At 60.8% G+C, this 56,695-nt stretch carries 53 protein-coding genes and 3 pseudogenes (2 of these 56 running past the window's edge); 6 read left to right on the top strand and 50 right to left on the bottom strand.

Annotation, left to right across the window (positions count from 1 at the left end):
* On the top strand, positions 1 to 218 hold the end of the coding sequence (locus HU748_RS08290) for a pirin family protein (RefSeq protein ID WP_186707985.1). 646 nt of this gene lie to the left of the window's left edge; 218 of the gene's 864 nt are visible here — the last part of the coding sequence; its start codon lies beyond the left edge, outside the window; the stop codon is at positions 216 to 218.
* A 125-nt stretch (positions 219 to 343) separates the two neighbouring features.
* Here HU748_RS08290 and HU748_RS08285 read toward each other — a convergent pair whose 3' ends face one another.
* From HU748_RS08285 to HU748_RS08270, 4 genes are all read right to left on the bottom strand, one after another.
* Positions 344 to 1,069 carry a dienelactone hydrolase family protein gene (locus HU748_RS08285; RefSeq protein WP_151925645.1) on the bottom strand — a complete coding sequence of 242 codons (726 nt, stop codon included), beginning with the start codon at positions 1,067 to 1,069 and terminating at the stop codon, positions 344 to 346.
* A 196-nt stretch (positions 1,070 to 1,265) separates the two neighbouring features.
* Positions 1,266 to 3,173: a molecular chaperone HtpG gene (gene htpG / locus HU748_RS08280; protein WP_054894245.1), complete on the bottom strand. Its 1,908-nt coding sequence runs from the start codon at positions 3,171 to 3,173 to the stop codon at positions 1,266 to 1,268.
* 88 nt (positions 3,174 to 3,261) lie between these two features.
* Complete coding sequence (locus HU748_RS08275; protein ID WP_186666227.1) at positions 3,262 to 3,720, bottom strand: PaaI family thioesterase; 459 nt, start codon at positions 3,718 to 3,720, stop codon at positions 3,262 to 3,264.
* Entirely contained in the window at positions 3,717 to 4,193 is a 477-nt protein-coding gene (locus HU748_RS08270; protein ID WP_186666228.1) for a PaaI family thioesterase, read from the bottom strand. Before HU748_RS08270 ends, HU748_RS08275 begins: the two co-directional genes overlap by 4 nt.
* A 155-nt stretch (positions 4,194 to 4,348) precedes the next feature.
* Here HU748_RS08270 and HU748_RS08265 point away from each other — a divergent pair, with 155 nt between their 5' ends.
* Complete coding sequence (locus HU748_RS08265; protein WP_054894248.1) at positions 4,349 to 4,624, top strand: hypothetical protein; 276 nt, start codon at positions 4,349 to 4,351, stop codon at positions 4,622 to 4,624.
* 82 nt (positions 4,625 to 4,706) lie between these two features.
* On the opposite strand, the gene HU748_RS08260 is transcribed toward HU748_RS08265, so the two are convergent.
* The 11 genes from HU748_RS08260 to sdhC all read right to left on the bottom strand — a co-directional run bounded on the left by HU748_RS08260 (position 4,707) and on the right by sdhC (position 18,737).
* Complete coding sequence (locus tag HU748_RS08260; RefSeq protein ID WP_186707981.1) at positions 4,707 to 5,456, bottom strand: DUF599 family protein; 750 nt, start codon at positions 5,454 to 5,456, stop codon at positions 4,707 to 4,709.
* 246 nt (positions 5,457 to 5,702) lie between these two features.
* Positions 5,703 to 7,016: a branched-chain amino acid transport system II carrier protein gene (gene brnQ, locus HU748_RS08255; RefSeq protein ID WP_054894250.1), complete on the bottom strand. Its 1,314-nt coding sequence runs from the start codon at positions 7,014 to 7,016 to the stop codon at positions 5,703 to 5,705.
* A 388-nt stretch (positions 7,017 to 7,404) separates the two neighbouring features.
* On the bottom strand, positions 7,405 to 8,289 hold the full coding sequence (gene sucD / locus HU748_RS08250; RefSeq protein ID WP_016393102.1) for a succinate--CoA ligase subunit alpha: 885 nt from the start codon (positions 8,287 to 8,289) through the stop codon (positions 7,405 to 7,407).
* Entirely contained in the window at positions 8,289 to 9,455 is a 1,167-nt protein-coding gene (gene sucC / locus HU748_RS08245) for an ADP-forming succinate--CoA ligase subunit beta (protein ID WP_011534748.1), read from the bottom strand. The genes sucD and sucC overlap by 1 nt, the downstream gene beginning before the upstream one ends.
* A 170-nt stretch (positions 9,456 to 9,625) precedes the next feature.
* Positions 9,626 to 11,062 carry a dihydrolipoyl dehydrogenase gene (lpdA, locus tag HU748_RS08240; protein WP_054894251.1) on the bottom strand — a complete coding sequence of 479 codons (1,437 nt, stop codon included), beginning with the start codon at positions 11,060 to 11,062 and terminating at the stop codon, positions 9,626 to 9,628.
* Between the two features lie 95 nt (positions 11,063 to 11,157).
* On the bottom strand, positions 11,158 to 12,378 hold the full coding sequence (gene odhB / locus HU748_RS08235) for a 2-oxoglutarate dehydrogenase complex dihydrolipoyllysine-residue succinyltransferase (protein WP_186666231.1): 1,221 nt from the start codon (positions 12,376 to 12,378) through the stop codon (positions 11,158 to 11,160).
* A gap of 42 nt (positions 12,379 to 12,420) precedes the next feature.
* Positions 12,421 to 15,252, bottom strand: coding sequence for a 2-oxoglutarate dehydrogenase E1 component (locus HU748_RS08230; protein ID WP_186666232.1), 2,832 nt, complete (start codon positions 15,250 to 15,252; stop codon positions 12,421 to 12,423).
* A gap of 244 nt (positions 15,253 to 15,496) precedes the next feature.
* Positions 15,497 to 16,201: a succinate dehydrogenase iron-sulfur subunit gene (locus tag HU748_RS08225; protein ID WP_012315348.1), complete on the bottom strand. Its 705-nt coding sequence runs from the start codon at positions 16,199 to 16,201 to the stop codon at positions 15,497 to 15,499.
* 11 nt (positions 16,202 to 16,212) lie between these two features.
* Positions 16,213 to 17,985 (bottom strand): succinate dehydrogenase flavoprotein subunit, encoded by a 1,773-nt coding sequence (gene sdhA, locus HU748_RS08220; RefSeq protein ID WP_054894254.1) that lies wholly within the window; start codon positions 17,983 to 17,985, stop codon positions 16,213 to 16,215.
* 3 nt (positions 17,986 to 17,988) lie between these two features.
* On the bottom strand, positions 17,989 to 18,357 hold the full coding sequence (sdhD, locus tag HU748_RS08215) for a succinate dehydrogenase, hydrophobic membrane anchor protein (RefSeq protein WP_054894255.1): 369 nt from the start codon (positions 18,355 to 18,357) through the stop codon (positions 17,989 to 17,991).
* A complete protein-coding gene (sdhC, locus tag HU748_RS08210; protein ID WP_023628897.1) occupies positions 18,351 to 18,737 on the bottom strand; it encodes a succinate dehydrogenase, cytochrome b556 subunit in 387 nt (128 codons plus the stop codon). Before sdhC ends, sdhD begins: the two co-directional genes overlap by 7 nt.
* A 351-nt stretch (positions 18,738 to 19,088) precedes the next feature.
* On the opposite strand from sdhC, the gene gltA reads away from it, so the two are divergent.
* Entirely contained in the window at positions 19,089 to 20,378 is a 1,290-nt protein-coding gene (gltA, locus tag HU748_RS08205; RefSeq protein WP_054894257.1) for a citrate synthase, read from the top strand.
* A gap of 71 nt (positions 20,379 to 20,449) precedes the next feature.
* On the opposite strand, the gene HU748_RS08200 is transcribed toward gltA, so the two are convergent.
* The 9 genes from HU748_RS08200 to HU748_RS08160 form a co-directional block, all read right to left on the bottom strand.
* Positions 20,450 to 21,055 (bottom strand): START domain-containing protein, encoded by a 606-nt coding sequence (locus HU748_RS08200; protein WP_186707979.1) that lies wholly within the window; start codon positions 21,053 to 21,055, stop codon positions 20,450 to 20,452.
* 31 nt (positions 21,056 to 21,086) lie between these two features.
* The gene (locus tag HU748_RS08195; protein WP_186666234.1) at positions 21,087 to 21,341 is read right to left on the bottom strand and encodes a YkgJ family cysteine cluster protein; all 255 of its coding nucleotides are present in this window, start codon (positions 21,339 to 21,341) and stop codon (positions 21,087 to 21,089) included.
* A 107-nt stretch (positions 21,342 to 21,448) separates the two neighbouring features.
* Positions 21,449 to 21,901, bottom strand: a complete 453-nt coding sequence (locus HU748_RS08190) for a hypothetical protein (RefSeq protein WP_186720093.1) — start codon at positions 21,899 to 21,901, stop codon at positions 21,449 to 21,451.
* 60 nt (positions 21,902 to 21,961) lie between these two features.
* Positions 21,962 to 23,404, bottom strand: coding sequence for a PLP-dependent aminotransferase family protein (locus tag HU748_RS08185; RefSeq protein ID WP_186720030.1), 1,443 nt, complete (start codon positions 23,402 to 23,404; stop codon positions 21,962 to 21,964).
* A gap of 179 nt (positions 23,405 to 23,583) precedes the next feature.
* On the bottom strand, positions 23,584 to 24,399 hold the full coding sequence (locus HU748_RS08180; protein ID WP_186720028.1) for an OmpA family protein: 816 nt from the start codon (positions 24,397 to 24,399) through the stop codon (positions 23,584 to 23,586).
* Positions 24,396 to 24,749, bottom strand: coding sequence for a DUF4398 domain-containing protein (locus HU748_RS08175; protein ID WP_065864902.1), 354 nt, complete (start codon positions 24,747 to 24,749; stop codon positions 24,396 to 24,398). Before HU748_RS08175 ends, HU748_RS08180 begins: the two co-directional genes overlap by 4 nt.
* A gap of 9 nt (positions 24,750 to 24,758) precedes the next feature.
* Positions 24,759 to 25,580 (bottom strand): transporter substrate-binding domain-containing protein, encoded by an 822-nt coding sequence (locus HU748_RS08170; protein WP_186707975.1) that lies wholly within the window; start codon positions 25,578 to 25,580, stop codon positions 24,759 to 24,761.
* 83 nt (positions 25,581 to 25,663) lie between these two features.
* Entirely contained in the window at positions 25,664 to 26,593 is a 930-nt protein-coding gene (locus HU748_RS08165) for an FAD-binding protein (protein WP_186666242.1), read from the bottom strand.
* Positions 26,594 to 27,343 (bottom strand): electron transfer flavoprotein subunit beta/FixA family protein, encoded by a 750-nt coding sequence (locus HU748_RS08160; protein WP_186711010.1) that lies wholly within the window; start codon positions 27,341 to 27,343, stop codon positions 26,594 to 26,596. It abuts the gene before it with no gap.
* A gap of 540 nt (positions 27,344 to 27,883) precedes the next feature.
* Between HU748_RS08160 and HU748_RS08155 the strand changes: the two genes are divergently transcribed.
* The gene (locus HU748_RS08155; RefSeq protein ID WP_186666247.1) at positions 27,884 to 29,548 is read left to right on the top strand and encodes an electron transfer flavoprotein-ubiquinone oxidoreductase; all 1,665 of its coding nucleotides are present in this window, start codon (positions 27,884 to 27,886) and stop codon (positions 29,546 to 29,548) included.
* Positions 29,549 to 29,615: 67 nt separating this feature from the next.
* Here the strand turns inward: HU748_RS08155 and HU748_RS08150 are convergent, their stop codons facing one another.
* The 10 genes and pseudogenes from HU748_RS08150 to yfcF all read right to left on the bottom strand — a co-directional run bounded on the left by HU748_RS08150 (position 29,616) and on the right by yfcF (position 40,975).
* A complete protein-coding gene (locus HU748_RS08150; RefSeq protein WP_186666248.1) occupies positions 29,616 to 31,427 on the bottom strand; it encodes an ABC transporter ATP-binding protein/permease in 1,812 nt (603 codons plus the stop codon).
* Between the two features lie 94 nt (positions 31,428 to 31,521).
* Positions 31,522 to 32,130, bottom strand: a pseudogene (locus HU748_RS08145) (Fic family protein).
* Positions 32,131 to 32,133: 3 nt separating this feature from the next.
* Entirely contained in the window at positions 32,134 to 32,301 is a 168-nt protein-coding gene (locus HU748_RS08140; protein WP_186666252.1) for a YhfG family protein, read from the bottom strand.
* A gap of 96 nt (positions 32,302 to 32,397) precedes the next feature.
* On the bottom strand, positions 32,398 to 32,601 hold the full coding sequence (locus tag HU748_RS08135; RefSeq protein ID WP_065861968.1) for a formate dehydrogenase subunit delta: 204 nt from the start codon (positions 32,599 to 32,601) through the stop codon (positions 32,398 to 32,400).
* Positions 32,598 to 35,486 (bottom strand): formate dehydrogenase subunit alpha, encoded by a 2,889-nt coding sequence (fdhF, locus tag HU748_RS08130; RefSeq protein ID WP_186720026.1) that lies wholly within the window; start codon positions 35,484 to 35,486, stop codon positions 32,598 to 32,600. The genes HU748_RS08135 and fdhF overlap by 4 nt, the downstream gene beginning before the upstream one ends.
* On the bottom strand, positions 35,483 to 37,033 hold the full coding sequence (locus HU748_RS08125; RefSeq protein ID WP_186720024.1) for a formate dehydrogenase beta subunit: 1,551 nt from the start codon (positions 37,031 to 37,033) through the stop codon (positions 35,483 to 35,485). Before HU748_RS08125 ends, fdhF begins: the two co-directional genes overlap by 4 nt.
* On the bottom strand, positions 37,030 to 37,512 hold the full coding sequence (locus HU748_RS08120) for a formate dehydrogenase subunit gamma (RefSeq protein WP_186666258.1): 483 nt from the start codon (positions 37,510 to 37,512) through the stop codon (positions 37,030 to 37,032). The genes HU748_RS08125 and HU748_RS08120 overlap by 4 nt, the downstream gene beginning before the upstream one ends.
* Before the next feature lie 494 nt (positions 37,513 to 38,006).
* The gene (locus HU748_RS08115; protein WP_186720022.1) at positions 38,007 to 39,248 is read right to left on the bottom strand and encodes a M20/M25/M40 family metallo-hydrolase; all 1,242 of its coding nucleotides are present in this window, start codon (positions 39,246 to 39,248) and stop codon (positions 38,007 to 38,009) included.
* A gap of 137 nt (positions 39,249 to 39,385) precedes the next feature.
* Positions 39,386 to 39,586 carry a hypothetical protein gene (locus HU748_RS08110; protein ID WP_238343313.1) on the bottom strand — a complete coding sequence of 67 codons (201 nt, stop codon included), beginning with the start codon at positions 39,584 to 39,586 and terminating at the stop codon, positions 39,386 to 39,388.
* A gap of 756 nt (positions 39,587 to 40,342) precedes the next feature.
* Complete coding sequence (gene yfcF / locus HU748_RS08105; RefSeq protein WP_186666262.1) at positions 40,343 to 40,975, bottom strand: glutathione transferase; 633 nt, start codon at positions 40,973 to 40,975, stop codon at positions 40,343 to 40,345.
* Between the two features lie 357 nt (positions 40,976 to 41,332).
* Between yfcF and HU748_RS26395 the strand changes: the two are divergent.
* A pseudogene (locus HU748_RS26395) lies at positions 41,333 to 41,640 on the top strand (GNAT family N-acetyltransferase); the annotation flags it as partial.
* A 914-nt stretch (positions 41,641 to 42,554) separates the two neighbouring features.
* On the opposite strand, the gene umuC reads toward HU748_RS26395, so the two are convergent.
* Both umuC and HU748_RS08095 read right to left on the bottom strand, forming a co-directional pair.
* On the bottom strand, positions 42,555 to 43,826 hold the full coding sequence (umuC, locus tag HU748_RS08100) for a translesion error-prone DNA polymerase V subunit UmuC (RefSeq protein ID WP_186720021.1): 1,272 nt from the start codon (positions 43,824 to 43,826) through the stop codon (positions 42,555 to 42,557).
* Complete coding sequence (locus HU748_RS08095; protein WP_054926109.1) at positions 43,816 to 44,244, bottom strand: S24 family peptidase; 429 nt, start codon at positions 44,242 to 44,244, stop codon at positions 43,816 to 43,818. Before HU748_RS08095 ends, umuC begins: the two co-directional genes overlap by 11 nt.
* Positions 44,245 to 44,350: 106 nt before the next feature.
* Between HU748_RS08095 and HU748_RS08090 the strand changes: the two genes are divergently transcribed.
* Complete coding sequence (locus HU748_RS08090; protein ID WP_186720014.1) at positions 44,351 to 45,040, top strand: SOS response-associated peptidase family protein; 690 nt, start codon at positions 44,351 to 44,353, stop codon at positions 45,038 to 45,040.
* Positions 45,041 to 45,089: 49 nt separating this feature from the next.
* Here HU748_RS08090 and HU748_RS26390 read toward each other — a convergent pair.
* The 14 genes and pseudogenes from HU748_RS26390 to HU748_RS08030 all read right to left on the bottom strand — a co-directional run.
* Positions 45,090 to 45,221 (bottom strand): annotated as a pseudogene (locus HU748_RS26390) (site-specific integrase); the annotation flags it as partial.
* A 321-nt stretch (positions 45,222 to 45,542) separates the two neighbouring features.
* Complete coding sequence (locus HU748_RS26385; protein WP_238343312.1) at positions 45,543 to 45,812, bottom strand: hypothetical protein; 270 nt, start codon at positions 45,810 to 45,812, stop codon at positions 45,543 to 45,545.
* A 271-nt stretch (positions 45,813 to 46,083) separates the two neighbouring features.
* Positions 46,084 to 48,021: an ATP-binding protein gene (locus HU748_RS08085; RefSeq protein WP_186720011.1), complete on the bottom strand. Its 1,938-nt coding sequence runs from the start codon at positions 48,019 to 48,021 to the stop codon at positions 46,084 to 46,086.
* Positions 48,022 to 48,144: 123 nt separating this feature from the next.
* Entirely contained in the window at positions 48,145 to 48,939 is a 795-nt protein-coding gene (locus HU748_RS08080; protein ID WP_186720010.1) for a DNA adenine methylase, read from the bottom strand.
* A 152-nt stretch (positions 48,940 to 49,091) separates the two neighbouring features.
* Entirely contained in the window at positions 49,092 to 49,652 is a 561-nt protein-coding gene (locus HU748_RS08075; RefSeq protein ID WP_186720009.1) for a lysis system i-spanin subunit Rz, read from the bottom strand.
* Complete coding sequence (locus HU748_RS08070; protein WP_186720089.1) at positions 49,649 to 50,200, bottom strand: glycoside hydrolase family 19 protein; 552 nt, start codon at positions 50,198 to 50,200, stop codon at positions 49,649 to 49,651. Before HU748_RS08070 ends, HU748_RS08075 begins: the two co-directional genes overlap by 4 nt.
* Before the next feature lie 46 nt (positions 50,201 to 50,246).
* Positions 50,247 to 50,705: a phage tail assembly chaperone gene (locus tag HU748_RS26380; protein ID WP_238343311.1), complete on the bottom strand. Its 459-nt coding sequence runs from the start codon at positions 50,703 to 50,705 to the stop codon at positions 50,247 to 50,249.
* Complete coding sequence (locus HU748_RS08060; protein WP_186720007.1) at positions 50,705 to 52,435, bottom strand: phage tail protein; 1,731 nt, start codon at positions 52,433 to 52,435, stop codon at positions 50,705 to 50,707. The genes HU748_RS26380 and HU748_RS08060 overlap by 1 nt, the downstream gene beginning before the upstream one ends.
* A 4-nt stretch (positions 52,436 to 52,439) precedes the next feature.
* Positions 52,440 to 53,036, bottom strand: coding sequence for a putative phage tail protein (locus HU748_RS08055; protein WP_346655459.1), 597 nt, complete (start codon positions 53,034 to 53,036; stop codon positions 52,440 to 52,442).
* Complete coding sequence (locus HU748_RS08050) at positions 53,027 to 54,067, bottom strand: baseplate J/gp47 family protein (RefSeq protein ID WP_186720005.1); 1,041 nt, start codon at positions 54,065 to 54,067, stop codon at positions 53,027 to 53,029. The genes HU748_RS08055 and HU748_RS08050 overlap by 10 nt, the downstream gene beginning before the upstream one ends.
* Entirely contained in the window at positions 54,057 to 54,458 is a 402-nt protein-coding gene (locus HU748_RS08045; protein WP_186720003.1) for a phage GP46 family protein, read from the bottom strand. The genes HU748_RS08050 and HU748_RS08045 overlap by 11 nt, the downstream gene beginning before the upstream one ends.
* Position 54,459: 1 nt before the next feature.
* Positions 54,460 to 54,951, bottom strand: a complete 492-nt coding sequence (locus HU748_RS08040; RefSeq protein WP_186720001.1) for a phage baseplate assembly protein V — start codon at positions 54,949 to 54,951, stop codon at positions 54,460 to 54,462.
* Positions 54,948 to 56,060 carry a phage baseplate assembly protein gene (locus HU748_RS08035; RefSeq protein ID WP_186720000.1) on the bottom strand — a complete coding sequence of 371 codons (1,113 nt, stop codon included), beginning with the start codon at positions 56,058 to 56,060 and terminating at the stop codon, positions 54,948 to 54,950. Before HU748_RS08035 ends, HU748_RS08040 begins: the two co-directional genes overlap by 4 nt.
* Positions 56,061 to 56,064: 4 nt before the next feature.
* Positions 56,065 to 56,695, bottom strand: partial view of a DNA circularization N-terminal domain-containing protein gene (locus HU748_RS08030; protein ID WP_186719999.1) — the 3' portion only. The gene runs 758 nt beyond the window's last position; only the last 631 of its 1,389 coding nucleotides appear in the window; its start codon lies off the right edge, out of view — the gene reads right to left on this strand; the stop codon is at positions 56,065 to 56,067.

Here is a 56,695-nt window from a genome sequence, read left to right as displayed (position 1 = left end):
TGGTCGTGTTGCCGGAGGGCGAAGAAGTGGAGCTGTATGCCGAAGGCGAGTGCCAGCTGGTGCTGATAGGCGGCGCACCGCTGGACGGACCTCGGCGGATGAACTGGAACTTCGTTGCCAGCGATCCGCAGTTGATCGAACAGGCCCGGGCACGCTGGGCGGCAGGTGACTGGCCACAGGTGCCGGGGGAGACCTCCCGGATCGAGCTACCTCGCTAGGTTGAGCCGCTTTGCGGCCGTTCGCGGGCAAGCCCCCACAAGGATGGAGCAACCTTGACAAGCAGCGCCGCACCTGTGGGAGCGGGCTTGCCCGCGAAGGGCTGCATAGCAGCCCCAATACGCTGTCAGTGTGTAAACACTTCTTCCAGCAGATTGTGCATCGCGCGGAAGGCCCGCTCCGAGGTACGACGGTCGTACTGCATCTTGCCCGGCACGTTGGCATTCGGGTCGGTAAACGAATGCACCGCGCCGCCATAGCTCAACAGTTGCCAATCGACCTTGGCCGCGTTCATTTCAGCCTCGAACGCCGGCAATTGCTCTCGGGGCACCAGCGGGTCGGAAGCACCGTGGAGCACCAGCACCGAGCCCTTGATGCGCTTGGCGTCTTCAGGGTTCGGCGTGTCCAGGGTGCCGTGGAACGACACCGCCGCCTTCAGGTCGGCGCCAGTACGCGCCAGCTCCAGGGCGCAGCAGCCACCGAAGCAGAAACCGAAAGTACCGACCTTGCCCGGCGCCAACAGCGCCTTGGACTGCCCGAGCAGTTGCGCCAGGGCCTCCTGCATGCGCTTGCGCAGCTCGGCCCGGTCATTCTTCAACGGCATCATCGCCGCACCCGCCTCATCGGCGTTCGACGGACGCACGCCCTGGCCGTACAGATCAGCGATCAGCACCACATAGCCCTTCTCGGCCACTTCCTTGGCGATTCGCTCGGCGCCTTCACCGATGCCCATCCAATTCGGCGCCATCACCAGCCCCGGCCGCCCCAGCGCCCCCGGCTCATAAACCAGACGGCTTTCATAGCCCTTGCCGGAAACGTGATAGACCAGCGACTCGACGATTACCTTGCTCATCAAACTCCTCCTGAACCTGGAACTGTTCGGTATCACGACCCTAGTGTGTACGGACCCCGGTGCAAAAGGCTAGCCGATGCTGACGATCTTCATGATTGCCAGAAAGGTCACATTAGAAAAAAGCGAGCCTGCAATTGATAAGTGTGAACAGGCACAAAAAAACCCGCCGAAGCGGGTTTTTTCATGAAGCTCGAACTCAGGCCGACAGCTCGACCAGCAGCTTGTTCAAGCGACGTACATAGGCCGCTGGATCCTTCAAGCTGTCACCGGCAGCCAAGGCCGCCTGGTCGAACAGGATGTGTGACAGCTCCGAGAAGCGGTCCTCGCTCTGCTCGTTGTCGAGCTTCTCGATCAGCGGGTGAGTCGGGTTGAACTCGAAGATCGGCTTGGAATCCGGCACCTTCTGCCCGCTGGCCTCGAGGATCTGGCGCATCTGCAAGCCCAGGTCCTGCTCGCCAATGGCCAGGATCGCCGGCGAGTCGGTCAGGCGGTGGGAAACGCGGACTTCAGCCACGCTGTCACCTAGCGCACTCTTCAGACGCTCGACCAGCCCTTCCTTGTCCTTGGCGACTTCTTCCTGGGCCTTCTTGTCCTCTTCGGAATCCAGCTTGCCCAGGTCCAGGTCGCCACGAGCGACGTCAACGAAGCCCTTGCCTTCGAACTCGCTCAGGTAGCTCATCAGCCACTCGTCGATGCGATCGGTCAGCAGCAGCACTTCGATGCCTTTCTTGCGGAAGACTTCCAGGTGCGGGCTGTTCTTCACCTGCGCATACGACTCACCGGTGAGGTAGTAGATCTTGTCCTGGCCTTCCTTGGCGCGGGCCAGGTAGTCCGCCAGGCTGACGCTCTGTTCGCCGCTGTCGTCGTGGGTGGAGGCAAAGCGCAGCAGACCTGCGATCTTCTCCTTGTTGGCGAAGTCTTCTGCCGGGCCTTCCTTCAGCACCTGGCCGAAGTTCTTCCAGAAGCCTTTGTACTGCTCGGGCTCGTTCTTGGCCAGCTTCTCCAGCATGTCCAATACACGCTTGGTCAGGGCCGACTTCATCGAGTCGATGATCGGGTCTTTCTGCAGGATTTCGCGCGACACGTTCAGCGAAAGGTCGTTGGAGTCGACCACACCCTTGATGAAGCGCAGGTACAGCGGCAGGAACGACTCGGCCTGGTCCATGATGAACACGCGCTGCACATACAGTTTCAGGCCGCGCGGCGCTTCGCGCTGGTACAGGTCGAAGGGGGCGCGGGCCGGTACGTACAGCAGCGAGTTGTACTCAAGCTTGCCTTCGACCTTGTTGTGGCTCCAGGCCAGCGGGTTCTCGAAGTCATGGCCGATGTGCTTGTAGAACTCCTGGTATTCCTCGTCCTTGATCTCGGTACGCGAACGGGTCCACAGGGCGCTGGCGCGGTTGACGGTTTCCCATTCCTCGGCCGGCTGTTCTTCGCCTTCGGCGGCAGCAGCCTGCTCCTTGGGCAACTGGATCGGCAGGGCAATGTGGTCGGAGTACTTCTTGACCACGTTGCGCAGACGCCAGCCGTCGGCGAACTCCTGCTCGTCCTTCTTCAAGTGCAGGACGATGCGAGTGCCGCGCTGCGGCTTGTCGATGGTGGCGACTTCGAAGTCGCCCTCGCCTTTGGACGACCAGTGCACGCCTTCGGCTGCGGGTGCGCCGGCACGACGGCTGAAGACATCGACCTTGTCGGCGACGATGAAGGCAGAGTAGAAGCCCACACCGAACTGACCGATCAGGTGCGAATCCTTCTTCTGGTCACCGGTGAGGTTCTTCATGAAGTCGGCAGTGCCGGACTTGGCAATGGTGCCCAGGTGCGCGATGACATCGGCGCGGCTCATGCCGATGCCGTTATCCTCCAGCGTCACGGTGCCAGCGTCCTTGTCGAAGCTGACGCGAATCTTCAGATCGGCATCGCCTTCGAGCAGCTCAGGCTTGGCCAGGGCTTCGAAACGCAGTTTGTCAGCAGCGTCGGAAGCGTTGGAGATCAGCTCGCGCAGGAAGATCTCCTTGTTCGAGTACAGCGAATGGATCATGAGGTGCAGCAGTTGCTTGACCTCGGTCTGGAAGCCCAGGGTTTCTTTTTGAGTCTCCACACTCATCGTCTTCAAACTCCGATCTGTTGGTCATTGCACCCGACGGCAATTGCGCGTGGCCGGGCAGATGCTCAACAGATGGGGGCATGTCCGACTATTTCAAGGGCTTATGCGGTTCGATCTTGAAATGCGCCCGAGCGGTGGCGATGGGCGAGTCGCGATCGCCTTGCCAGGCGGTGATCGCCACGTTGGTCACTCGACGGCCTTGGCGCCATAGCTGGCACTGGGCATAAGTGTCGCGGTAGTGCCCGGCGCGCAGGTAGTCGATGGAGAAGTCGATGATCTTGGGAATACTGAGGCTTTCGCTGAAGATCAACAAATAGAGCGCCGCCGAAAGCTCCATGAAACCTGCAATGACACCTCCATGGATGGCCGGCAGCAAGGGGTTGCCGATGTTGTCCTGATTGGCCGGCAGGCGGAACAGCAGGTCATCGCCCTGGCGCTCGCATTCGATGCCGATAAGCGCGGCGTAGGGAATCAGCGCCAGCAACGGTGCATAGTCGCCGCGGGCATGGGCCTGAATCAGCTGCTTGCGAACATCCTCGGGAATCATGCCCTGCCCTCCTTGAGGCCGCTGCCGAAACGGATACCACCTCGGGCCTCCTGCCCAAGACGCATGAAGGTGCCGACCACCTGACAGATCGGCTGAGCAGGGTCGTCCTGATAGGCCGTACCGCGGGTGAAGATCACATCACGGGTGACGCGATAACATTGGGCATGGCCATGGATGTCCTTGCCAGGCTGCGCAGGATGCATGTAGTCGATACGCAGGTCCAGGGTCGGGCAGACTTCGAACTGCGGCAGTACACAAAGGGTGGCCATGCCGCAGGTGGTGTCCATCAGCGTGGTCAGCACGCCGCCATGGACGGCGCCAGTCTGTGGATTGCCAACGATCGCTTCCGACCAGGGCAGTATCAGGGTCATGCCCTCGGCATCAGCGTGATGGACACGCATCTGCAACACCTGGCAATGCCTTAGCGCTGAAAGAAAACGTCCAGCCATCGCCATCAAGGCCGTCTCACTCATGGTCCGCGTACTCCTTGCCGACTCGACATTTCACAAACCCAGGGAAAAGTCGATATAGAACGGGGTGTTATATATCTGCAACCTGCGTTGAACTTATGGCTGGCGGACGGACTCGAAGGTTTCAAGTAAGTTATTCCACCAAGGAGAAACACCCCATGCGTAAACCTTTTGCTTTTGCTCTGATGCTGGCCGCTGCCATGGGCCTGGCTGCTTGCGACAAGGCGAGCGAAGACAAAGCCCAGGACGCACAGCAACATGCCGAGCAAGCCCAGGAGAAGATGGGCGAGGCTCAGGATAAAGTGAACGAGGCCGCCAAGGAAAACGCCGAAGCCGCCAAAGATCAGGCCGAAGCGCAGCAGAAAGCCGCCGAGGAAGCCCAGCCTTCCACCCCGGCGCCTTCCACTGCTCCGGCCGAACCTGCCAAGCAGTAATTATGCTGAACGGAAAAACCCGACTTGCGTCGGGTTTTTTTGTACCTGCAATTAACTGATGAAACGCTTCAGTCAGCGTTGATCAATTCATATTCACCGAAGTGTCCTTGCCCGCTTCACTCTGCACACTTTCGGTGGGAGTGAAGACCATCACTTCCAGTACATGGGAGTGGAACTCCCGTCGGTACAGAATGAATACGACGCCGATACTCAGCAGCATGAACATCCACGGGCTGACGAACCAACTCAGCATGGCCATGCCGAAATAGTAAGAACGCAATCCAAGGTTGAACTGGTTGGCCGCCAGCGACAGTACCCGCGCCGCCCGCGAGGCGAAGGCCTTGCGCTCAAGCTCGCTGACCTGCCGCTCACCAATCATCGGCGCCGACCCCACCAGCACCGCAGCGAAATTGTATTGGCGCATGCACCAGCTGAAGGTGAAGAAGGCATAGACGAACACCAGTGCCAGGCACAGCAGCTTGATCTCCGACATCCCCTGCGAGGCCTGCTGCACCAGCGGCAGGTCGGCTAACAGCGACAGCGCACGATCGGAGGCGCCGAGCACGGTGAGGATGCCTGCCAGGATGATCAGAGTGCTCGAGGCAAAAAAAGACGCGTTGCGCTCCAGGTTGCCGATCACGCTGGCGTCGGCGATGCGGTTGTCGCGCAGCAGCATGCGACGCATCCAATCTTCCCGGTAGAGATGCAGGACGCTGGCCAGGCACGCAGTGTCGCGCCCCTTCCAGGTGGCGTAGCGGGTGTAGCCGCCCCAGCACAGCGCAAACCAGGCGACGGCCAGCAGGTTGTGGAGATTGCTTTGGATGAAGGTCATGCAGGGTTTCCGTAAGGCGGGGCATAAAGAGGTTGGCCTGCGGATTCGACGCTGGCTATCGATGAAAGGCACACTGAGGTTGTGAAAACCATCTTGCCAGGGCGGGCCTGTTCGCGGGCAAGCCCGCTCCTACAGAAACAGTAGCCAGCAAAAAGCCCCGCATCCTTTCGGATACGGGGCTTCGGGTTCAAACATCCAGCAAGTGCCAATAGGCTTGTGGCCAGCACCTGCTGCAGGCTTCACCCATCAGGCCAGCGCCTCGCGTGGCTTGCCGAGCAGACGATCACAGACCACCGCGGCGGCCAGGGCGATCACCGAAGGCACCAGCCAGGCCAGGCCCTGCTCGCTCAGCGGCAAGTGCGCCACCGCGTCCGGCAGGATGTGCGCCAGGCTGCTGCCCTTGATCGCATCGACCATGCCGAACAGCAGCGAAACGAGCATGACCGGCGCGAGAATGCGTACCGGCGAGTTCCACAGGTCCTTCACGAAGCTCAGGCCCACGACCACGATGCATGGCGGGTAGATGGCGGTCAGCACCGGGATCGAGAACATGATCAGCTTGGTCAGGCCCAGGTTCGAGATCAGCAGCGAGAAGCCCGCCAGGATCACCACCAGGGCACGGTACGACAGCGGCAGGATCTGGCTGAAGTACTCGGCACAGGCACAGGTCAGGCCCACGGCAGTGACTAGGCAGGCCAGCGCGATCAGCACGGCCAGGAAACCACTGCCCAGCGAGCCGAAGGTGTGCTGCACGTAGGCATGCAGAACCGCAGCACCGTTGCTCGCGTTCGCAGCGATCTCATGGCTGCCGGCGCCGAGGCGGAACAGGCTGATGTACACCAGCGCCAGGCCGACACCGGCGATCAGACCGGCGATGATGGCGTAGCGAGTGATCAGCTTGGGCGACTCCACACCGCGCGAACGGATGGCGTTGACGATGACGATGCCGAACACCAGGGCACCGAGGGTATCCATGGTCAGGTAGCCATTGATGAAGCCTTGGGAGAACGGAGCTGCGACGTAAGCCGGCTGCGCGTCACCAATCGAGCCCGCTGGCAGCGCGAAGGCAGCAATGCCGAGCACCGCCAGGGCAATGATCTTCAGCGGTGCCAGGAAGCGACCGACAGTGTCGAGCAGCTTGCCCGGATACATCGACACGGCCAGCACCACAGCGAAGTACACCAGGCTGTAGATGAACAGCGCCAGCGGGCTTTCACCGGTCAGTGGCGCCACACCCACCTCGAACGAAACGGTCGCGGTGCGCGGGGTAGCGAACAGCGGGCCGACCGAGAGGTAGCAGACTGCCGCCAACAGGCCGCCGAAGAACTTGCCGATCGGGCTGCTCAGGGCATCCATCCCGCCACCGACCTTCGCCAGGGCAACCACGGTAATGACTGGCAGACCCACGGCGGTGACCAGGAAGCCCAGCGCCGCCATCCACACGTGCGGACCGGACTGCAGGCCAACGATAGGCGGGAAGATGATATTGCCCGCACCGACGAAAAGCGCGAACGTCATAAAGCCAAGCGCCAGGATATCCTGGCCTTTTAACACTTTCATTTAAGGAAGTACCACACTGCTGAAATCGGGATTCGAGAAGGGATTTCCACATGGATGAGGGAAATGCTGCCCGGCTTGATGAGCCAGACCCGTTTAGCGTGTCGTTCCCTTTTGGGGTACGGGCACAGAGTGAACGCGTAGGTTACAGAATTTGCCGGGCAAACGCACTGCAATGGTGCTGGTTGTCCGATGTGTGTATGTGTTTGACGTCTGCGTGACCGAGGATGGCTGGATTATCCTCGGATTGAAACCATCGTCTGCTGGAAAAATCCTATGGGCCCGATCGAATAATCTGAGTTGTCATTTCCGGGCCCATCGCGGGACGACCCAGAACGACAAAGGCCACCCGAAGGTGGCCTTTGTGCGCGTGGGGGGTATAGCGTGTTACTTACTTCTTGGCTTCCCAGCCAGTCAGCTCGGCCAGGGCCTTGCCGATGTCAGCCAGGGAACGCACGGTCTTCACGCCAGCGTCCTGCAGTGCAGCGAATTTCTCGTCTGCAGTGCCTTTACCGCCGGAGATGATGGCGCCAGCGTGGCCCATACGCTTGCCCGCAGGAGCGGTAACACCAGCGATGTAGGAAACGACAGGCTTGGTGACGTTGGCCTTGATGTAGGCAGCAGCTTCTTCTTCAGCCGAACCGCCGATCTCACCGATCATGACGATCGCTTCGGTCTTCGGGTCTTCCTGGAACAGCTTCAGGATGTCGATGAAGTTGGAGCCTGGGATTGGGTCGCCGCCGATGCCGACGCAGGTCGATTGGCCGAAGCCGGCGTCGGTGGTCTGCTTGACCGCTTCGTAGGTCAGGGTGCCGGAACGGGAAACGATACCGACCTTGCCTGGCAAGTGAATGTGGCCTGGCATGATGCCGATCTTGCACTCGCCCGGAGTGATGACGCCTGGGCAGTTAGGGCCGATCAGGGTGACACCCAGCTCGTCGCACTTGACCTTGGCGTCCAGCATGTCGAGGGTAGGAATACCTTCGGTGATGCAGACGATCAGCTTGATGCCGCCGAAGGCCGCTTCCAGGATCGAGTCCTTGCAGAACGGAGCCGGAACGTAGATGACCGAAGCGTCAGCGCCGGTAGCTTCCACAGCTTCCTTGACGGTGTTGAACACCGGCAGGCCCAGGTGGGTGGTGCCACCCTTGCCTGGGGTGACGCCGCCGACCATCTTGGTGCCGTAGGCGATGGCTTGTTCGGAGTGGAAAGTACCCTGCGAGCCGGTGAAGCCCTGGCAGATGACTTTGGTGTCTTTATTGATCAGGACGCTCATTACTTGCCCTCCGCAGCTTTGACAACTTGTTGAGCAGCGTCGGTCAGGCTGGTTGCCGCAATGATGTTCAAACCGCTTTCTGCCAGTACTTTAGCGCCCAGTTCGGCGTTGTTGCCTTCGAGGCGGACAACGACCGGTACTTTCACGCCGACTTCTTTCACTGCACCGATGATGCCTTCGGCAATCATGTCGCAACGAACGATACCACCGAAGATGTTGACCAGAACGGCCGCGACATTGCTGTCGGACAGGATGATCTTGAACGCTTCGGTAACGCGTTCCTTGGTAGCACCACCACCAACGTCGAGGAAGTTGGCTGGCTTGCCGCCGTGCAGGTTGACGATGTCCATGGTACCCATGGCCAGACCGGCACCGTTGACCATGCAGCCGATGTTGCCTTCCAGCGCTACGTAGTTCAGTTCGAACTTGGCAGCGTGGGCTTCACGGGCGTCGTCCTGGGACGGGTCGTGGAAGGTCTTCAGCTTAGGCTGACGGTACATGGCGTTGGCGTCGATGTTGATCTTGGCATCGAGGCAGTGCAGGTCGCCGTCGGCCTTGATCACCAGCGGGTTCACTTCCAGCAGGGCCAGGTCATGGTCCTTGAACAGCTTGGCCAGACCTACGAAGATCTTGGCGAACTGTTGTACTTGCTTGCCTTCCAGGCCCAGCTGGAAAGCCAGCTCGCGACCCTGGAACGGCTGAGCGCCGACCAGCGGGTCGATGGTAGCCTTGAGGATCTTCTCAGGAGTTTCGTGAGCGACTTTCTCGATGTCCACGCCACCTTCGGTGGAAGCCATGAACACGATACGACGGCTCGAACGATCCACTACAGCGCCCAGGTACAGCTCTTTGGCGATGTCAGTGCAGGATTCGACCAGGATCTTGGAGACTGGTTGACCGTTGGCGTCAGTCTGGTAGGTCACCAGATTCTTGCCCAACCACTGCGCAGCGAACGCCTTGGCGTCTTCCTTGCTGCGAACCAGCTTGACGCCGCCCGCCTTACCGCGACCACCAGCGTGGACCTGGGCTTTTACAACCCACTCGGAACCGCCGATCTTGTCGCAGGCTTCTGCGGCTTGCTCAGGGGTATCGACAGCGAAACCCTTGGAAACTGGCAGGCCGTACTCAGCGAACAGCTGTTTACCCTGATACTCGTGAAGATTCATGCTTTTTACCGTCTTCGTTAGGTACTGCGCTTCGGCGCTGCGCTGTTTCCAGAGCCGCGCCACCTGTGACCGTTAACCCCGGATTTTTCCGGTGGCCCGGTCCGGCGGACATTCCGCGGTGGATCTTGCACGCAAGACCCACGACGGGCAGCCCGCCGTGGTTTTTATAATTAACGCTTCTTACGGTTGGCCACGTGAATGGCACCGCCATTCACAGCCAGCGCTGCTTCATGCAACGCTTCGGACAGGGTCGGATGGCTGAAGACCATCATGCCCAGGTCCTCGGCACTGGTGCCGAATTCCATTGCGATCGCGCCTTGCTGAACCAGCTCGGCAGCCGATGGGCCGATCACGTGAACACCCAGGACGCGGTCGGTCTTGGCATCGGCGATGACCTTGACGAAGCCACCGGTGTCGTTGGCAGCCATCGCACGGCCGCTGGCCGCGAACGGGAAGGTGCCCACGTTAACCTCAACGCCTTCGGCTTTCAATGCTTGTTCGGTCTTGCCGACCCAGGCGATTTCCGGGTGGGTGTAGATAACCGAAGGGATCAGGTCGTAGTTCATCTGAGCCTTGTGGCCCTTGATGCGCTCGACGACCATGATGCCCTCTTCCGAGGCCTTGTGTGCCAGCATCATGCCGCGAACTACGTCGCCGATGGCGTAGACGCCCGGCACGCTGGTGGCGCAGTAGTCGTCGACGAAGATGTAGCCACGCTCGTCGATGTTCACACCGCTATCGGCAGCCAGCAGATCGGTGGTCACAGGACGACGGCCGACCGCAACGATCAGCTTGTCGAAGACGATCTTCTGCTCGCCTTCGGCGTTGGTGTAGGTCACTTCGACTTCGTCGCCGTTGACTTTCGAGCCGGTGACGCGCGCGCCCAGCTTGATGTCCAGGCCTTGCTTGGTCAGGGTCTTCTGAGCTTCTTTCGACACGGCGGTGTCGGCAGCCATCAGGAAGGTGTCCAGCGCTTCCAGCACGGTCACTTCAGCACCCAGGCGAGCCCAGACCGAGCCCAGCTCCAGGCCGATGACGCCAGCGCCGATCACGCCCAGGCGCTTGGGTACCGATTGGAATTCCAGGGCGCCGGTGGAGTCGACGATCACATTCTGGTCGACCGGAGCCGGCGGAATGTCGATCGGACGCGAGCCGGAGGCCAGGATCACGTTCTCGGCCTCGATGACTTCGGTGGTTCCGTCAGCCTTGGTGACTTCGACTTTCTTGCCAGCCAGCAGCTTGCCGTGGCCCTGGATCGAAGTAACGCCGTTGGCCTTGAACAGGGTGGCAACGCCACCGGTCAGGTTCTTGACGATGCCAGCCTTGCGACCAACCATCGCGGCGACGTCCATCTTCACTTCGCCAGTGGAGATGCCGTGGACGTTGAAGCTCTCTTTTGCTTCCTTGTATTTCCAGGAGCTGTCCAGCAGCGCCTTGGAAGGAATGCAACCTACGTTCAGGCAGGTGCCGCCCAGGGCCAGCTTGCCCTCGGCGTCGGTGTACTTCTCGATACAGGCAGTCTTCAGACCAAGTTGGGCAGCCTTGATGGCAGCAACATAGCCGCCAGGACCCGCACCAATCACCACTACGTCGAATTTCTGGGTCATAAAAGATTCCTTATCAGCTTCAAGCTACAAGCCGCACGCGGCAAGGCGACCTGCTCCGGTCGGGAGCCTGTCGCCTGCAGCGTGCAGCTGCGTGATTAGATGTCCAGCAGCAGACGGGACGGATCTTCCAGCAGGTTCTTGATGGTCACCAGGAAGGTTACCGCTTCCTTGCCGTCGATCAGGCGGTGGTCATAGGACAGCGCCAGGTACATCATCGGGCGAATGACCACTTGGCCATTGATCGCCATCGGACGCTGGATGATGTTGTGCATACCCAGGATCGCGGCCTGCGGCGGGTTGACGATCGGGGTCGACATCATCGAACCGAAGGTACCACCGTTGGTGATGGTGAAGGTACCGCCGGTCATCTCTTCGATCGACAGCTTGCCGTCACGGGCCTTCTTGCCGAAGGTGGCGATGCCGTTCTCGATCTCGGCCAGCGACATCGACTCGGCATTGCGCAGCACCGGTACCACCAGACCACGGTCGCTGGAGACGGCAACGCCGACGTCCGCGTAGCCATGGTAAACGATGTCGTTGCCATCGATCGAAGCGTTGACTGCCGGGAAGCGCTTCAGCGCCTCGGTGGCGGCCTTGACGAAGAACGACATGAAGCCCAGGCGTACGCCGTTGTGGGTCTTCTCGAACAGGTCCTTGTACTTCGAACGCAGGGCCATGACTTCGGTCATGTCGACTTCGTTGAAGGTAGTCAGCATGGCCATGCTCGACTGGGCTTCGACCAGACGCTCAGCGATCTTGGCGCGCAGACGGGTCATCGGCACACGCTTCTCGGTGCGATCGCCAGCAGCGACGACAACCGGAGCAGCGGCAGCGGCAGCCGGCTTGGCAGCAGGTGCGGCAGGGGCCGACTTCTTGTTGGCGACTGCAGCCACCACGTCTTCCTTGGTGATACGACCGCCTTTGCCAGTACCGGAAACGGTGGCCAGGTCGATACCGTTCTCTTCGGCCAGTTTGCGCGCGGCAGGCGCGGCAACCGGGTCGTCCTCACCTGCATCGGCGGCGGCGGCCGGAGCGGCAGCCGGAGCAGCGGCAGCAGCAGGCGCAGCAGCAGCGGCGCCACCTTCAACGATCGAACCCAGGACTTCGTCGGACAGGACGGTGTCGCCCTCGCCCTTGACGATGTCGCCCAGCACGCCATCAGCGGTGGCCAGAACTTCCAGGACGACCTTGTCGGTCTCGATGTCGACGATCAGCTCGTCACGCTTGACGGCTTCGCCCGGCTTCTTGTGCCAGGTGGCCACGGTGCCATCGGCAACCGATTCCGGGAAGGTTGGGGCTTTGATCTCGATAGCCATTATCAGTGTTTCCTTAAATTCGGTTTCAGGTGCGCGAAGGCGTTAGACAGTGAACGCGTCTTGCAGCAGTTTTTCCTGCTGCTCGGCGTGCTTCGATGCGTAACCACAGGCTGGCGCGGCAGAAGCGTCGCGACCGGCGTATTCCAGGACCAGCGCCTTGTTGTGGCGGCCCAGGATACGGCGCATGTGATGCTGGCTGCTGTACCAGGCACCCTGGTTCATCGGCTCTTCCTGACACCACACTGCATGCTTGAGGTTGGTGTAAGGCGCCAGGATCTCGACCAGGTCGTCCTCAGGGAACGGATACAGCTGCTCGATACGCACGATGGCGATGTCTTCGCGGCCTTCGGCACGACGTTTTTCCAGCAGGTCGTAGTAGACCTTGCCGCTGCACAGCACCAGGCGCTCGACCTTGGCCGGATCGATGGCATCGATTTCCGGGATCACGGTCTGGAACGAGCCTTCTGCCAGATCTTCCAGCGTCGAGATGGCCAGCTTGTGGCGCAGCAGCGACTTTGGCGTCAGCACGATCAGCGGCTTGCGCAGCGGGCGGATGACCTGACGACGCAGCAGGTGGTAGATCTGCGCCGGCGTGGTCGGCACGCACACCTGGATGTTGTGCTCGGCGCACAGCTGCAGGTAACGCTCCAGACGGGCCGAGGAGTGCTCGGGGCCCTGGCCTTCGTAGCCGTGCGGCAGCAGCATGGTCAGGCCGCACAGACGACCCCACTTGTGCTCGCCGCTGGTGATGAACTGGTCGATCACCACCTGCGCACCGTTGGCGAAGTCACCGAACTGGGCTTCCCAGATCACCAGCGCATTCGGCGTGGTGGTGGAGTAGCCGTATTCGAAGGCCAGTACGGCTTCTTCCGACAGGTAGGAGTCGTACAGTTCGAACTTCGGCTGGCCTGGGAACAGGTTCTTCAGCGGAACGTAGGTGCTGGCGTCCTTCTGGTTGTGCAGCACCGCGTGACGGTGCGAGAAGGTGCCACGGCCGATGTCCTGGCCGGTCATGCGGATCGGGTGACCTTCGAACTGCAGGGTGGCGTAGGCCATGGTCTCTGCATAACCCCAGTTGATCGGCAAGCCACCGGCCTGCATCTTCTGACGGTCTTCGTAGATCTTGGCGACCTGGCGCTGGACGACGAAACCTTCTGGCAGCTCGAGCAGCTTGGCCGACAGTTCCTGAAGGGTCTTGAGGTCGAAGCGCGTGTCGTGACGCGCAGTCCAGGCATGGCCCAGGTACGGACGCCAGTCGACGAACAGCTCGCGATTCGGCTCCTTGACCAGACTCTTGACCACGTGCAGGCCGTTGTCCAGCGCGTTGCGGTACTCGTCGATCTTGGCCTGGGCGCGCTCGGCGTCGATGCGACCGGCTTGAATCAGCGCGTCGGCGTACAGCTCACGGGTGGTGCGCTGCTTGGTGATCTGCTGGTACATCAGCGGCTGGGTGCCGTTCGGTTCGTCGGCCTCGTTGTGGCCGCGACGACGGTAGCAGACCAGGTCGATCACCACGTCACGCTTGAACTGCATGCGGTAGTCGATGGCCAGTTGTGTCACGAACAGCACCGCTTCCGGATCGTCGCCGTTCACGTGCAGGATCGGCGCCTGGATCATCTTGGCCACGTCGGTGGCGTACTCGGTGGAGCGCGCGTCCAGCGGGTTGCTGATGGTGAAGCCGACCTGGTTGTTGATCACGATGTGCACGGTACCGCCGGTCTTGAAACCGCGGGTCTGCGACATCTGGAAGGTTTCCATGACCACGCCCTGGCCTGCGAAGGCCGCGTCGCCGTGGATCGAGATCGGCAGGACCTTGTCGCCAACGGTGTCGTTGCGGCGGTCCTGGCGGGCACGAACCGATCCCTCTACCACTGGCGAGACGATTTCCAGGTGGGACGGGTTAAACGCCATTGCCAGGTGGACTTCACCACCAGGGGTCATGACGTTGCTGGAGAAGCCCTGGTGATACTTCACGTCACCGGAGCCCAGCTCGTTCATCTTCTTGCCTTCGAACTCGTCGAACAGCTCGCGCGGGTTCTTGCCGAAGGTGTTGACGAGCACGTTCAGACGGCCACGGTGGGCCATGCCGATCACGACTTCCTTGGTGCCGTAGGAGCCGGAACGCTGAATCATTTCGTCCAGCATCGGAATCAGGCTTTCGCCGCCTTCCAGACCGAAGCGCTTGGTACCCGGGTACTTGGTGCCCAGGTATTTTTCCAGGCCTTCGCCCGCGGTAACGCGCTCGAGCAGGTGAGTCTGCACGTCAACGGAGAAGTCAGGACGGCCACGAACGCTTTCGAGGCGCTGCTGGAACCAGCTGCGTTGCTCGGAATCGACGATGTGGGTGAACTCGGCGCCAATGGTGCGACAATATGTCTTCTGCAGCGCCTCGAAGATTTCGCGTAGGCTCGCTTCCTCTTTGCCGATGAACAGGTCGCCGGCACGGAAGGTCGTATCAAGGTCGGCATTGGTCAAGCCGTAGTGATTGATCGACAGGTCTACGGGCGCAGGGCGCTGCCACAACCCCAACGGGTCGAGCTGGGCAGCCTGATGGCCGCGCATACGATAGGCCTGGATCAGTCGCAGCACTTCAACCTGCTTCTTCTCGTGTTCACTGCTCACGCTCCCGGCGGAAACCGGTTGGGCGCGGCGCTGGTTCTTTGCCAGCAGTACGAAATGGTCGCGGATCGTAGAGTGCGATACGTCGGTAGCGGTGCTGCCGTCGGCGGGCAACTTCTGGAAGTAGGTGCGCCACTCTTCTGGCACAGCGTTAGGGTCGTGCAGGTAGAGCTCGTAGAGCTCTTCCACATATGCAGCGTTACCACCTGAAAGGTGGGCGCTTTCCCACATGCGCTGCATCACGCTTTCTTGCATGCTTGGTCACCCTCGGTTAGGGGACGGATCGGCAAGAGCCACGCAAACCTGGAAAAGTCCGAACACAGCGACTAACCACGCCACCTGGATCCTGCAGATTTTCCGGGTACCAGCCCGGAAGCCCCTGCTGGTCTCATATCTTCATAGGTAATGAGCGCGGGCTTTTTGGGCCCTTGCTCGGGTTTTACCTCGGCGCGGGCTCACCACCCGCGCTTCGGCTTACTGCTGGTGCAACATTTTCGAATCAGGTGCCGCTTTGCAGCAGCATGTTACGTACGTGGCCGATCGCCTTGGTCGGGTTCAGACCCTTCGGGCAGACGTTCACGCAGTTCATGATCCCGCGGCAGCGGAATACGCTGAACGGGTCATCCAGCGACGCCAGACGCTCTTGCGTCTTGGTGTCACGGCTGTCGGCCAGGAAACGATAGGCCTGCAGCAACGCGGCGGGGCCCAGGAACTTGTCCGGGTTCCACCAGAACGATGGGCAGGAGGTCGAGCAGCAAGCGCACAGGATGCACTCGTACAGACCGTCCAGCTTGTCGCGATCTTCCGGCGACTGCAGACGCTCGATGGCCGGAGCCGGGGTGTCGTTCTGCAGGAATGGCTTCACCTTCTCGTACTGCTTGTAGAAGATGCTCATATCGACGACCAGGTCACGAATGACTGGCAAACCTGGCAGCGGACGCAGGACCAGCTTGTTGCCCTTGACCACACCCGACAGCGGGGTGATGCAAGCCAGGCCGTTCTTGCCGTTCATGTTCATGCCATCGGAACCGCAAACGCCTTCACGGCAGGAGCGACGGTACGAGAAGCCCTCGTCCTTCTCCTTGATCAGTGCCAGTACGTCCAGCACCATCAGGTCCTTGCCACCGGTATCGACGTCGAACGACTCCATCTTGGGCGCCGAGTCGGTGTCCGGGTTGTAACGATAAACTTCGACTTTCAACATAGCGGCCACCCTTAGTAAGTCCGGACTTTTGGTTCGAAGGCAGGAACTGTCTTCGGCGCAAAGTTGACGCCGCGCTTGGCAACGCGCTTCTCACCCGGGTAGTACAGGGTGTGGCACAGCCAGTTCTCGTCGTCACGGTCTTCGAAGTCTTCACGGGCGTGAGCGCCGCGGGACTCTTTACGGGCTTCGGCTGCGATGGCGGTCGCTTCGGCAACTTCCAGCAGGTTCTGCAGCTCCAGCGCTTCGATACGCGCGGTGTTGAAGGCCTGGGACTTGTCGTTGATCTTGACGTTGGCAATGCGGTCACGCAGGCCGGCCAGCTGCTCGATACCCTTCTGCATGTATTCGCCAGTACGGAATACACCGAAGTAGTTCTGCATGCAGCTCTGCAGCTCACGCTTGAGGCTTGCAACGTCTTCGCCAGTGGTACGCTCGTTGAGCTTGTTCAGGCGGTTCAGGGCAACGTCGACATCGGTGTCGCTCGCGTCGCGGTACTCGACGCCGTCGCTCAGTGCTTTTTCCAGGTGCAGGCCGGCAGCGCGACCGAATACCACCAGGTCGAGCAGCGAGTTGCCGCCCAGGCGGTTGGCACCGTGAACCGATACGCACGCCACTTCACCCACAGCGAACAGGCCTGGGATGATTTGATCCTTGCCTTCGGCGTCCATGGTGATGGCCTGGCCATGAATGTTGGTGGCAACGCCGCCCATCATGTAGTGGCAGGTCGGTACGACCGGAACCGGCGCGACCACCGGGTCGACGTGGGCGAAGGTCTTGGACAGTTCACAGATACCTGGCAGGCGGCTGTGCAGCACCTCCTCGCCCAGGTGGTCCAGCTTCAGCAGTACGTGGTCCTTGTTCGGGCCCACGCCGTTGCCGGCAATGATTTCCTTGACCATGGAACGGGCGACCACGTCGCGGCCAGCCAGGTCCTTCGCGTTCGGCGCGTAACGCTCCATGAAGCGCTCGCCGTGGGCGTTGATCAGGTAGCCACCCTCACCGCGGCAACCCTCGGTGACCAGTACACCGGCGCCGGCGATGCCGGTCGGGTGGAACTGCCACATCTCGATGTCCTGTACCGGTACGCCTGCACGCAGGGCCATGCCGATACCGTCACCGGTGTTGATCAGGGCGTTGGTGGTGGAGGCGTAGATACGGCCCGCACCGCCAGTGGCCAGAACGGTGGCCTTGGACTTGATGTACATGGTTTCGCCGGTTTCGATGCAGATCGCGATCACACCGACGAAAGCGCCGTCCTGGTTCTTGACCAGGTCAACGGCGTAGTACTCGTTGAGGAAGGTGGTGCCCGCCTTCAGGTTGCCCTGATAGAGGGTGTGCAGCAGGGCGTGGCCGGTACGGTCGGACGCGGCGCAAGTGCGCGCGGCCTGGCCGCCCTTGCCGAAGTCCTTGGACTGGCCACCGAACGGACGCTGGTAGATACGGCCGGTTTCGGTACGCGAGAACGGCAGGCCCATGTGGTCCAGCTCGAAGACCGCAGCCGGGCCTTCCTGACACATGTATTCGATAGCGTCCTGGTCACCGATGTAGTCGGAACCCTTGACGGTATCGTACATGTGCCAGCGCCAGTCGTCGTTCGGGTCGGCCGAAGCGATGGCACAGGTGATGCCGCCCTGGGCGGAAACGGTGTGCGAACGGGTCGGGAACACCTTGGTGACTACTGCGGTCTTGTGGCCGCCTTGAGCCAGCTGCAGTGCGGCGCGCATGCCCGCACCGCCGCCACCGATGATGATGGCGTCGAAGGAAATGGTTGGAATGTTAGCCATGAATCAGATACCCCAGAGAATCTGCACACCCCAGACGAAGTAAGCGAACATCGCAACGCCGCATACCGCCTGGAACAGGAAACGAATCGCAGTCGCCGACTTGCCGAACGACATCGGCGTCAGGTAGTCGGTGGCGATGGTCCACATGCCGACCCAGGCGTGAGCGCCCAGCGCGACAAGTGCCAGCAGACTGAAGATCCGCATCGCGTTGTTGGAGAACAGAGCGTGCCACTGGGCATAGTCGATGCCCGGGTGGATCGCGAGGTAGCCGATCAGGAAGATGAAGTAAGCCGCGAGAACGACCGCCGAGACGCGCTGCGCCATCCAGTCATAGAGGCCCGAACGCGACAGGTTCGTGACATTAGTTACCATACCCAAACTCCCGCCAGAACGATCAGCACCACGGAGATGACGATCACGATTTTCGAGCCCAGCTTGCCGCCTTCCAGCGTCTCACCGACACCCATGTCCATGATCAGGTGGCGAACACCTGCGACGAGGTGATACAGCAGGCCGGACAGCAGGCCCCAGGTCACCAGTTTGGCCAGCGGACTGGTCAGACACGCCTTCACCTCGGCAAAGCCTTCCTCGGAACCCAGCGACTTGCCCAATGCGTACAGCATGATGGCAAGGCCGAGGAACAGGATGACGCCGGAAATACGGTGAAGAATGGACGTGTACGCGGTGATCGGGAGTTTGATGGTCCTTAGGTCTAGGTTTACAGGTCGTTGGCTTTTCACGGCTTTTTTCACACTGAAGAGCCCCTAGCGAACAGGGCAAAGTTGTTGGTAAGTGTACTGGTCAGGTACCCACCACCGAAGAGAACACGACACCCAGCAGGGCGGGCTGGAAAGCCCCTGGGAGTCGGCTGCCGAGTATAGACAGTTAGGCTGCTTATGACAACGTGAGGGGCTCGCCCGAATAGCGCATTGCCTTTAGCGAACAAAAGGCGTAAATGGGCGGCAATTTCGTGAAAATCATGGGCTTGGAGGGTGTTTCAACCAGCCTTTAGGCAAATTGACATTCGAATTTATCCCTCTATAGTGGTGCGGGCCCTGCGTGGGGGGTCTGTCTGATGATTTCAAGCATTAATAGGAGGCCACATGGCTGACAAAAAAGCGCAGTTGGTCATCGAGGGCGCAGCCCCCGTAGAGCTGCCCATTTTAACCGGCACCGTTGGTCCCGATGTTATCGACGTCCGCGGGTTGGGGGCATCCGGTCACTTCACCTTCGACCCTGGTTTCATGGCGACCGCCTCGTGCGAGTCGAAGATCACCTACATCGACGGCGACAAGGGCGTGCTGCTGCACCGCGGCTACCCGATCGAACAGCTCGCCGAGCAATCGGACTACCTGGAAACCTGCTATCTGCTGCTCAACGGCGAACTGCCGAACGCAGAGCAGAAAGCCCAGTTCGTCAGCACCGTGAAGAACCACACCATGGTCCACGAGCAGCTGAAGTCCTTCTTCAACGGCTTCCGCCGCGACGCCCACCCGATGGCCGTCATGTGTGGCGTGGTCGGCGCCCTGTCGGCGTTCTATCACGACTCGCTGGACATCAATAACCCGCAGCACCGCGAAATCTCCGCCGTGCGCCTGGTCGCGAAGATGCCGACGCTGGCAGCGATGGTGTACAAGTACTCCATGGGCCAACCCATGATGTACCCGCGCAACGACCTGTCGTACGCAGAAAACTTCCTGCACATGATGTTCAACACCCCGTGCGAGATCAAACCGATCAGCCCGGTGCTGGCCAAGGCGATGGACCGGATCTTCATCCTCCATGCCGACCACGAGCAGAACGCCTCCACCTCCACCGTGCGCCTGGCCGGCTCTTCGGGTGCCAACCCGTTCGCCTGTATCGCCGCCGGTATCGCTGCACTGTGGGGCCCTGCCCACGGCGGCGCGAACGAAGCGGTCCTGACCATGCTCGATGAAATCGGCGATGTCTCGAACATCGACAAGTTCATCGCCAAGGCCAAGGACAAGAACGATCCGTTCAAGCTGATGGGCTTCGGCCACCGCGTCTACAAGAATCGCGACCCGCGCGCCACCGTGATGAAGCAGACCTGCGACGAAGTCCTGCGCGAGCTGGGCATCAAGGACGACCCGCAGCTGGAACTGGCGATGCGCCTGGAAGAGATCGCCCTGACCGATCCGTACTTCATCGAGCGCTCGCTGTACCCGAACGTCGACTTCTACTCGGGGATCATCCTCAAGGCGATCGGCATTCCAACCAGCATGTTCACCGTGATCTTCGCCCTGGCACGTACCGTGGGCTGGATCTCGCACTGGAAGGAAATGCTCTCCGGCCCATACAAAATTGGCCGTCCGCGCCAGCTGTACACCGGCGAGCCGCAGCGTGACATCACCGCACTGAAAGACCGCAAGTAAGCCGCCCAGGCTGAACGCAAAAAGGCTGCCCTCGGGCAGCCTTTTTCATTTGGCCATTAGACGAAAGAACCTCAGTTCTTCTCGGCCCGCTCACGCAAGCCCTTCAGCGTATTGAACGGCGCATCCACCACGAACTTGTTGGCCAACCACGAAGGCACGCTACCACCCGGCTCGGTGTGCACCTGGTAGGTCACCTCGGTGCTGTCACCCTTGGGCACCAGCTTCCAGAAGCCCTCGACCTGCGCCACACGCACAAAGCCCTTTTCCTCCGGCAGGTACTTCGGCTCACCCTCGAGCTTGCGGGTAAGGCTGCCATCAGCCTCCTGCACCGTGGTGACATGCAGGATCGAATCGCGCGGCGTCACGGGCCATGGCGTATTGAACTGGGTGTAGGTCCAGCTCTGGTCACCTTCATGCTTGAGCAGCTTCTGCGACTTGCACTCATGCACCCAGGCGCAGGCACCGGCCACATCCTCCTGCAGCGCCTTGACCTTGGCCAGTGGCGCCTTGATCAAGGTCACCCCGCGATAGGCCTTGTACTTGGAGCCCGCCACCTCGCTGAGGGACACCTTGATACCCTCCTCGTCCTTGGCCACCTGCCAATTCTCAGCCCAGGCCGTCGGCGCCAGCAAGACACCCATGCCACACAGCAGTACAACGCGCTTGATCGATCTCATCATCTTGTTCCTTTTGTCGAAGATCCAAACGTCACGCCGCCGTCATCTGCTCCAGCCAGCCAATGATCCTGATCGCATCGTCGCGATCGCTACCGCAGACATCCACCTCCGCCTTGAACCCGCCACAGACCTTTGGCCGTTCGGGCTTGCCGAACAAGGCGCAAAGATTGTCCACGGACAGGTGCAGGCAACGCTCACCCGCCGGCTTGCCCTGGGGCATGCCGGGGATCGGCGAACTGATGGACGGGGCAATGCAGCAGGCACCGCAGCCCTCACGGCACTTCATGACAACTGGACTCCCTGGAGCTGAACGGGACGGACATCCCTGGATACTAACCGCTCAAACATATGTTTGAAATTACCGAGCCGATGAAATCCGAAGTGACTCGGTAGTCAGTTGCGAAATTCGAAATCGATGGCAGCACCCTCGACATCACGGCGACTGTCGTTGCGCAACTGCAGCTGCATCTCGTTGCTGATCAGCCGGCCATTGAGCTGGAACGGGCTGTCATCGGATGCGGGTTTTTCGGGGAACATCGACGGCAGCAAGGGCTTGCGCGTCAACGGGGCATTGCCGACATCCGGCTTGAGGTTCTTAACCATCTCGCTCGGCAGGCTGAGATCGAGCTTGGGATTGGGCAGTGGCTTGCTGACCGGCTTGCTCTTTGGCTTAGGCTTGCTTGCCGGCTTGCTGGCCGCCTTCGCCGGGGTTTTTACCGCTTGCTTGGCGGTCTTGCCCTGGGACACTTCGCTCTTTGCATGCGTCTGCGCAGCCTGCACAGATGCCCCCGGCAACCAGGACAGCGCAAGACACAGCATCAGGGCAGTAGGGCGAAACGCATTCATGGGCATCAAGAGCATGGCATAAAAATGCTTATGCTCCCTGTTCCCTGCCCTTATGACAAGCTACAAAATCGAGACAGCAGCCTCTCGACACAATTGTTGGGCCAGCAACCCCAATGTCATCACCGCCCGCTCTGCCTCCTTGCTCCAGGGAATCCCGCAATTGAGGCGGATGCAGTGATTGAATTGCTCGGTGTTGCTGAAGATCAGGCCAGGCGCGATGCTGATGCCCTGCTCCAGCGCCCGCACATGCAGCTCCTGAGTATTGACTCGCCCCGGCAGGCTGACCCAGAGAATGAACCCACCCGTCGGCCGAGTCATCTGCGTGCCTTCCGGGAAGTGCTGCTGCACCGCCAGCTGATAGGCGCTGAGGTTCTTGCGGTACTCCTGACGGATGAAGCGCAGGTGACGGTCGTAGCCGCCGTTCTCGAGATAGGCCGCCACGCCCATCTGGGTGACACTGCAGGCCGAGTGCGTAGTGAAGGTCTGCAGGCGCTGGATTTCGTCCTGGTAGCGCCCAGGAATCATCCAGCCGACGCGCACCCCTGGCGACAGTGTCTTGGAGAAGCTCGAACAGTAAATCACCCGATCCAGCCGGTCGAACGCCTTCAGCGCCTTGGTTCGCCCCTGCTCGAACATCAGCTCGCCATAGATATCGTCCTCGACGATCTGGATATCGAAGTCTGACGCCAGGCGCAGCAACTGTTTCTGCCGCTCTTCCGGAATGGTCCCGCCCAGAGGGTTGCTCAGGCGCGCCGTCAGCACCAGGGCCTTGATCGACCATTGGTTGGCGGCCAGTTGCAGCGCCTCGAGGCTGATGCCGGTGGACGGATCGCTGGGGATCTCGATCACCTTCAGACCCAGCAGGTCCGCCAACTGCAGAAGCCCATAGTAGGTCGGTGACTCTGCGGCGATCAGGTCGCCAGGACGCGTCAACACGCGCAGCGCCATCTGCAGGGCGTCGACACAGCCATGGGTGACGATCACCTCGCGCGGGTCGACCAGCACGCCAGCGTCACGCATGCGAATGGCGATCTGCCGACGCAGCGGCTCGAACCCCGGGCTGAACATGTAGCTGAAGGCACGCGGGCTGTGGAACCGCGTCACCTTGGCGATCTGCTGGTGCAGCGCTCGAACCGGCAAGTAGTCCACATGCGGAACAGCAGCCCCGAAAGGGAAAACACCGTCGCGGCGTGCTTCAGTGAGCACTTGCTGGATGATACTGGCACGGGTAACCAACCCGGGGCGTTCGACCCGGGCGATATCCGGGGTCTGCGCGGTCAGGGCGGGTGTCTGGTGGACATAGTAGCCAGACTGCGGACGGGCGCGAATCAGGCCCTGATCCTCGAGGTTGGCGTAGGCCTGCAGCACCGTGGCATGGCTGACATTGAGCTGGGCGCTCATCTTGCGCACGGAAGGCACCCGCTCGCCTGGCTGGTAGACACCGCGACGGATGTCATCGGCCAGTTGCCGGGCAATGCGCTGGTACAACAGCAGGTTGGTCATGGTGATTCTCGAAGCGCGGACGGGTTCGTTGTTCTTGTACGACTCACAGTCGAGACAGAATACCGTAACAGTTGCAAAGTGTACTGGGACAGTTCCGAGAATAGTCGACATTACACTTGCTTGACAGCGGCGAACAGACGAACCGTCAGCACGGGTGCCAGGCAGCACCCGAACGGCCCTCAGCGCGGCGGCGCGAGCTTGCCCTTCTCATCGGAGAACACGATCTCCACACGGCGGTTCTGCGCCCTGCCCCGCTCCGAGGCGTTGACCTCGACCGGGTACTGGTCGCCATACCCCTGGACCTCGATGCGTTTCTCGTCGATGCCCAGGTCGACCAGCATGTCAGCCACCGACTGCGCGCGGTCACGGGACAGCTTCAGGTTGTCTTCAGCCGCCCCGGTGCTGTCGGTGTAGCCCTCGATTCGTACCACGCGGCGCGGATTGAGCTGCAGGAACTGCACCAGCTTGAGCACCGTGCGACTGGCGGAGTTCTTGAGTTCCGCTTCGCCGGTATCGAACAGCACGTCCCCAAGCGTCATCACCAGGCCGCGGTCGGCCTGCTCCGATGCCAGGGCGGCGATCTGCGATTCGACCCACTTGCCCTGCTGCTGCACGCTGGCCAGCTTCGCTTCACGCAGCGCCAGTTGCAGACGTTGGCGCTCCAGGTCGAGCTTGGCCAGGCGTTCCTGGTTCAGCGCCAGATTGGCGTGCTCGCGGGCGATCTCGCTGTAGCGCTGGCTGAGGTAGGCATAGTGGCGTACGTCAGTGCCACTGCCGACATAACTGGCCAGGCGCTCTGCTCGCGCCAGCGACTCACCTGCACGGATCACATCACGCGGCGCACTGCGCAGCACGTCGGAGTTGTCCTTGACCTTCTGGAACGCAGCCGTGGCATCGTCCAGCGCCGACTCGCTGCGCTGGCTCGCGCAACCCTGCAGGCCGACGACCAACGCCAGCACGACCAAGGCGGCGCCGGGCTTGAATGTACGGCTCATGGCTGTACCTCCAGCTGCTTGCGCAGGCGCTTGATCCGCGACTCGGTCACCTTCAACTGCTCTTCGCTTTTCTGGGTCAACACCTGAGCCTCGGCCAGGCGCGCATCCAGCTCGGCCTGCTCGGCGCGCATGCGCGCATCACGAAAATCTTCGCTGGCCATGTTGGTCTTGGCCCGAGCGAACTTGTCTTCGGCCAGCTTGAACGCCTCGACCTGCTCAGTCGCGCCGACAGCCTTGGCCTGCTCCAGCGCCTGCTCGGACAGGCGCATCTGCTCATGAGGAGCCGGATCGTTGGCACAACCGGCCAGGGCTGCAAAAGCCAGGACCAGGATCAGTGGTTGGGTTCTCACGCATTCTTCCTACTGTTTGGGGGCGTCCCCGGTCATCTGCATCTGCGCTTTCCAGCGCTCCACATTCCGCTGCAGCACCGACTCGGAGGCGCCAGAGATCGGCAATTCTGTCAGCTTTTTAGCCAGTTGCCCACGCAGCCAGGCATCGTTACAGGCCGAATTGTGCGACACAGCCAGGTACAGCCCCGGACGATCCACTGGCAGGCCGCGCGCGACAAGGTCGTTGCTCATGCCCAGGCTCTGGGTCATGGCCATCCCCGAATAGCGCCCCGCCAATACGTAATCGACCTGCCCCAGCACCAGCTTCTGGAAGGCCTGGGTAAGATTCTGCGCAGGCACCAGCTTGAGCTGGGACTTGGCGAACGCTTCGAACGCCGGGGTCAGCCGGGCCTTCTCCGAAAGGCTGCCCTGATAGCGGGCCAGATCCGCCGGACCGTCGAAATCCAGTGCGGAGTCGTGGCGGGTCCAGACCAGGTACTCGTTGAGCTGCAGGGGTGGATGGATGTAGTCCAGCGCGGTCAACTGGCCGACTTGCATCGGCGTATCCAGCAACAGGTCCATCCGCCCGCTGCGCACCTCTTCCAGCGCCTGCTCGCGGCGCCCGGCATGCAGCACCTCGACCCGCACCCCCAACTCGTCCGCCACCTGACGCAGCAGGTCGACGTTGGCACCGATCAGGTGCCGAGAGTCTTTCGGGTCCTGCCAGGAGTACGGCGGTGCATCCGGGCTGCCGGTGGCCACCAGCTTTTCACATTTGCCGGCGGCCATCGCCTGCGAGGATGCCAAGGCCACCATGCAGGCCAGCAACCGACCCGTTCTGCCAAACGCCATTACCCTACTCCTTGCCAGCCATGCAAAAAAAAGCCCGACCCCTGTTACGAGGGTCGGGCTTCTTTATAAGTGAAGCGCTCGGATCAGACCAGCTTTTCCAGCTCAGGCACCGCCTCGAAGAGGTCGGCAACCAGGCCGTAGTCGGCCACCTGGAAGATCGGGGCTTCTTCGTCCTTGTTGATCGCGACGATCACCTTGGAGTCCTTCATGCCCGCCAGGTGCTGGATCGCGCCGGAGATACCGACGGCGATGTACAACTGCGGCGCGACGATCTTGCCGGTCTGGCCGACCTGCATGTCGTTCGGCACGAAGCCCGCGTCGACGGCGGCACGGGAAGCACCGACCGCAGCACCGAGCTTGTCGGCCAGGGCGTACAGGTGCTTGAAGTTGTCACCGTTGCCCATGCCACGGCCGCCGGAGACGACGATCTTGGCAGCGGTCAGCTCGGGACGATCGGACTTGGCCAGCTCTTCGTTGACGAAGGCCGACTTGCCAGCATCATGGGCAGCAGCCACGGCTTCCACCGCAGCCGAACCACCTTCGGCGGCCACGGCGTCGAAGCCGGTGGTACGCACGGTGATGACCTTGACCGCAGCGCTCGATTGCACGGTGGCAATGGCGTTACCGGCATAGATCGGGCGCTTGAAGGTGTCGGCGGATTCGACCGAGACGATCTCGGAGATCTGGTCGACGTCCAGCAGCGCAGCAACGCGTGGCAGGATGTTCTTGCCGTTGGTGGTGGCCGGGGCCAGCACGTGGCTGTAGCCCTTGGCCAACTCGACGATCAGGGGCGCTACGTTTTCAGGCAGGGCGTGGGCGTAGGCGGCGTTGTCCGCAACCAGCACCTTGGCAACGCCCGCGATCTTGGCAGCGGACTCGGCGACGCCACCGACGTTCTGGCCTGCGACCAGCACGTGCACATCACCACCGATCTTGGCGGCAGCAGCGACAGTGTTCAGGGTAGCCGGGGCAACGGCACCGTTCTCGTGTTCAGCGACAACCAGGATAGTCATTTAGATTACCTTCGCTTCGTTCTTCAGCTTCTCGACCAGTTCGGCCACCGACTTGACCTTGATACCGGCGCTGCGTGCAGCAGGCGCTTCGACTTTCACGGTCTTGGTGGTGGAGGCGGTGGATACGCCCAGCGCGTCTGGAGTCACAGTCTCCAGCGGCTTCTTCTTGGCCTTCATGATGTTCGGCAGCGACGCGTAGCGCGGCTCGTTCAGGCGCAGGTCGGTGGTGACGATCGCCGGCAGGTTCAGCGCGACGGTCTGCAGGCCGCCATCGATCTCGCGGGTGACGTTCAGCTTGTCGCCAGCCACTTCGACCTTGGAGGCGAAGGTGCCCTGGGCGTAGCCGGTCAGCGCAGCCAGCATCTGGCCGGTCTGGTTGTTGTCACTGTCGATGGCCTGCTTGCCGAGGATGACCAGCTGTGGCTGCTCTTTATCGACGATGGCCTTCAGCGCCTTGGCCACGGCCAGGGAGTTCAGCTCCTCGGCGGTCTCGACCAGGATGGCACGATCGGCACCCAGTGCCAGGGCGGTACGCAGTTGCTCCTGGGCAGCGGTCGGGCCGACGGCAACGGCGACGATCTCGGTCGCAACGCCCTTCTCTTTCAGGCGTACGGCTTCTTCCACGGCGATTTCGCAGAAGGGGTTCATGGACATCTTGACGTTTGCAAGGTCGACGCCGGAGTTGTCCGCCTTGACGCGAACCTTGACGTTGTAGTCGACCACTCGTTTGACAGCTACAAGAACCTTCATGGATTCCTCGTTACTCTCCGGTGAAAAGAATGTCGCCTGGGGCGTGCCCGGCGAATGCGCGTGGGTACAAGGACACCTCTGAAAACGTTCCGGGTCGAGCGAAATTTGCCATGACCGATCAGTCCTGTGCGGACTGGCGGGGCAAAACCCGCGGGTCATTTCCTGTCGTGGCGTGTAGACTCCACTACAAAAAGGGTTTCGGCCTGTATTCCCTGCTCTACGCCTGGTTTTTAGAGGTGCACCTGCGCCCGACGGTCAGCCTACGGCGAGCGTAAAACCGCTCGTATCTTGACCGTAACACCCAATCCGGTCAATACGGCAAATTGGCCAGCCTCCAGCCGCCCTCCTGTGATTTTACTGGGCTGCGGCAAATTCAAACAAACGTTTGTATTGGACCCGCCAAGTGGTGTAGATATAATGCGCGGCCAAGACAAAACGGTGTAGTCCGCCACCGGCACGGCTACAGCTGCCCCGACCGTGAGCGGGCATCCGACACCCATAAGACAAGCAACGCGATGAGCCTTGAGTAGGAGAGAACCTGTGGAACGCGAATACATGGAATTCGACGTGGTCATCGTCGGCGCAGGCCCGGCGGGCCTGTCTGCCGCCTGCCGCCTGAAGCAGAAGGCCGCCGAAGCCGGTAACGAGATCAGCGTCTGCGTGGTCGAGAAAGGCTCCGAGGTCGGCGCCCACATCCTCTCCGGTGCGGTCTTCGAACCCCGCGCGCTGAACGAGCTGTTCCCCGACTGGAAAGAACTCGGCGCGCCGCTGAACACCGAGGTCAAGCGCGACGACATCTATGTGCTCAAGGACCAGGGCAGTTCGGTCAAGGTGCCGGACCTGTTCGTGCCCAAGACCATGCACAACCAGGGCAACTACATCATCTCGCTGGGCAACCTGTGCCGCTGGCTGGCCCAGCAGGCCGAGAACCTGGGCGTGGAAATCTATCCCGGCTTCGCCGCCCAGGAAGCGCTGTTCGACGAAAACGGCGTGGTCCGTGGCATCGTCACCGGCGACCTGGGTGTCGACCGCGAAGGTCAGCCCAAGGACGGCCTATACACCCCCGGCATGGAGCTGCGCGCCAAGTACACGCTGTTCGCCGAAGGTTGCCGCGGCCACATTGGCAAGCAGCTGATCAAGCGCTTCGACCTGGACAGCGAAGCCGATGTGCAGCACTACGGTATCGGCATCAAGGAAATCTGGGAGATCGACCCGAGCAAGCACGAACAGGGCCTGGTGGTGCACACCGCCGGCTGGCCGCTGGATGTAGTCAGCGCCGAGAACACCGGCGGCTCGTTCCTCTATCACCTGGAGAACAACCAGGTGGTGGTCGGCCTGATCGTCGACCTCTCCTATGCCAACCCTTACCTGTCGCCGTTCGACGAGTTCCAGCGCCTGAAGCACCACCCGGTGATCAGCCAATATCTGGAAGGCGGCAAGCGCATCAGCTACGGCGCCCGCGCCATCTGCAAGGGCGGCCTGAACTCGCTGCCGAAGATGGTGTTCAACGGTGGCGCGCTGATCGGTTGCGATCTGGGCACCTTGAACTTCGCCAAGATCAAGGGCAGCCACACTGCAATGAAGTCCGGCATGCTGGCCGCCGATGCAGTGGCCGACGCCCTGTTCGCCGGCAGCGAAGGCGGCGACGCCCTCAACAGCTACGTCGAGGCATTCAAGGCCAGCTGGCTGTATGAGGAGCTGTACGCCAGCCGCAACTTCGGCCCGGCCATGCACAAGTTCGGCCCGCTGTTCGGAGCAGCGTTCAACTATATCGACCAGAACTGGTTCGGCGGCAAGCTGCCCTTCACCCTGCACGACACCAAGCCGGACTACGCCTGCCTGAAGCTGGCCGCCGACGCCAAGAAGATCGACTACCCCAAGCCCGACGGCAAGCTCAGCTTCGACAAACTCAGCTCGGTGTTCCTCTCCAGCACCAACCATGAAGAAGAGCAACCCTGCCACTTGAAGCTGACCGATCCGAACGTGCCGATCGCCACCAACCTGCCGCTGTACGACGAACCCGCGCAGCGTTACTGCCCGGCCGGTGTCTACGAGGTGGTCACCCAGGAAGACGGCAGCAAGCGCTTCCAGATCAACGCGCAGAACTGCGTGCACTGCAAGACCTGCGACATCAAGGATCCGTCGCAGAACATCACCTGGGTCACCCCAGAAGGTGCCGGCGGCCCTAACTACCCCAACATGTAAGGCCTGCGCCATATGAAAAAGCCCCCTGGCAGCGATGCCAGGGGGCTTTTTCGTCTACGGCTGATGCTCAGGACAGCACCACCGCGTCCTGCTCGAACAACGCCCATCCACCCTGGCCATCGACCTCCAGCCGGTGGCTGTGGAACCCGGCCAGCGTGCTGCGATGCCCGACACTCACCAGCAAGGTTTCCGGCATTTCGTTGCGCAGCAGCGAATACAAGGCATGTTCCAAGCCTTCATCCATCGCCGAGGTGGACTCGTCGAGGAACACCACATGCGGCTGGTTGAACAATACTCGCGCAAACGCCAGGCGCTGCTGCTCGCCGATCGACAGGATGCGCGTCCAGTCGCGGCTTTCCTCGAGGCGCTCGGCCAGATGCGCCAGGTTCACTTGCCGCAATGCCTGTTGCATCCGCGCATCCTGCTCCTGGCCGACCTGGGCCGGGTAGGCGATGGCGGTGCGCAGATCCCCCAACGGCAGGTACGGCCGCTGCGACAGGAACAGCGCCTGCTCACCCAACGGCCGCGCGACCGCCCCTTCTGCATAAGGCCACAATCCCGCCAGGGCCCGAAGCAGCGTGGTCTTGCCGCTGCCCGAAGGCCCCTTGATCAGCAAGGCCTGCCCGGCCTGCAGCTTCAGGCTCAGGTCGGCAATCAAGCGGTGGCCATCCGGGCGCAGCACCTGCAGGCCAGCAATATCCAAGGCCCGCGGCAGCTCGCGGGTAGCCACGTGCGGTAGCTCGCTGGCCTGGTGGTTGGCATCGAGAAAACCGGTGAGACGATCGAGGGTCGCGCGGTAGCTGGCAAAGGTGTCGTAGGACTCACGGAAAAACGACAACGAATCCTGCACTTGTCCGAACGCCTGCGACGTCTGCATCACATCACCCAGCTTGATCGCTCCGCTGAAGAAACGCGGCGCCTGCAGGATGAACGGGAACACCACCGCGACCTGGCTGACACCCAGGTTGAAACCATTGAACTTCAGGCTCCGCCAGACCAACGCCCAGACATTGCCGATCAAGGCGAAGAAGCGCCCGAGCAACGTGCCCCGCTCGACCTGCGCGCCCTGGTAGAAGGCAATGTTCTCGGCATTCTCGCGCAAGCGCATCAGTGCGTAGCGAAAGTTCGCCGTGAGCTTTTCGTTGAGGAAATTCAGGCGAATCAACGGCCGCCCGAGGCGGAAAGCGATCCAGGTGGCGATGAGCACATAGACATAGACCGCAAACACCATCGCCCGCGGCACCTCCACCCCGGCAACCGCCAGTGGTGCCGACAGCCCCCAGAGAATGCCGGTGAACGCCACCAGCGAGACCAACGCACTCACTGCCCCGAGGGCCAGCGACACCGAGCCGGTAACGAAGGCGTTGACGTCCAGTTCGATACGTTGGTCAGGGTTGTCCACCGGCTCATCTAAGAATTGCCCGCGGTAGTAGGCATCGCCATGCATCCAGTCGGCAGTCAGGCGCTCGGTCAGCCAGACCCGCCAGTGGATGTTGAACGACTGGGTGACGTAGTAGTTGAACAGTGAACGCAGCACATGAATGGTTGCCAGTACCGCGAATACCCCAAGCAGGTACCAGAACGCCGTCTGGTCCAGGCCCTGCAGGGCGCTATAGAAACCGTTGTACCAGAACGAGAACAGCACGTTCATGCGCACCGAGAACAGCGCCAGGAACAACAACAGTGCAAAAACGAGCAGCGGGCGCCAGCTGCGCCTGAAACTGAAGTACTCACCCGCCAACTGCCAGAACTGCTGGCCCCAGCGGGTGAAGCGCACCGCCAGGAAAGCGGCGGCGGTGAAGCCGACAAGTGTGATCAATGAAGCGACTGCAAGCCAGCTCAGGCTCTCTTGCAGGGCCTGGTGCCAGTTCATTTCCATGGTGGGGTTTCCGTGGCGAGTATTTACTCGAGCCTAGCACCGGGCGAGGTTGGCGAAGATGACGGAGGTTTCATGTTGGGCGTCGCCATGAACGCTAAACCGGCGACAAGCCGATGACGGTCCGCCCGATGCACCTGTCGAAAACCGCTTCCAGAGGCGAATAATCGCAAACAACTGCCGCTATGTTCGCAGCCACCCACTCATCAGGCTCGACCGACCACCAATCGATTTCAAAACCCGCGTTCAAGATCACATGTTCGTAAAGAATCCGCTGAGCTCGCCCATTTCCCTCGCGAAACGGATGGACCATGTTCAAATCGCCAAAGCTTTCTGCCACAGCGTGAACCAGATCCGCACGCGAATAGCCCTCATACCAACTTTGCTGTGCAAGGCTGCGGAATACTTTTGAAGCTTCGGCTTCAATGCGGCTCACATTGCAGAAACGTGTGCCGCCTTTGGAAATATCGAGCGTGCGAATTTCTCCAGCTCACGCATAGATATCCTGAAAAAGCGCGCGATGAAGCCTCTGGAGATAGGGAAGATCGTAAGGAGGGAGCTCGAATGGGAGCTGACTGGCAGCGAGCTCGGAAAAGTCCCGCTCGGCCCTGGCAAGCGCTGAATCATCACGAAGATCAAGCAGATTGCACAGGACGACCGTACCGGGATAACAGTAGGCGTCCTGTCCGACACCATACTTGTCCAAAGATCAATCCTGCTTGCGGTAATGACGCAACAACTCTTCCTTGGACGGGAGCTTACGCTCCGCGGAGTCAGGCGTGACATCAAACCCCTCAAGCCGCAGACTGGCTGCGTAGTTCGAGCGGCGAGTTTTTTCCCAAGCTGCTCTTTTGGTTTCCAAGCTGATGCCTTTCACCGTTCAACGCCTCTCACGGGGTGATGGAAGTTCGATTATAGCGAAATCGGCCAATACCTGCGCGGCCTCGGCATGGGCGATGCCGAGGCCTGGTAACTACCCCAACGCCTCCCGCACCTTCGAATCGAGCCCTTCCCCCGCATGGGCCTCGATCCACTCGCTCAACTGACGCCGCATCGCCGGGGTCCAGAAGCTGTTCAGGTGTTGTCTCACCCCCTGCACCGCCAGCGCCCGATCAGGCTCGCTGTCGAAATAGTGGGCGATCTGGTTGGCCATCTTGACCAGGTTGTCACTGCTCATCGGCGCACCTCGGCTTTTTCCTGGCCTTCGGCCTTACGCCGCTCCTTGAGAAGGCGCTGCTGTTCGTCACTGAAATGCTGGTAGCGCTTCTGCCATTCCGAGGGCTGGAAGACTCGCACCACCTCAACCGCCGTGACCTTGTACTCGGGGCAGTTGGTGGCCCAGTCGGAGTTGTCGGTGGTGATCACGTTGGCGCCAGACTCAGGGAAGTGGAAGGTGGTGTACACCACGCCCGGCGCCACCCGCGCACTGACCCGCGCACGCAAAACGCTCTGCCCCGCACGGCTGCCCACGCCAACCCAGTCGCCGTCGCGGATGCCGCGGCTTTCAGCATCGCTGGCGTGGATCTCCAGACGATCCTCATCGTGCCAGGCTACGTTGTGGGTGCGACGGGTCTGGGCGCCAACGTTGTATTGGCTGAGGATGCGGCCGGTGGTCAGCAACAACGGATAACGGGCATTGACCTTCTCGTCGGTGGGCACATAACCGGTGAGCATGAATCGCCCCTTGCCGCGCACGAACTGGTCGATGTGCATGGTCGGGGTGCCGTCGGGCGCGGCCTCGTTGCACGGCCATTGCAGGCTGCCGCGGCGGTCGATCTCGGCATAGCTGACGCGGTGGAAGCTCGGCGTCAGGCGGGCGATTTCGTCCATGATCTCGGACGGGTGCCGGTAGTCCATGCGATAGCCCAGGGCATTGGCCAGGGCCACGGTCGCCTCCCAGTCGGCCTTGCCGGCCAGCGGCTCCATCACCTTGCGCACCCGCGAGATACGGCGTTCGGCGTTGGTGAAGGTGCCGTCCTTTTCCAGGAACGAACTGCCCGGCAGGAACACATGGGCGAACTTGGCGGTTTCGTTGAGGAAGATGTCCTGCACCACCACGCACTCCATGGCCATCAGTGCCGCGGTGACGTGCTGGGTGTTCGGGTCGCTCTGGGCGATATCCTCGCCCTGGCAGTACAGCGCCTTGAAGCTGCCATCGAGCGCGGCCTCGAACATGTTGGGGATACGCAGCCCCGGGTCGGGCTGCAAGGTCACGCCCCAGGCCTGCTCGAATTCGCTGCGCACCGCCTCGTTGGAGATGTGCCGGTAGCCCGGCAACTCGTGGGGGAAGGAGCCCATGTCGCACGAGCCCTGGACGTTGTTCTGACCACGCAACGGATTGACGCCCACGCCTTCGCGACCGATGTTGCCGGTTGCCATGGCCAGGTTGGCGATGCCCATCACCGCGGTGCTGCCCTGGCTGTGTTCGGTGACGCCCAGGCCATAGTAGATCGCCGCATTGCCGGCGCCCGCATACACCCGCGCCGCCTCGCGGATCTGCTCGGCGGGCACGCCGCACACCGGCCCAAGCGCCTCGGGTGAATTCTCGGCCAGGCTTACGAACTCACGCCAACGCGTGAACTCGGCACTCTCGCAGCGCGCGTCGATGAATGCCTGGTCGAGCAGCCCTTCATCGACGATCACATGGGCCAGGGCATTGAGCATGGCGACGTTGGTGCCCGGACGCAGTTGCAGGTGCAACTCGGCGCGGGCGTGGGGCGAGTCGACCAGGTCGATGCGGCGCGGGTCGATGACGATCAGCCGCGCGCCCTGGCGCAGGCGGCGCTTGAGTTGCGAGCCGAACACCGGGTGAGCGTCGGTCGGGTTGGCGCCGATCACCAGGATCACGTCGGCCTGCATCACCGAGTCGAAGCTCTGGGTTCCGGCGGATTCGCCCAGGGTCTGCTTCAGGCCATAGCCGGTCGGCGAATGGCAGACCCGCGCGCAGGTGTCCACGTTGTTGTTGCCAAAGGCGGCACGCACCAGCTTCTGCACCAGATAGGCTTCTTCGTTGGTGCAACGGCTGGAGGTGATACCGCCGATCGAATCGCGCCCGTACTTGAGCTGGATGCGTCGGAACTCACTGGCGGCATAGGTCAGCGCCTCATCCCAGCTGACTTCCTGCCATGGGTCTTCAAGGCGCTTGCGGATCATCGGCGTGGTGATGCGATCCGGGTGAGTGGCGTAGCCCCAGGCGAAGCGCCCCTTGACGCAGGCGTGGCCGTGGTTGGCGCCGCCGTTCTTGTCCGGGACCATGCGCACCAGTTGATCGCCCTTCATCTCGGCGCGGAACGAGCAGCCCACCCCGCAATAGGCACAGGTGGTGATCACCGCGCGCTCCGGCTGGCCGAGCTGGACCAGGCTCTTCTCGGTCAGGGTCGCCGTCGGGCAGGCCTGCACGCAGGCGCCGCACGACACGCACTCGGAGGCGAGGAAATTCTCGCCTCCGGCCGCCGCCACCCGCGACTCGAAGCCTCGGCCACTGATGGTCAGGGCGAAGGTGCCCTGAATGTCTTCGCAGGCACGCACGCAGCGGCTGCAGACGATGCACTTGCTGGGCTCGTAGTCGAAGTACGGGTTGGAGACGTCCTTGGCCTCGTTGAGATGGTTGGCCCCGTCATAGCCATAGCGCACTTCGCGCAGGCCCACCTGGCCGGCGACCGTTTGCAGCTCGCAGTTGCCGTTGGCCGAGCAGGTCAGGCAGTCCAGTGGGTGATCGGAGATGTACAGCTCCATGACATTGCGCCGCAGGTCGGCCAGCCGCGGCGTCTGGGTACGCACCACCATGCCTTCGCTGACCGGCGTGGTGCATGAAGCCGGATAGCCGCGCATGCCGTCGATCTCGACCATGCACATGCGGCATGAGCCGAAGGCTTCGAGGCTGTCGGTGGCGCACAGCTTGGGGATGCTGGTGCCCAGCAGCGCGGCAGCGCGCATCACCGAGGTGCCTGCTGGGACGCTGATCGCGCGGCCGTCGATGTTCAGGCTGACCTGTACTTCACTGTCGCGGGCAGGCGTGCCCAGGTCGATATCGCTGTTGGCGGGGTCGAAATAATGGATCATTGGGCGGCCTCCGGGCTGGCCAGACCGAAATCGGCAGGAAAATGCTTGAGGGCGCTGGCTACGGGGTAAGCGGTCATCCCGCCCATGGCGCACAGCGAGCCGTACTGCATCGTGTCGCACAGGTCACGCAGCAGGTGGGCCTGATCCTCGCGCGCAGCAGGGTCGCTGCTCGCGATCAGGCGATCCACCACTTCCATGCCGCGGGTGGACCCGATCCGGCACGGCGTGCACTTGCCGCAGGACTCCTCGGCGCAGAACTGCAGGGCGAAGCGCGCCATGCCAGCCATGTTCAGTGTGTCGTCAGCGACCACCACACCGCCATGGCCGATCATCGCGCCGATGGCGGCGAAGGCCTCGTAGTCCAGCGGCGTATCGAACTGCGACGGCGGCACCCAGGCGCCCAGCGGGCCGCCGACCTGCGCGGCCTTCAACGGACGACCACTGGCGGTACCACCGCCATACCCCTCGACCAGCTCACGCAGGGTCAGGCCAAAAGCCCGCTCGACCAGCCCGCCCTGGCGCACATTGCCCGCCAGTTGGAACGGCAAGGTGCCCAGTGAACGGCCCATGCCAAAGTCGCGATAGAACGCGGCACCTTTTGCCAGGATGATCGGCACAGAAGCCAAGGTCAGGACGTTATGCACCAGCGTCGGCTGGCCGAACAGGCCCTCGAGCGCCGGCAGTGGCGGCTTGGCGCGCACGATGCCGCGCTTGCCTTCGATCGACTCCAGCAGCGCCGTCTCCTCGCCGCAAATATAGGCGCCAGCGCCCACACGCACCTCGAGCTCGAACGCCACGCCGCTGCCAGTGACGTCCAGATAACCCGCTTCGCGGGCCAGCATCACGGCCTCGTTGAGCACACGGATGGCGTCCGGGTATTCGGAGCGCACATAAATGTAGCCCTTGCTTGCGCCGACAGCGAGGCCGGCGATGATCATGCCTTCGATCAGCAGGAAGGGATCGCCCTCCATCAGCATGCGGTCGGCGAAGGTGCCGGAGTCGCCTTCGTCGGCATTGCAGACAATGTACTTCTGCCCGGCCGGCGCCTGGCGCACGGTGCGCCACTTGATGCCGGCCGGGAACGCGGCCCCGCCCCGACCACGCAGGCCGGAATCGAGCACTGCGGCAACCACTGCATCGCCGTCCATCAATGCAGCCTTGCGCAAGCCCTCGAAGCCGCCATGGGCCTGATAGTCGTCCAGCGACAACGGGCGTGTGATACCGGCGCGGGCGAACAGCAGGCGCTGCTGGGTCTTCAGGTAGGGGATCTGTTCGACAGGGCCCAATGCCAGTGGATGCTCGCCCCCCTTGTCCAGAGCCTCCAGCAGGCCCGGCACATCTTCCGGCATGACCGGCCCGAAGCCCAGGCGCCCTTCGGCGCTTTCCAGCTCCAGCAATGGCTCGAGCCAATACAGGCCACGCGAGCTGGTGCGCTGGATCTGCAGCGGCAGTTGCCGCTGTGCAGTCTCGCGCTCGAACGCCTCGGCGACCTGGTCGGCGCCCACTGCGCGAGCCAGCGAATCGCAGGAAATACACAGCTTGATCATGCGCCCGCCTCCACCCTGCAGCTTTTCACCAAAGCCTGCAGACGCTCGGGCGTGAGCCGCGCATGCACCTGGCCGTCCAGCTCCAGCGCTGGCGAGCAGGCGCAAGCGCCGAGGCAGTACACCGGGCGCAGACTCAATGCTCCGTCGGCAGTGGTGCCATGGTCGTCCAGCCCGAGCTGTTCGCGCAGTTGCGCGGCCAGGGCTTCGGCGCCGCGGCTCTGGCACGACTCGGCGCGGCACAGGCGCAGGGTGTGGCGTGCCGGGGGCGAAGTGCGGAAATCATGGTAGAAGCTGATCACCCCACGCACCTCGGCGAGGCTGAGGTTCAGCGCATGGGCGATCTCGGGGACTGCTTCATCGGGTACATGGCCCAGGCCTTGCTGGATGGCGTGGAGGATCGGCAACAGCGCACCGGGCACCTCCTTGTGGTTGTCCAGCACACGCTGGATCAAGGGCAGGTCAAGCGTCTCTTCAGGCATACAGCGGACCTCGGCAACCCGGATCCGCCCGAGGGTGCGGGCAGGTGTCCGGCGGTGTTCTGCTGTGGCGCTCCGGGCCTGTCACGGTCACAGGATCACGGTCGCCTTCCTCGTCCAAGCCGGTGCGTCTGTGCGCACTCGGTCGTCGGACATACTGATAAGAATGGCACCGTTGCCGGGAAACGGTAGCGTGCAAACGACAGGGCGCATCCTGAAACCGACGCGAGCGACATTACGCATCCGATCAGTTGCACTGAGGCAGTGTAGTGATCTATGCCGGACACCCCTTTAGGCGAGAATACTCGCCACAGACAGGTGCCTGATGACCAAGCAACGTCGCACCTTTACCCCTGAGTTACCGCCCGCGGCTACAAAGCCTGCAATACGCTGCCCGCCCCCTGTGGGAGCGGGCTCGCCCTCCAAGCAGCCACCCCGCAAATCAAACCGGCATAGCCATTGATCCCAGGACAGTAAACACCTGAGCCTACGCGCGCTTACTTCGCCGCCTCGGACAATTGCTGGATCAAAGCCACTGTCAGATAAAGCCTCGGCGCGATGCTCGACAACTCGATGTACTCGTCATCGGCATGCAAGCCCGCCCCCACCACGCCCATGGTTTCAAGCACTGCCGGCTTCTCGCTGCCGGGCACGTAGGCATAGCCCGCATCAGTCCCGAAACGCATGGCAATCGGCTCGATATTGCGATCGATCTTCGCGTAGAGCGTCTGGGCGGTTTTCGCCAACTGCTCGGAGCCGGCGTTCTTCGCCAGCGGCGGGCGGCCCTTGTCGAGGCGCACCGTCACTTCGGTGCCCTCGATGAGTTTCTTCTGTACGAGCCGTTGCGCGTCGGCCAGCACCCGGTCGCTTTCGCTCAGGTCCGAGTAGCGCATGTCCGCCTCGGCCGTGGCGCTGGCGGGAATGATGTTGCGCTTGTCGCCCGCCCTGACCATCGTCCAGTTGACCGTGGTGCCTTTGGCCGGGTCGCCGAGGTCCTTCAACTGCAGCATCTGGTGGGCCAACTCCATGGCCGCATTACGCCCAGCCTCAGGTGCGGACCCTGCGTGGGAAGACTTGCCTTTCACTTCGAGAAATACGCCATTGATGCCATTGGTCGCGACTGTTACCGCGTCCTTGTCCGGCGGCTCGTACGAGAACACGTAGTCATGCTTGCGCGCCAGTTCCGCGATGATCGCCTTCGAGCCGCTGGAGCCGGTTTCCTCATCCGGGTTGAACAGTACGGTCAAGGTGCCGAAGCCTTTGAACTTCTCGTCCTGCAGCAGCTTCAGCGAATGCAGGATCATCGCCACACCCCCTTTGGCATCGGCCACGCCAGGACCATAGGCACGCTCGCCCTCGACCTTGAACGGCCGCTTGGCCGCAGTGCCGGGCAGGAACACCGTGTCGTAGTGGACCATCAGCAAGAACGACTTGCTGCCGGTGCCCTTGAAGGTGCCAACGATGTTGTCACCCGCCGACGGGCTGGCCGGGCTGGTCTTGACCTCGGCACCCAACGCCTTGAGCCGCTCGACCAGCAGGGCGCTGACGGTTTTCAGCCCCGGCGCCTGGCCGGTTCCGGTGTCTACGTTCACCAGTTGCTTGACGGTGGCGAGATAGGCCTTCTGCTCGGCTTCGGCCTTTTTCAATAGCGCGTCGGGAGCCAGGTTGGCGGCGAGTGCGGAAAACGACAGGAATGACAAGGCGATGGCAGCGGCGATCGATGAGCGTCGGATGGGCATGCGAAGTCCTTTATCAATGCAAGGGGAACCTGCAGCTTTGACCATCGATGGCGCTGGCGCCAGCTTTGTAGACCATTTGATGAAGTGCAGGCCATTGGCCTTGATCCACGAAGCCCCGCGATTGCGGGGCTGGGAATTCAGGCAAAGACCTTGATTGTCAGTGCGGTGATGCCCGCCACTGCTGTCACCAGACCGGTGGCGATGCCGATCGGGTACCAGAAGGTTTCTCGGGTCAATTTGCCTGCTTCGGTATTGAGCTTGCGAGTCTCTGCCATCAGTTTGGCAATCTCGACGTGAATCTTCTCCGCTTCGGCTTGGGGCATGTCGTATGGATGCATGAGTCTTCCCTTCGGATGCCGGCTGTTTGTGGGTTTCGACATGGCGCGAGTTGATTGAGGCGAACAATCTATCGTAAGGCGGATGCTCGGCAAAGTCAGCGGGAAGCTATCCAGGCCGTAAGGGGTTTCGCGGGCAATGTTTCCCTGACGGACTGACCATCGGGGCCGCGGCAAGCAAGGCTCTACAGGCCAATACCTGGTGCTCTTGGTAAACTGGCGTCTTGAACGCCTCCTGTGCAACTCTGTTGGTATAGCGCCCCGAGCGAAAAGCACAACGCGACAAAATTGTTGGTAATCGGTATTGAATACGTTGAACGAACGGACTGCATCACAAGCCTCAAAGCCACAAACCACGCGCCCTGAACCCTCCCGCCGGTTCAGCGTTGCACCCATGATGGATTGGAGTTCTACTTCCTAAAGCCCTTTCAGTTCAAGGCTTTCCGCCAAGTCATCCTGACTACGTAACAATTTCGTACCACCCTTGCGTGTCTACCCAATCCGCTTTAGGCCATAACTCCTTGGCCGATTCACTTGTGAACGCCATGGGTGACCACTTTCGACCCAGAGCTGCCTTTCGCAGAGGGCTGCAAGCGACCATAAGTGAGCAGCTGCATTACATCCCCAGGCAATGGCCTTGCAACAACTTATCAGAATCGTTGGCCGTCCACTGCCAGTCGAAAAGCAGGTCTGGACTGAACGCCGCCCCTTGATCGCGACGCTCTGCCATAGGCAGTTCCAGGTCGAAAGCCGGTGCCGCTACAGCGGAGGTCGCTCCAACTGAACCCACTCCTGCACGGTCGGACGCTGCCATTGTCGCTGAGCATAATCCTCTAGTCGAACGGGAAGGCGATCTCCATTTAGTAACAGTCGATTCAGCATCAAAGCGAGATCGACATCGGCGATAGACCATTCGCCAAAAAGGTAGTCCGGGCTATCGTCCAGCAGCAGTTGCGCTGCCTCCACCAACTTTTGCGACGAGGACTCAGCCGAGACTGACAAAGCACCGTATTTAACGCCGTAGAACACGCCAAGCGTGGAGCGCTCCTGGCGGATAGGTAGCAAATCACTTCGCAGCCAGGCTTGAACTTGCCGCGCCTTGGCACGTTGCAGCGGGTTTGTCGGGTAAATCGGCGCCTGAGGGAACAGGTCTTCCAGGTACTCGGTGATTGCGGATGATTCAGACAATGCAAATTCGCCATGCCTCAGAGTGGGTACTCTCTGAGTCAGCGAAAGACGGGAATAGTCCCGTGCATGATGCTCCAGTGTGTCCAGGTCAAGGGTATTCATCTTGAACTCGATTCCCTTTTCACGAAGCGCCACAAAACATGACATGGCGTAAGGGCTGGTGAATTGAGCGTCAACGTATAAGCACAGCCTTGAATCGTTCATACCGTCATCTCCATATGCAGGAGAAACTACGATAGGGGTTCAGGTGCTATAAATAAAATTCATGTTTTTTATAGAGCCATTCCTGTTAGGAATGCCACAGAATTTCAAAATGGCTGTGTGCGGGGGACAATGGCGGAACTGCACGGGCCGCTGGGTTTTCTGCTGCATCACTACCGCTCGCGAGTATTCGTGGCTTGTCCTCCATGTGAGGGAGGACAAGGATGGTCAGTTCGACTCAGACGCGCTTACCGACCCATTGCCGCCTGTGGTGACGTTTCGCAAATCAGGCAACGGTGGACACAAACAGGCCCGGTGCAGTCAATCAAAGCCTCACAGGGATGCCCAGGAACGACTGGCATGGATTGTCTTCCGACGCTGATCACAGATCGGCTGGTTCCCACACCCCTTCAGTAAAGGATTCATCCATCATCCAAGAGCTGTTCCCCTGCTGGGAGGTGGTTCGCTACTTGGATCGTTGTGTCCCATGGCCGTACCCAGAAGACGGGGCTCTGATCTATGTCCGAGATATCGCCCTGCCTGCCATCGCAGCGGATCGTGAATGGCACTGGATGATCCGCATGCGCAACGATGCTGGCTGCACCCTGAGTAGCATCAGTTCGTATGATCAGCCTGGAAACAACAGAGGCTTCTGGCTCGTACCACAATGATGGATTGGGCAGCTGTTTTCTAAAGACCTTTATTCATGAAGCCTACAAACGACAACTCCAACCTTTGTACCAATGTTGTACCACCTGCTTTGAACCCCTCCCCTGATAGCAGCCTAGTCAACGCGCCTGCGGCATGGGGATTTGAACCTACTCTCAAAAACTCCATGTAAAAAGAACCAACCTATGAAGTTAAAAGATCTCACCGACACCTAATGCCTATGTTAGATGATGCACACTGGGCTGAGGAAGCAATGGCGTGTGACGACAACCAGTTTACCCGACGCGCCTATATCCGAAGTGTCTTCGCGATGATCGAAGGCACTACCTGGGTTTTAAAGCAAACCTTATTGAAAGCTATAGAGATAAAAGGGAAGACATTCCGCCCGGGGGAGTACGAGCTCTTATCAGACAGGAGCTACGAACTTAAGTAAAACGAAAACATATAAGAGCAGACCAAATTCCTAAAACTTCCAGACAATATCAGATTTACCTACAAAGCCTTGGGAAAATACACCAAAACAGAATTTGACCTTGGGATAGGAACGACCGCCTGGGAGAACTTTCTAGAAGCCCTTAAAGTCAGAAACAGAATTACCCACACTAAAAACACTTCCGAATTCTCCGTATCCAATTCGGAAATTGCCATCTGCCAGCAAGTTACGTCTTGGTTTAACCTTTTGACGCTCCAATCAGTAAAAGTATTGTTCAAACACCCTTGAAACCTTAGCCAGAACCGGACACAAAGCTCACTTCTTGCACACCCCGATTGTGCCGGAGTATTAACGAGAAAAAGCGCCCAAGCCCTATATACAAAGGACTTGAGCGCTTTTTTGCGTCTGCAGCCCCCCCCTCGAGCGGAATACAGGAGCATCAAATGGCGCTAGGTTTGCCTCCATTTTTGCCCCACCCTTCTACCGAACTCGCCACAATTGGCCGATCTGCGTGGTATATGACCCACTCATCAGCTCGCGGCGCATCCCCCAATCGGGGCTGCGGGGGACGCTGCCCGCCCTCATTGTCCCTTGCCCATACCGCTCGTTGATCTGGTCCACCACCGACATCAGTTTGTCACTCGCCACAGGCTGCGAGATCGCGAATAGATCGTCCGTGAACTCACCTGGCTGTCGTAAGTCGAGTAGTAACACTTCGGCCTTGCTGTACCGGTAGCCCGCCCTGAAAACACGCTCTACTGCACTGGTCGCCGCCCTGGTGAGCAGCAGCGTGTCGTTCGTGGGGTAAGGCAGCTCCACAAGCGCTCCCTGCGCATGGTGCAGCTCATCAGGGTTGAACATACCGGTACGGATACTCACTCGCATACGCTTGCATACCGAGCCCTGCGCCCGCAGCTTTTCAGCCGCTCGTCCGGTGTAGGTGGCCACGGCCTGCTTGATCGGGGCAAGCTCACTCAGTCGCTTGCCAAACATCCTGCTGCAGCAGATCTCCTGCTTCGGTGGCGCCGCCTCTTCCAGCTCGAGGCAGGGAAAGCCAGCCAGCTCGCGCGCGGTCTTCTCCACCACCACGCTGAACTTGTCCCGCAACATGCTCGGATCAGCCTTTGCCAGGTCCATTGCTTTCTGAATCCCCATGCTCTGCAGATGCTCGGTCATCCGCCGCCCAATACCCCACACCTCTTTGATCTCGGTATTACGCAGCACCCAGTCACGCTCGAAATCCGTCGTGATATCGACCACGCCGCCCGTGTGCGCGTGCAGCCGCTTTGCGGTGTGGTTGGCCAGCTTCGCGAGGGTCTTGGTGCGTGCGATGCCGACACCGACCGGTATGCCGGTACGCTGCAGCACCTTGCCCCGTACCTCGCGGCCGAACTGGGTCAAGCTGCCCTGCACACCTGTGAGATCGGCGAAGCATTCGTCGATCGAATAGACCTCAGCCGCAGGCACCATCGACTCGATGATCGACATTACGCGCTCACTCATGTCGCCATACAGCGCGTAATTGGAAGAGAACGCCACCACGCCGTGCCGCTTAAGCCTCTCGCGGCATTGGAAGTACGGTTCTCCCATCTTCACGAACGGTTTGGCGTCGTAGCTGCGTGCGATCACGCAGCCGTCGTTGTTGCTCAGTACGACGATAGGGGTCTTGGCCAGATCCGGCCGGAACACGCGTTCGCAGCTCGCGTAGAACGAGTTGCAATCGATCAGCGCGAACACCTGGTCACTGCGCATGATCGCGCACGCTGTAGCGAACAACACCCCAGATGACCAGGTCATCGCCCTCCATCACGTACCGGGGCGGATAACTGGGATTCTCGGACTGAAGCATCACCACCCCACCTCGCCTATGCAGGCGTTTGCAGACAGGCTCAGCGTTGATCGCAGCGATCACGATGTCGCCATGCTCTGCGTCCTTGCTACGGTCTACGATAAGAAGGTCGCCGGAGAAAATGCCAGCACCCTGCATGCTGTCGCCCTCCACCTGCACCAGGTACACATGGGGCGCCCGCAGCTCGAATAGTTCATCGAGCGAGATGTGACGCTCCAGATGATCCGCCGCTGGCGAGGGGAAGCCTGCAGGCACTCGAAACGAGTACACGGGCAGCAATGCAGGGCCACCGGTCGGGACTCCCAGGAAAGTGATGGTCATGAGGGGTTATTCCAGATAGATAACTGTATATATGTACAGTTAACTGTCAGATCTTTCCCCCGTCAACGCGAGGCGTGCGGAAGCCGACGAACGAGCGAGGTGAGGTATGTGCGGGCGTTACTCGATCTACGAATCCATGGACAACTACCTCCGACAGTTGAGCCTCGACCTGGTCGTGATCAATGGTTATGACCACGAGCAGATCAATCGATACAACGTCGCCCCCTCCACCCGAGTGGAGGTGATTCGACCTGCGCCGGAAGGGGTGAGGGTGGATCGAGTGAAATGGGGATGGGCGCCGTTTTGGGCGAAGGGGAAGCGTCCTGACCCGATCAATGCGCGGGCAGAAACGGTGGTGACGGGGAAGTTCTTCAAATCGCTTTGGCCGAATGGCCGAGCCTTGGCACCGGCGAATGGCTGGTACGAGTGGATAGCCGATCCTGCGGACCCAAAGCGCAAGCAACCCTACTACATCCAGGCAGCGGACGAGGCCCCGCTGTTCTTCGCGGCGCTGGCCGAAGCTCACCCAACACTTGAACCAGACGAACGGGACGGCTTCGTGATCATCACCGCTGCAGCTGACCAAGGTCTCGTCGATATACACGACCGCAAACCTCTTGTGCTCTCGCCCGAGGTTGCTCGTGAGTGGATCTCGCCAGATACATCGATGAAGCGCGCAGAAGAGATAGTGCGGACCGGTTGCCGAGCCGCAGGCGATTTCAAGTGGCATGCAGTCCGTAAGGATGTAGGTAGTGTCCGTAACCAGGGTCCTGAATTGATATTACCTGCGGATTGAAAGAACCTCAGCCAGTCCTCGGATAGCTCTTGCGCCTGTCTTGATACTAGGCTTGAGTTGCTTGCGTTCGGACGAACGCCTGACACTCTTGATAGACTAGGACACCTTTTTTCTTGAGGCCGATCTGGACGGTATAGCTGACCGTTCCATCGGCCTTTTTCCTTGCTTTGATCGTTGCCATTTTTCCGGTGGTACAAGGGTGATTGGCGGTGGTAAATCGCGCCACTGTCACACCAAAACACCTGAAAACTCCGGGAAATGGCACAAACCGTGTAGAACAGAATGTCTCTAGAAATAGCCTCAAACCCACAAACCACGCGCCCTGAACCCTCCCGCCGGTTCAGCGTTGCACCCATGATGGATTGGGGTGGTACTGCTCAGAGGCCTTGATCCACGGTCGTTTTAACGCAACACTCCACAATCCGTACCAATTTTGTACCAACCACCCTCGCGTTGACGGCCATAAAAAGCCCAGCTCTCGGCTGGGCTTCTACAGATACCTCTATGCAGCTTCCATCACTGCCTGGCGAGCTCGATCCACGCCCCAAGCCAGCGCAGTAGTCATCGTCTCCCCTGGCCGATTGTCAAATGACTCTTCGTAAACGACCTTGCCTCGTGGCGAATACACGCCAATGAACAGCTGCGTACTGCCAGTTCGTGACAGACGTACTTGAACGTCGATGGATGTCCCGTCGTCCAGCACTTCTACGTGATCACGGTGATGCAAGGTCGGGTCAGCCCAATCCCAAAAGATCTCGCCTCGAGCTCTCATATGGCCTCCTTCGGCCTGCGATTCCTTCCAAGAGTCATACCACCTTAGACCTACTGCGCCGGCTGCCCAATGGTAGATGGGGCAAAATACGTCGTTTCCTGATCGACGGGCCAAATTCTTAGACAAAGCCTAATGCTTGTACAGCTTTCCGTTCATGCTCATGTCTTAGACCGCTGACGCAGCAACGAGAGGATGCATCATCTAGGCCGCCCAATTTATTCGATCTGAGCAGATTCGCGACACCACGTTGAAGACTCGCAAACGTCCGATATCAAAGATCTCGGACTTCAAGACGCAACCTCGAAAAAGCAGTTAAAAACGCTGTCGGAACAAACTCGCACCCTTGCTCGACCATTAGCCTAGCAAGCCTCATCATCACCCGCGAATTATTCTGCCCGTATTTTTTTTCGAAGATAGGATACTTCTTGACTATCTCAGCCGCCAAATCATGACCATTAAAATCCAAATATTCTCTAGGCAAAAGTATGCTAGCACCGCCAGCGAACTCAAGTAACTCATAAGCTTGCCCTTTTGCACCAAGCAAATCTTCTACAAACCAATCCACGCTGGCCTGCCTGAGCTCTTTAGCAGATAGCCATTGCGAAGCCTCTACTGGCACTGGACTATTACAAAACTTATCCAATGCATAACTTTGCGGATCCAAGATATTTAGTGCATAGATAACATTCAACGGATTGAAAATTAAGTTTTCAATTGCATAGCACAAGCCATCACCGAGAACAGTTATTAGTCCTCTAGACCTTTTACGAAACTCTACCTTATCCCTATCAATAAGCCCCCGAATTGTAGTTGCGCCTTGTTTCTTTAAATCGCCGACCTGACCTTCCACCATACTACAGCAGCCAACTCCATTCAAATGGGATATGAACTGCTCTACGAGCTCATCGTCCAGTGGCACCTCCCTAAAGGTGGCACGAAAGACATCATTGACCTGATTCTTTGGCAGTTTTTTGGCAGCAGCGGAGAACGTCAGACTTACTTTTGAGTCAGAAAGGTATCGCTGCACCCCTGAATATAGCGCCGCATAGCATTCAGCATCATAATAACTTTCAACATAGACCTGGCGCCTATTATGCGGACTAATGGAAATCTGAGTCACGCCCTCAAGCAACTCCGCAATACCTTCGTCCTTCGACACCCTCGACACTCTTCCGTCACGAAGAACGATAACGCCGGATGATGGAGCTAAAGCTACTGTACTGGGAGAATGCGTTATGAGTACAACCTTTGAATTAAACTTTTTTGAAACTACATCCAGGAAATCAAAAAACTGGATTATCATCGACGGATGTAGAAAGGCATCTGGCTCATCGAACAGCATCAGGCCGGGCGCATCAAGTCCCACTCCTTCTCGATAGTGGATATTGAATAGAATCAACGTTATATAAAATAACGTTTTTTCACCCGAAGAGAGCTCAGCAAACGAGATCTTCTTATTACTGCGCCTATCCCAAAGCTCAGTAATATAATTGGGCTCATTACTCGCCGGAATGGAAAACTCAAACTTTCCATAAAAAACATCTCGCAACAATTTGTTCAATGCAATCCAAGGCGGCGGACCAAAATAGCTTACTTCCTTCTCCTTAGGCACCGGCTCCCAACCTAACTCTTCGCCATCAAGAACCCTGAGCCGATCGAATCTATTATTTTTCAACCTCCAAAGATAGACATTAAAAAGCTTCGAAACATTCGGCACTACCACAAGAGCACTCGAAGGATTGTCAAAATTCATTTCCACTTGCTGCGCAGTTAAATCCTGAACCTCCACCCCTAATTTATCCGCTATACGCCTGACAATTATATGCATATCTTGACGAGGAGGCACTTGATACTCGTGCAAATTGACTCCTGCCACCTGACGCAACATTTCATCCCAGGGTTTCACATAAGTATCTTTATCAAGCATAAAGTGCTGACCTGCTTCTTTTGCCTGCTTGGCAAAGGCTTCGATACTGAACTGCTGCTCTACAGGCGCAGCCAGGCTCTGGCCTTCAATCAACTGCACTTTATGCGGAAATATTTCCTCCCCATTACAAAAGACTTGAATGCTTCCATTTTTGATTGCACCGAACAATCTGCTCTTGCCGCTTCCGTTTTTACCTGTTAATACTGCAATAGCCTCATCTAACTCAAAATTTTCAACAAGATCAAACCCTTGAAACTCTGCTCGCCTAACAAACTTCAACATACCCCCTCCTACTTTCGATCTCAGTCTATTTAAAATGTCTAGCACGCCAATCTATCTAGCAACGCATTCAAAACTAGCCCAACCTTACTGGAAGTCAACACCCGAAATTAGTACTTTAAAAATCTAAAGAAGCGTCCCCAATGATGATAGCTCCCAATTTGTGATTACAAGTTCACCGGTCATCTCGGTCTTACCATGTCGCTGGTTAGCATTGCTATAGCGGATATCCAGGCATTCAAATTGGAAACCGTCGAAGACGCGCCGGATGTCAGGGTGGTCGTTGATGCTGACCATTACCCTACCCTTGCAACGGCGCATGAAGTCAGCCATGCGCTCGTACTCCTCGAACGGAAAGTCCATGCCGTATCCAGCGGTTTGCCAGTAAGGCGGGTCCATGTAGAAGAAGGTATGGGCTCGATCGTAGCGCTCCGCGCAGGCGCGCCAGGATAAATTCTCGACGTAGGTACCGGCGAGACGCTGCCACGCGGCGGACAGGTTTTCCTCAATGCGCAGCAGGTTGATGGCCGGCCCGGTGGTGGCTGTACCGAACGTCTGCCCGGTGACCTTTCCACCGAAGGCATGCTGCTGCAGGTAGAAGAACCGGGCAGCACGCTGGATGTCGGTTAGGGTCTCGGGGCGTGTCATTTTCTGCCACTCGAAGATCTGGCGGGAACTGAGCGCCCATTTGAACTGGCGCACGAACTCCTCCAGGTGGTTCTGCACAACACGGTAGAGGGTGACCAGGTCACCATTGAGATCGTTTAGCACCTCCACTTGGGCGGGCTGGGGACGCATGAAGAACAACGCGGCACCGCCGGCGAAGACTTCGACATAGCATTCATGAGGGGGAAATAGGGGGATCAAGCGGTCGGCCAGGCGGCGTTTGCCACCCATCCAGGGGATGATTGGAGAGGTCATAGGTGTGCAAGTCTTTACTGTATGGATAAACAGGTGTTAGGCTCGCCGCGCTTTGTGCACAAGGCAGAGGCCACGGCTGGACTTGCAGGAAGGGTCTGCGGGTTCGGTGGGCCGGGCTGGATGTTGACGCATCCGCCCGGCTCGCCTCTTTACTACTGAGTGACTTCGCGCACGTAGGCCTGGCAGGCCTGCAGCGCGATCAGTCCCCGGTCGCCTTCGTCAGTGATGGCGACAATTCGTTGAGCATGCGCTGGGTCAAGTTGGGCGCGTACGGCTCCATGTACCACGCCTGCGGTGCTGGTGGATTCTCGCACCCTACCGTCACAACCCTGGGCGGCGAAGGTTCCGGCGTCGACCAGGACTGACAGCCGCAGATCAGCGGTAGCAAGCCGGTCACGCAGACGAGCCTGAGCTTGTTGAGCATCGTTTAGTTCCTTCCAGTGCGTTTTGGTCTGATCCTGCAGACGAGCCTCCAGGGCGCGACGTGCATGCTGCTGCTCAGCCAGCTGGTCGAGCGCAGCTGCAGCAGCCTCCTCACGCTCACGGCCGTGCAGGCGGTCCTTCTCAGCCAGCTGTCTGCCGTAGTCGTCGGCCTGTTCGGCGAGCTGCTTCCCATAGACGTTGGCCTGCCACACCCAGGCTGCCCGGGCACCGAGGGCACACACGAGCACCAGAACTAAGAGAGCGATCAGACGACCACTCCAGGCGCTCACTGCAGCACCTCTAGGGCTCGTTTATAGATGGCCATGCGATCATTCAAGCCGTTGGTACCGCCGTTGATCCGCTTAGTGATGGCCAGCATGTCACCCTTGTCCGCCAGGCTGTTCAGGCCCTCCTTCTGCCAGAACCAGCCGGCCGACATCGCGGCGTATACCGGCTGCTCGAGCAACTCAGGGGTGTTGAGCAGGCGGCTGTCACCGAACAAGGCCTCACTACAAGCCTCGTAGTTGTATCGGCCCGTGACCTGAATCAGTCCGCGACCACGGTAGAACTGGCCGTCGCCATCAGCCTCAGGCGTGTTACCTAGGCGCTTCGCGAGGCTGCCGGTGTCGTACTTCGAAAGGTACTTGTCATTGCCAAGCTCGCGCACGTACTGCAGCTGGCACGACTCATGCCCCACCTGGGCAAGGAAGGCCGCCATGCGTAGGCGCGTGATGACGCTGTACTTGCCCATGGTGGCATTGAGACCGGGAACAAAAACGCCGGCTTTACGGCCGGCGTCGGGGAGGATCTGTTGCAACTGTTTTTCAGTAATCGGCATCGTCAAATTTCCTTCACTCATGAAAAAGCCCCGACGGTGCGGGGCTTTATTGGGTTTGTTCAGCGATCCAGGGCAGCGCGACAGGCCGCTGCTCGATCGCGGGGAAGGCCTCGGACTGGGGCCAGTCGCGCAGCGCCTGCAGGTAGTTCAGCAGCTCGGTGAACTGCTCCTGGGTCAACGTGGTGCTGCGCTGCAGGTCTTGTTCGTCGCGGTGCCGCTCGCGCAGCCAGAGCACTGCAGTGACGGCCGCGTCGCGCCACTCACGCTCACGCGCCTCCAGCTCTGCCAGCGAGACAGGGACCTCCTGTAGGGCCTCTACTTCTGCCCCCGCCGAGATCGCCTCAATTACCTGTTGGTAGACCTCGGGCGTATCGCTTTCCGTGGCATGGAATGGCAAGCCGTCGCACGTCACGACGTAGCTGCCATCTACCCGTTGCTGGATATCGCTGATCAGCCGGCGCGCCGGCGCCGCCTCGCCAAGTTCTTGAACCTCTACTGCTTCCATTACTGAATCCTCCAGGCAAAGCCCACTGAGTTGCTGTTGTAACCGACGACCGCTCCCCCGGCGGACACGCCCGAGGTACCGCCCACGGCCCCGCCTGAGCCGTTGTAACCGGTGGTGAAGTACGCCCAGGTACCACCGGCCGGCAGTTGCCCGGCGCCCTGCAGCACCACAAACTGACCCGCTACAGGCTTCAGGAAACTTGCGGCGGTATGACAAACCGCGCCGTTGGAAAGGACTGACCCAACCTCCAGGTCTGCCGAGTTGTTCGCTGCGTTTCGGACAGCCAGAATGTTGGTGTTCTGACTATGCAGCAGAGCCACAGCGCTGCTGGGCGTGGACAATCTGAGAATGGCTGCGCCGCCCGCGAGCGGATTGTTGAGGTTCAACGCGGCCGAGCTAACATCCTGCCCTTCGACGGCGATCTTGATTGCACCCGAAATGGTGCCTCCCGATTTGCTAACCGCATCGGTGATGCCGTAGCCATCCAGCGTGGTGGCCTTTGCCGCCTTGGAGTTCAGCGAGCTATCCAACTGCGCCTTGGTGTAAGCGTCTGTGATGCCGTAGCCCGCGATGGTCGTTGCCGAGTTGGCTTTGGATGCCAGCGAACTATCGATCTGCGCTTTGGTGTAGGCATCGGTGATGCCGTACCCGGCCAGCGTCGTCGCAGCGTTCGCCTTGGAGTTCAGCGAACTGTTGATCTGCGACTTCGTGTAAGCGTCGGTGATGCCATAGCCAGCAAGGGACGTGGCGTTGTTCGCCTTGCCCTCCAGCGCAGTATCCATCTGCGTTTTGGTGGCGTATTGGGTCGGGTCAAAGTTGCCCGTGTGCCACAGCTCACGCCAGGTGCCGGTCCCATCTACGGCGTTCTTGCGGACAAAGAATCCCTCTTTGTCGACGGCCGACAGGAAGTCAAACCCCATCTTGCCTTCGGGATAAGGGATGTGAAACCCAGAGCCGTAGCTGAATCCTGCAGGCTTATCGGTGGTGGCATCCCCAGCAGTGACAAACTGCGTCACCGCCAGATCGCGCATCGCCCCCGATCGAATCCCGGGCACGCTGCTCACGCCGCTGGATGTTTTGACCGCGTCGGTGATCCCGTAGCCATCCACCGTGGTCGGGTTGCTGCCGGCAGTCACACGGCCCTGCACGTCAACGCTCACCGAGCGATAGGTGCCAGCCGCCACGCCGGTTTTGCCAAACATGCGGGTGTAAACCAGGGCCGTGGTGCCGAGCGTCGGCAACGTGGTGTTCGACAGCTGCCAGATGGACCCCGCGTTGGCCGTGCCGTTCTCGACCAGTACCAGGTGGCCCGGGGTGCACTCGGCACTCTCGTTCAAGTCCAGGGCGCGCACCCAGGCGCCGGTCACAACGCTGTAGATGCCGTTCTGCGAGGCGGCCGCCTGATCCTTCACCAGCACCCGATCGCCCGTGCCAACCATGATGCCGTCGATGGTCTGCCCGCCCGACAGCGCAATGGCGCCGGTGGTGGCGACTCGCACGGTGCGTTTAACGTCGCTGGCCGCCAGGCTTTGAATGGCTTTCTGCAGCTGGGTCAGGTCGCCTTCGCTGGGCACCAGGCCGGCCGCCTTGATCACCGCCAACAATTCATCGGTGACCGCGTTGCCCCAGCTGGCCGGGATCAACGAACCGGGTTGCCCGGTACCGGCGTTTTCGTCGACGAACTTGCCGCCGACCAAGCCCACATTGGGCGTACTTTTCGGGTAATCCATGTGCTTATCCGTAGTTAATGGTTTCGAGTGTGTGCGCCGGCGCCGATCGGCTGACCAGGCATTCAAGGGCGCCATTCGAGGCGCCGCCGAAGGTTTGCCCCCAGTGGCTGAAGCCGAAGCGCCGACCGGCGGCCAGACGTGGGCCGGTTTCCAGGGTCCACATGAACTGCGCGGCCCAGGTGCCGAAGCGGGCCGAACCGAAGCGAGCCCGACCGAAGCGCGGCGCCCGGTGCTCAATGACCCGGGCTTGCCGGTAACCCAGGCTGAATGCCAGCTCCACGAAGTACGCCGGCGTCTGGCCGCCGACTTCCAGCAGCCGCCGGCGCACGGCTACTTGCCGATCCTGGAACGACGGCGATTCCCCCATGCAGGGGTCGGGCAGGTTCATGACCCTTTCCCAGTCCGGTACCAGTTCGCGCACGGTAGCCGGCTCACTTTCGGCCAGCAGCGCCATGGCGCGCAGATCCTCGCGGGCCAGTTCCTCGGCCGCCGCCTGCAGCAGCTGGTCAACGCCTGGGTTGAACTCGCGATCCCAGGCCGGCCCCGGGGGCAGCAGCGCGCGCAGCTGGGCCAGGTAGTCGTCCACCGTTCTCACGACCACAGCACACCCCCGTAGGTCAGCAGCTCGTTAGTGGCCGCCACCACGTCGCCCGCCGGCGCAAGCACCTGGTGGTCGCGCTCGCCCACGGCGCCGCTGATGGCCTCGGCGATATGGGTAGCCAGCAGGTCGCCGCCCAGCTCCGATTCCCGGTTGTGCAGGTCGATCAGGGCGGCTTCCACAGCACGGCGCACGGTGCTGCTGTCCGGGGTCACTGACAGCTGGTACTGAACCGGCTTTTCCACCGGGGCCAGCACGTAAACCTCGGCCGTTACCGGGCGTTCCTGCTCGATGTAGGCGGCCACGGTGGCCAGCGCCTCGGCGTTCGGAATGATGTCGTCATCGCCGTCACGCACGAAGAACACCGCAACCGTGCCCGGGCCAAGCCACTGCCGCACGACCCAGGCCCGGGTCACGCCGGCCACCTCCAACGCCCAGGTTTCGTAATCGCTCTTGCTGCCGCCGTGGGCAATGACCCGGTAGGAACGAATCACCCGGGCGCGCAGGGTTTCGATGCTCTCCTGCTCAGTACCACCGGCGAGGCCGGCCGCGCCGACCGTGAACACCTCATTGACGCCCAGCACCGGCGAGACCAGGCGCAGCTGGGTACCGGCGGGCGTGTTGCCCAGCTCGCCGGCGTCCAGCGCCTCGATCTCGGCCACCCCCGTGGTGGCGGTCAGTTTGACCGTGGTGCGGACCCGGAACAGCATCTGATCATCGCGCTGCAGCAGCGTGCCGGCGTCCAGCAGCGCGGTCACCGCGCCGGTGAATGCCGCCGACCCGGTAGCGGCCACCGCCTCCAGGCGGTCACGCTTGAGCCGTGCTCGGGCCATGCGCAACAGCGTTTCTTCGTCGGCGGTGTCCGGCAGGATCTGGTCGGCGATGTACTGCTGATGGCCGTAACGCCCATAACTGGCAGCGCCCAGGACGCGGGCCAGCACTTCGGCGTCGGAGCGCAGCAGCGCGCTACCACCGGACAGGTCGGACTGTGCCCGGGCGATCAGCGCGGGCAACGTAGGGGTTTCAAACGGCATTGATCACCTGCCACAGCTTGTCTAGTTGAACATCGATCACTGAGCCGTCGGGCATCGACAGCACCACCTGCAGGTTCAGCCGGGTGACCTCCCGCGACGCCGTTACGGTAACGGTCGCCACCCGGTCGTCATCGTCCAGCCAGGCCAGCGACTCGCGGGCGAACGCTTCGGCGTCGCGCACCGTGTCGTCGGTCAGCGTGCGCCGGCGCAGCTGCCAGAGGCGTGAGCCGATGCGGTCGCGCTCGACCGTGGGGAAGGTGTCGCCCCACCAGCCATAGCGCTGGTCGTCATCCAGTTGGTCGCCATCCTCGGCGCGCCGCCAGGTCAGCAGGCTGATCACCACGGCGCGCTGCCAGGCCTGTTCCGAGCCGTCATCGCTGAATAGCTGCATGTCAGGCCCCTTTAACCGGCTTTTTGTCCGAGCCTTCGTGAACGTGCAGCGAAGTGCTGACGCCGGCGGCGATCTGGTCGCCGTCCGAGACGATGCGGCCGGTGGTACTGATCAGCGGTGTGTCGAACTCCACCGCCGTTTCAGCCTTGACCCGAAACGTCGCGGTCTGCACCTCGATCACCCGGCCGCGCTTGAAATGCAGCACGTCGCCTTCGTCGGTGTGCAGGGCCACTTCACCGCTCTGCAGGCCCTGCAGGCGAAAGCGGCGGTCTGACACGCAGATCACCACCCCATGCGAGCGGTCGCCATTGATGAAGGCCGCCAGACCCTCGGCGCCCGGGTGCGGGTTGGATGTGAACCCATAGGGTTCGAAGTGCTCCATGCCGTCTTTCACTTCGTCGGCGGTCAGGCGCATTTGCAAGCTCTGCAGCATGCGGCCAGCATCGACCAGGGCGACGACACCCCGGGCGAGGAAATTTCTGATGGGTTTCATGTACTAGGCTTCCAGTCTGCAGGGATCAGGTATTCGAAGTTGTCGGCCTTGCCGCCCTTCTTGAGCTTGCGCGACTTGTGCGGGTCTTTCGGTTCAGGGTCGAAGCCATCCGGCGGGCCTACCACGATGTTGGCCACCGTGCCGGCGTCATCCATGACGTACTCGATTTCGCTGATCAGCATGTCGCGGTCGATGCCCATCAGCGGGTCGACCACCCGCACCACCATGTTCGGCAGCCAGAGCGCGCCATTGGATTGCCGCCAACCCTGCACCTGATAGTTCAGGGTCAGCGCCTTACCCATGCGGCTGCCGCGTTCCCAGTTGGCCCTGGCCTGGGCCAGCTCCGGGGTCATCTGGCCGCTCTCGTGGATCAGCAGCACGCGGTGCCGCGTCGCCCGAGGGTCGGCCAGTTCCGCCTTGACCTCGCTGGCCTGCTCGCCGTAGGCACTGTCTGACCCCGAGCGCTGGCCAGTGACGCGGTACTCCGAGAACACCCCCGAAAAATCCAGCTCGGCGCGGCCGGTCAGGATGTTCTGCCCCAGTTCCAGGCGATCGACCGCACGGCCGGCGCTGCCGGGCTTGATGATCACCACCCGGCCCCGGGCGTCGTCGGTCGACAGCAGACGCGAAAGCGTCAACAGCCGGTCGATCGACTCGAACACCGTTTCGCCCGGCTCGATCTGGTGGTCGGCCAGCTTGGTGGTTTCGGCCACCTCGCTCAGCACCTTAACCCCGTAGGGTTCGGCCAGCGCCTGGACGATCTTCTGCACGCTCTGCCCGCGCCACTGCCCGGGTTTGTTGACTGCCGAGCTGTCCACCAGGTCGGCGGTCAGCGAGCGACCGGACACCGACCGTTCCACGCTGCGGCTGTCGTAGCTGATCGGCGTGGCGAACACCCACCCGGTCAGCACCAGGTCGTCGCCGATGCGTACTTCGCAGTAGTCACCCTGCCGCACTGGGATTTCCACCGCCTGGCCGGGCCAGCGCCACGTCACCCCCAGGCGGAAATCACGGCTCTGCCGCTCGATCCCCGCGCTGATGCTGACTTTCTTCCAGCCGCGATAGTCCAGGCCGTTCACGCTCAGCGTGACAGCATTCATGTCATCCATAGGCTTACTCTTGAGCGACGGACAGCACCCCGGCAGGCAAGAACCCCGGGTGTGCGACCTTGTTACGCGTAACGATTTCAGCGGCGCGGGTCGCGTCGCCGTAGCGCTGATAGGCCAGCACCACCGCCGGCAGGCTCTCCAGCGTGGTCACCTCAGCCAGGCGAACACCGGCGCGGGCCACCTCGGTCAGGTGGACGCGCACTTGCTTGCGCACCACCTCCAGCACCTCGAAATGCTCATGCGGGGCGGTCTGTTCGGCGGCCACTAGCGCGGCCTCGATCGCGTCGCGCACGGCCACCACGTCAGCGGTGACCGGCACGTCAGGCCGGGCGATCGGCGCAGCCACTTGCTGCTGCAGGGACGGATACCCCGACAGTGGCGCCGGCGCCTGCACCACCGGCATGGCGGCGGCCGTACGCACGGCCAGGACAATCAGCGCATCGCGCACCAGCTCGCGGGCGGCCTCGATCACCGCCGCCGTGGCAGCCCCGCCGGCGGCACTGCTGCCGGCCTCGACCGCTGCAGCCGCGGCTACCACCTGCGCCGCCAGTGCGCGGGATTGCTCGACCTGCGAGGTAATGGCCCGGCTCGATGCGGCGAAGCTGGCAAACTCCGGGTCGGCCTCGGGCAGGCCG

The organism is Pseudomonas sp. RW3S2, from assembly GCF_014268955.1.
GTDB classification, from domain to species: domain Bacteria; phylum Pseudomonadota; class Gammaproteobacteria; order Pseudomonadales; family Pseudomonadaceae; genus Aquipseudomonas; species Aquipseudomonas wayambapalatensis.
Note: the sequence above shows the minus strand (reverse complement) of the source record. Positions and strands in the feature narration are given on the sequence as shown.

What these genes read in the sequence shown, in the direction of transcription:
- sdhA (WP_054894254.1), bottom strand. Translation starts at nt 17,985, where the DNA reads ATGGCTAACATTCCAACCATTTCCTTCGACGCCATCATCATCGGTGGC.
- HU748_RS08160 (WP_186711010.1), bottom strand. Translation starts at nt 27,343, where the DNA reads ATGAAGGTTCTTGTAGCTGTCAAACGAGTGGTCGACTACAACGTCAAG.
- htpG (WP_054894245.1), bottom strand. Translation starts at nt 3,173, where the DNA reads ATGAGTGTGGAGACTCAAAAAGAAACCCTGGGCTTCCAGACCGAGGTC.
- HU748_RS08230 (WP_186666232.1), bottom strand. Translation starts at nt 15,252, where the DNA reads ATGCAAGAAAGCGTGATGCAGCGCATGTGGGAAAGCGCCCACCTTTCA.
- HU748_RS08090 (WP_186720014.1), top strand. Translation starts at nt 44,351, where the DNA reads ATGTGCGGGCGTTACTCGATCTACGAATCCATGGACAACTACCTCCGA.
- HU748_RS08195 (WP_186666234.1), bottom strand. Translation starts at nt 21,341, where the DNA reads ATGAAGTGCCGTGAGGGCTGCGGTGCCTGCTGCATTGCCCCGTCCATC.
- HU748_RS08275 (WP_186666227.1), bottom strand. Translation starts at nt 3,720, where the DNA reads ATGATTCCCGAGGATGTTCGCAAGCAGCTGATTCAGGCCCATGCCCGC.
- sdhD (WP_054894255.1), bottom strand. Translation starts at nt 18,357, where the DNA reads ATGGTAACTAATGTCACGAACCTGTCGCGTTCGGGCCTCTATGACTGG.
- HU748_RS08135 (WP_065861968.1), bottom strand. Translation starts at nt 32,601, where the DNA reads ATGAGCAGTGACAACCTGGTCAAGATGGCCAACCAGATCGCCCACTAT.
- HU748_RS08060 (WP_186720007.1), bottom strand. Translation starts at nt 52,435, where the DNA reads ATGGATTACCCGAAAAGTACGCCCAATGTGGGCTTGGTCGGCGGCAAG.
- HU748_RS08180 (WP_186720028.1), bottom strand. Translation starts at nt 24,399, where the DNA reads ATGAGCCGTACATTCAAGCCCGGCGCCGCCTTGGTCGTGCTGGCGTTG.
- HU748_RS26385 (WP_238343312.1), bottom strand. Translation starts at nt 45,812, where the DNA reads ATGAGAGCTCGAGGCGAGATCTTTTGGGATTGGGCTGACCCGACCTTG.
- HU748_RS08080 (WP_186720010.1), bottom strand. Translation starts at nt 48,939, where the DNA reads ATGACCTCTCCAATCATCCCCTGGATGGGTGGCAAACGCCGCCTGGCC.
- umuC (WP_186720021.1), bottom strand. Translation starts at nt 43,826, where the DNA reads ATGCGCAGTGACCAGGTGTTCGCGCTGATCGATTGCAACTCGTTCTAC.
- sucC (WP_011534748.1), bottom strand. Translation starts at nt 9,455, where the DNA reads ATGAATCTTCACGAGTATCAGGGTAAACAGCTGTTCGCTGAGTACGGC.
- HU748_RS08150 (WP_186666248.1), bottom strand. Translation starts at nt 31,427, where the DNA reads ATGGAAATGAACTGGCACCAGGCCCTGCAAGAGAGCCTGAGCTGGCTT.
- sucD (WP_016393102.1), bottom strand. Translation starts at nt 8,289, where the DNA reads ATGAGCGTCCTGATCAATAAAGACACCAAAGTCATCTGCCAGGGCTTC.
- HU748_RS08200 (WP_186707979.1), bottom strand. Translation starts at nt 21,055, where the DNA reads ATGAGATCGATCAAGCGCGTTGTACTGCTGTGTGGCATGGGTGTCTTG.
- lpdA (WP_054894251.1), bottom strand. Translation starts at nt 11,062, where the DNA reads ATGACCCAGAAATTCGACGTAGTGGTGATTGGTGCGGGTCCTGGCGGC.
- HU748_RS08085 (WP_186720011.1), bottom strand. Translation starts at nt 48,021, where the DNA reads ATGTTGAAGTTTGTTAGGCGAGCAGAGTTTCAAGGGTTTGATCTTGTT.
- HU748_RS08035 (WP_186720000.1), bottom strand. Translation starts at nt 56,060, where the DNA reads ATGGATGACATGAATGCTGTCACGCTGAGCGTGAACGGCCTGGACTAT.
- HU748_RS08225 (WP_012315348.1), bottom strand. Translation starts at nt 16,201, where the DNA reads ATGTTGAAAGTCGAAGTTTATCGTTACAACCCGGACACCGACTCGGCG.
- HU748_RS08165 (WP_186666242.1), bottom strand. Translation starts at nt 26,593, where the DNA reads ATGACTATCCTGGTTGTCGCTGAACACGAGAACGGTGCCGTTGCCCCG.
- HU748_RS08115 (WP_186720022.1), bottom strand. Translation starts at nt 39,248, where the DNA reads ATGCCCATCCGACGCTCATCGATCGCCGCTGCCATCGCCTTGTCATTC.
- HU748_RS08170 (WP_186707975.1), bottom strand. Translation starts at nt 25,580, where the DNA reads ATGGCGTTTGGCAGAACGGGTCGGTTGCTGGCCTGCATGGTGGCCTTG.
- HU748_RS08120 (WP_186666258.1), bottom strand. Translation starts at nt 37,512, where the DNA reads ATGCCTGAAGAGACGCTTGACCTGCCCTTGATCCAGCGTGTGCTGGAC.
- yfcF (WP_186666262.1), bottom strand. Translation starts at nt 40,975, where the DNA reads ATGAACGATTCAAGGCTGTGCTTATACGTTGACGCTCAATTCACCAGC.
- HU748_RS08190 (WP_186720093.1), bottom strand. Translation starts at nt 21,901, where the DNA reads ATGAATGCGTTTCGCCCTACTGCCCTGATGCTGTGTCTTGCGCTGTCC.
- HU748_RS08260 (WP_186707981.1), bottom strand. Translation starts at nt 5,456, where the DNA reads ATGACCTTCATCCAAAGCAATCTCCACAACCTGCTGGCCGTCGCCTGG.
- HU748_RS08265 (WP_054894248.1), top strand. Translation starts at nt 4,349, where the DNA reads ATGCGTAAACCTTTTGCTTTTGCTCTGATGCTGGCCGCTGCCATGGGC.
- HU748_RS08125 (WP_186720024.1), bottom strand. Translation starts at nt 37,033, where the DNA reads ATGATCAAGCTGTGTATTTCCTGCGATTCGCTGGCTCGCGCAGTGGGC.
- HU748_RS08070 (WP_186720089.1), bottom strand. Translation starts at nt 50,200, where the DNA reads ATGCCGATTACTGAAAAACAGTTGCAACAGATCCTCCCCGACGCCGGC.
- HU748_RS08045 (WP_186720003.1), bottom strand. Translation starts at nt 54,458, where the DNA reads ATGCAGCTATTCAGCGATGACGGCTCGGAACAGGCCTGGCAGCGCGCC.
- HU748_RS26380 (WP_238343311.1), bottom strand. Translation starts at nt 50,705, where the DNA reads ATGGAAGCAGTAGAGGTTCAAGAACTTGGCGAGGCGGCGCCGGCGCGC.
- HU748_RS08270 (WP_186666228.1), bottom strand. Translation starts at nt 4,193, where the DNA reads ATGAGTGAGACGGCCTTGATGGCGATGGCTGGACGTTTTCTTTCAGCG.
- fdhF (WP_186720026.1), bottom strand. Translation starts at nt 35,486, where the DNA reads ATGATCCATTATTTCGACCCCGCCAACAGCGATATCGACCTGGGCACG.
- HU748_RS08285 (WP_151925645.1), bottom strand. Translation starts at nt 1,069, where the DNA reads ATGAGCAAGGTAATCGTCGAGTCGCTGGTCTATCACGTTTCCGGCAAG.
- gltA (WP_054894257.1), top strand. Translation starts at nt 19,089, where the DNA reads ATGGCTGACAAAAAAGCGCAGTTGGTCATCGAGGGCGCAGCCCCCGTA.
- HU748_RS08040 (WP_186720001.1), bottom strand. Translation starts at nt 54,951, where the DNA reads ATGAAACCCATCAGAAATTTCCTCGCCCGGGGTGTCGTCGCCCTGGTC.
- odhB (WP_186666231.1), bottom strand. Translation starts at nt 12,378, where the DNA reads ATGGCTATCGAGATCAAAGCCCCAACCTTCCCGGAATCGGTTGCCGAT.
- brnQ (WP_054894250.1), bottom strand. Translation starts at nt 7,016, where the DNA reads ATGAAAGTGTTAAAAGGCCAGGATATCCTGGCGCTTGGCTTTATGACG.
- HU748_RS08185 (WP_186720030.1), bottom strand. Translation starts at nt 23,404, where the DNA reads ATGACCAACCTGCTGTTGTACCAGCGCATTGCCCGGCAACTGGCCGAT.
- HU748_RS08110 (WP_238343313.1), bottom strand. Translation starts at nt 39,586, where the DNA reads ATGCATCCATACGACATGCCCCAAGCCGAAGCGGAGAAGATTCACGTC.
- HU748_RS08095 (WP_054926109.1), bottom strand. Translation starts at nt 44,244, where the DNA reads ATGACCATCACTTTCCTGGGAGTCCCGACCGGTGGCCCTGCATTGCTG.
- HU748_RS08050 (WP_186720005.1), bottom strand. Translation starts at nt 54,067, where the DNA reads ATGCCGTTTGAAACCCCTACGTTGCCCGCGCTGATCGCCCGGGCACAG.